The 57,671-nt window shown below is 67.9% G+C and carries 43 protein-coding genes (2 of these 43 cut by a window edge); 37 read left to right on the forward strand and 6 right to left on the reverse strand.

Features of this window, described 5'->3' with window-relative positions; all coding sequences use genetic code 11:
- The 5 genes from MRBLMU1_RS28205 to MRBLMU1_RS28225 form a co-directional block, all read left to right on the forward strand.
- Window positions 1–308, forward strand: partial view of an aldehyde dehydrogenase family protein gene (locus tag MRBLMU1_RS28205; protein WP_363508990.1) — the 3' portion only. 1,144 nt of this gene lie to the left of the window's left edge; 308 of the gene's 1,452 nt are visible here — the last part of the coding sequence; its start codon lies beyond the left edge, outside the window; it ends in the stop codon at window positions 306–308.
- A 150-nt stretch (window positions 309–458) separates the two neighbouring features.
- Entirely contained in the window at window positions 459–1,859 is a 1,401-nt protein-coding gene (locus MRBLMU1_RS28210) for a DUF1329 domain-containing protein (protein ID WP_363508993.1), read from the forward strand.
- Between the two features lie 28 nt (window positions 1,860–1,887).
- Window positions 1,888–3,540 (forward strand): DUF1302 domain-containing protein, encoded by a 1,653-nt coding sequence (locus MRBLMU1_RS28215; RefSeq protein ID WP_363508996.1) that lies wholly within the window; start codon window positions 1,888–1,890, stop codon window positions 3,538–3,540.
- 156 nt (window positions 3,541–3,696) lie between these two features.
- A complete protein-coding gene (locus MRBLMU1_RS28220; RefSeq protein WP_363508999.1) occupies window positions 3,697–5,178 on the forward strand; it encodes an APC family permease in 1,482 nt (493 codons plus the stop codon).
- Between the two features lie 58 nt (window positions 5,179–5,236).
- Window positions 5,237–6,205 carry a DUF535 family protein gene (locus MRBLMU1_RS28225; protein WP_363509002.1) on the forward strand — a complete coding sequence of 323 codons (969 nt, stop codon included), beginning with the start codon at window positions 5,237–5,239 and terminating at the stop codon, window positions 6,203–6,205.
- Between the two features lies 1 nt (window position 6,206).
- Here MRBLMU1_RS28225 and MRBLMU1_RS28230 read toward each other — a convergent pair whose 3' ends face one another.
- Window positions 6,207–6,974 carry an IclR family transcriptional regulator gene (locus MRBLMU1_RS28230; RefSeq protein ID WP_363509004.1) on the reverse strand — a complete coding sequence of 256 codons (768 nt, stop codon included), beginning with the start codon at window positions 6,972–6,974 and terminating at the stop codon, window positions 6,207–6,209.
- Window positions 6,975–7,235: 261 nt separating this feature from the next.
- Between MRBLMU1_RS28230 and MRBLMU1_RS28235 the strand changes: the two genes are divergently transcribed.
- The 12 genes from MRBLMU1_RS28235 (at window position 7,236) to alr (ending at window position 19,766) form a co-directional block, all read left to right on the forward strand.
- The gene (locus MRBLMU1_RS28235) at window positions 7,236–8,807 is read left to right on the forward strand and encodes an acetolactate synthase large subunit (RefSeq protein WP_363509007.1); all 1,572 of its coding nucleotides are present in this window, start codon (window positions 7,236–7,238) and stop codon (window positions 8,805–8,807) included.
- A 27-nt stretch (window positions 8,808–8,834) separates the two neighbouring features.
- The gene (locus MRBLMU1_RS28240; RefSeq protein ID WP_363509010.1) at window positions 8,835–9,638 is read left to right on the forward strand and encodes an SDR family NAD(P)-dependent oxidoreductase; all 804 of its coding nucleotides are present in this window, start codon (window positions 8,835–8,837) and stop codon (window positions 9,636–9,638) included.
- A 13-nt stretch (window positions 9,639–9,651) separates the two neighbouring features.
- A complete protein-coding gene (locus MRBLMU1_RS28245; protein ID WP_363509612.1) occupies window positions 9,652–10,689 on the forward strand; it encodes a WD40/YVTN/BNR-like repeat-containing protein in 1,038 nt (345 codons plus the stop codon).
- Between the two features lie 11 nt (window positions 10,690–10,700).
- Entirely contained in the window at window positions 10,701–11,183 is a 483-nt protein-coding gene (locus MRBLMU1_RS28250; protein WP_363509012.1) for a VOC family protein, read from the forward strand.
- A 33-nt stretch (window positions 11,184–11,216) separates the two neighbouring features.
- Window positions 11,217–11,831 (forward strand): amino acid synthesis family protein, encoded by a 615-nt coding sequence (locus MRBLMU1_RS28255; protein ID WP_363509015.1) that lies wholly within the window; start codon window positions 11,217–11,219, stop codon window positions 11,829–11,831.
- Between the two features lie 8 nt (window positions 11,832–11,839).
- Window positions 11,840–12,697 (forward strand): alpha/beta fold hydrolase, encoded by an 858-nt coding sequence (locus MRBLMU1_RS28260; protein WP_363509017.1) that lies wholly within the window; start codon window positions 11,840–11,842, stop codon window positions 12,695–12,697.
- Window positions 12,694–14,370 carry a bifunctional 3-(3-hydroxy-phenyl)propionate/3-hydroxycinnamic acid hydroxylase gene (locus MRBLMU1_RS28265; protein ID WP_363509020.1) on the forward strand — a complete coding sequence of 559 codons (1,677 nt, stop codon included), beginning with the start codon at window positions 12,694–12,696 and terminating at the stop codon, window positions 14,368–14,370. The genes MRBLMU1_RS28260 and MRBLMU1_RS28265 overlap by 4 nt, the downstream gene beginning before the upstream one ends.
- Window positions 14,313–14,630, forward strand: a complete 318-nt coding sequence (locus tag MRBLMU1_RS28270; protein WP_363509023.1) for an NIPSNAP family protein — start codon at window positions 14,313–14,315, stop codon at window positions 14,628–14,630. The genes MRBLMU1_RS28265 and MRBLMU1_RS28270 overlap by 58 nt, the downstream gene beginning before the upstream one ends.
- Window positions 14,627–16,075, forward strand: a complete 1,449-nt coding sequence (locus MRBLMU1_RS28275) for an NAD-dependent succinate-semialdehyde dehydrogenase (protein ID WP_363509026.1) — start codon at window positions 14,627–14,629, stop codon at window positions 16,073–16,075. Before MRBLMU1_RS28270 ends, MRBLMU1_RS28275 begins: the two co-directional genes overlap by 4 nt.
- Before the next feature lie 33 nt (window positions 16,076–16,108).
- Complete coding sequence (locus tag MRBLMU1_RS28280) at window positions 16,109–17,566, forward strand: NAD-dependent succinate-semialdehyde dehydrogenase (RefSeq protein WP_363509029.1); 1,458 nt, start codon at window positions 16,109–16,111, stop codon at window positions 17,564–17,566.
- A 107-nt stretch (window positions 17,567–17,673) separates the two neighbouring features.
- Window positions 17,674–18,669 (forward strand): helix-turn-helix domain-containing protein, encoded by a 996-nt coding sequence (locus tag MRBLMU1_RS28285; RefSeq protein WP_363509031.1) that lies wholly within the window; start codon window positions 17,674–17,676, stop codon window positions 18,667–18,669.
- The gene (alr, locus tag MRBLMU1_RS28290) at window positions 18,648–19,766 is read left to right on the forward strand and encodes an alanine racemase (RefSeq protein ID WP_363509033.1); all 1,119 of its coding nucleotides are present in this window, start codon (window positions 18,648–18,650) and stop codon (window positions 19,764–19,766) included. Before MRBLMU1_RS28285 ends, alr begins: the two co-directional genes overlap by 22 nt.
- A gap of 130 nt (window positions 19,767–19,896) precedes the next feature.
- Here alr and MRBLMU1_RS28295 read toward each other — a convergent pair whose 3' ends face one another.
- From MRBLMU1_RS28295 to MRBLMU1_RS28305, 3 genes are all read right to left on the reverse strand, one after another.
- Window positions 19,897–20,307 carry a hypothetical protein gene (locus MRBLMU1_RS28295; RefSeq protein ID WP_363509036.1) on the reverse strand — a complete coding sequence of 137 codons (411 nt, stop codon included), beginning with the start codon at window positions 20,305–20,307 and terminating at the stop codon, window positions 19,897–19,899.
- Between the two features lie 119 nt (window positions 20,308–20,426).
- Window positions 20,427–22,085, reverse strand: a complete 1,659-nt coding sequence (locus MRBLMU1_RS28300) for a methyl-accepting chemotaxis protein (protein WP_363509039.1) — start codon at window positions 22,083–22,085, stop codon at window positions 20,427–20,429.
- A gap of 303 nt (window positions 22,086–22,388) precedes the next feature.
- On the reverse strand, window positions 22,389–23,414 hold the full coding sequence (locus MRBLMU1_RS28305) for a glycoside hydrolase family 43 protein (protein ID WP_363509042.1): 1,026 nt from the start codon (window positions 23,412–23,414) through the stop codon (window positions 22,389–22,391).
- 170 nt (window positions 23,415–23,584) lie between these two features.
- Here MRBLMU1_RS28305 and MRBLMU1_RS28310 point away from each other — a divergent pair, with 170 nt between their 5' ends.
- The 10 genes from MRBLMU1_RS28310 to MRBLMU1_RS28355 all read left to right on the forward strand — a co-directional run bounded on the left by MRBLMU1_RS28310 (window position 23,585) and on the right by MRBLMU1_RS28355 (window position 40,530).
- Complete coding sequence (locus MRBLMU1_RS28310) at window positions 23,585–24,514, forward strand: alpha/beta hydrolase (RefSeq protein ID WP_363509045.1); 930 nt, start codon at window positions 23,585–23,587, stop codon at window positions 24,512–24,514.
- A gap of 325 nt (window positions 24,515–24,839) precedes the next feature.
- On the forward strand, window positions 24,840–27,830 hold the full coding sequence (locus MRBLMU1_RS28315) for a TonB-dependent receptor plug domain-containing protein (RefSeq protein WP_363509048.1): 2,991 nt from the start codon (window positions 24,840–24,842) through the stop codon (window positions 27,828–27,830).
- Window position 27,831: 1 nt separating this feature from the next.
- Complete coding sequence (locus tag MRBLMU1_RS28320) at window positions 27,832–29,244, forward strand: glycoside hydrolase family 43 protein (RefSeq protein WP_363509051.1); 1,413 nt, start codon at window positions 27,832–27,834, stop codon at window positions 29,242–29,244.
- A gap of 157 nt (window positions 29,245–29,401) precedes the next feature.
- The gene (locus tag MRBLMU1_RS28325) at window positions 29,402–31,660 is read left to right on the forward strand and encodes a TonB-dependent receptor (RefSeq protein ID WP_363509054.1); all 2,259 of its coding nucleotides are present in this window, start codon (window positions 29,402–29,404) and stop codon (window positions 31,658–31,660) included.
- Complete coding sequence (locus MRBLMU1_RS28330) at window positions 31,660–33,555, forward strand: serine hydrolase domain-containing protein (RefSeq protein WP_363509057.1); 1,896 nt, start codon at window positions 31,660–31,662, stop codon at window positions 33,553–33,555. The genes MRBLMU1_RS28325 and MRBLMU1_RS28330 overlap by 1 nt, the downstream gene beginning before the upstream one ends.
- Window positions 33,556–33,575: 20 nt before the next feature.
- Window positions 33,576–35,558 carry a serine hydrolase gene (locus MRBLMU1_RS28335; protein WP_363509060.1) on the forward strand — a complete coding sequence of 661 codons (1,983 nt, stop codon included), beginning with the start codon at window positions 33,576–33,578 and terminating at the stop codon, window positions 35,556–35,558.
- Window positions 35,559–35,586: 28 nt separating this feature from the next.
- Window positions 35,587–37,074, forward strand: coding sequence for a M81 family metallopeptidase (locus tag MRBLMU1_RS28340; protein ID WP_363509063.1), 1,488 nt, complete (start codon window positions 35,587–35,589; stop codon window positions 37,072–37,074).
- Window positions 37,075–37,151: 77 nt separating this feature from the next.
- Window positions 37,152–37,850, forward strand: coding sequence for a helix-turn-helix domain-containing protein (locus MRBLMU1_RS28345; protein ID WP_363509066.1), 699 nt, complete (start codon window positions 37,152–37,154; stop codon window positions 37,848–37,850).
- 214 nt (window positions 37,851–38,064) lie between these two features.
- Window positions 38,065–39,198 (forward strand): NAD(P)/FAD-dependent oxidoreductase, encoded by a 1,134-nt coding sequence (locus MRBLMU1_RS28350; protein WP_363509069.1) that lies wholly within the window; start codon window positions 38,065–38,067, stop codon window positions 39,196–39,198.
- A gap of 39 nt (window positions 39,199–39,237) precedes the next feature.
- Complete coding sequence (locus tag MRBLMU1_RS28355; RefSeq protein ID WP_363509072.1) at window positions 39,238–40,530, forward strand: peptide MFS transporter; 1,293 nt, start codon at window positions 39,238–39,240, stop codon at window positions 40,528–40,530.
- A 100-nt stretch (window positions 40,531–40,630) separates the two neighbouring features.
- On the opposite strand, the gene MRBLMU1_RS28360 is transcribed toward MRBLMU1_RS28355, so the two are convergent.
- Window positions 40,631–41,731: an ATP-binding protein gene (locus MRBLMU1_RS28360; RefSeq protein ID WP_414646130.1), complete on the reverse strand. Its 1,101-nt coding sequence runs from the start codon at window positions 41,729–41,731 to the stop codon at window positions 40,631–40,633.
- On the reverse strand, window positions 41,731–42,477 hold the full coding sequence (locus tag MRBLMU1_RS28365) for a response regulator (protein WP_363509078.1): 747 nt from the start codon (window positions 42,475–42,477) through the stop codon (window positions 41,731–41,733). The genes MRBLMU1_RS28360 and MRBLMU1_RS28365 overlap by 1 nt, the downstream gene beginning before the upstream one ends.
- 200 nt (window positions 42,478–42,677) lie before the next feature.
- On the opposite strand from MRBLMU1_RS28365, the gene MRBLMU1_RS28370 reads away from it, so the two are divergent.
- From MRBLMU1_RS28370 to MRBLMU1_RS28415, 10 genes are all read left to right on the forward strand, one after another.
- Entirely contained in the window at window positions 42,678–43,838 is a 1,161-nt protein-coding gene (locus MRBLMU1_RS28370; RefSeq protein ID WP_414646124.1) for an efflux RND transporter periplasmic adaptor subunit, read from the forward strand.
- Between the two features lie 14 nt (window positions 43,839–43,852).
- Window positions 43,853–47,005: a multidrug efflux RND transporter permease subunit gene (locus MRBLMU1_RS28375; RefSeq protein WP_363509081.1), complete on the forward strand. Its 3,153-nt coding sequence runs from the start codon at window positions 43,853–43,855 to the stop codon at window positions 47,003–47,005.
- A gap of 1 nt (window position 47,006) precedes the next feature.
- Window positions 47,007–48,374 carry an efflux transporter outer membrane subunit gene (locus tag MRBLMU1_RS28380; RefSeq protein WP_363509084.1) on the forward strand — a complete coding sequence of 456 codons (1,368 nt, stop codon included), beginning with the start codon at window positions 47,007–47,009 and terminating at the stop codon, window positions 48,372–48,374.
- A 339-nt stretch (window positions 48,375–48,713) separates the two neighbouring features.
- On the forward strand, window positions 48,714–50,339 hold the full coding sequence (locus MRBLMU1_RS28385; protein ID WP_363509087.1) for a methyl-accepting chemotaxis protein: 1,626 nt from the start codon (window positions 48,714–48,716) through the stop codon (window positions 50,337–50,339).
- Between the two features lie 248 nt (window positions 50,340–50,587).
- Entirely contained in the window at window positions 50,588–51,061 is a 474-nt protein-coding gene (locus tag MRBLMU1_RS28390) for a (2Fe-2S)-binding protein (protein WP_363509090.1), read from the forward strand.
- Between the two features lie 10 nt (window positions 51,062–51,071).
- Complete coding sequence (locus MRBLMU1_RS28395; protein WP_363509093.1) at window positions 51,072–53,300, forward strand: xanthine dehydrogenase family protein molybdopterin-binding subunit; 2,229 nt, start codon at window positions 51,072–51,074, stop codon at window positions 53,298–53,300.
- A gap of 182 nt (window positions 53,301–53,482) precedes the next feature.
- Entirely contained in the window at window positions 53,483–54,634 is a 1,152-nt protein-coding gene (locus MRBLMU1_RS28400) for a DegT/DnrJ/EryC1/StrS family aminotransferase (protein WP_363509096.1), read from the forward strand.
- Window positions 54,635–54,780: 146 nt separating this feature from the next.
- Window positions 54,781–56,418, forward strand: coding sequence for a glycosyltransferase family 39 protein (locus MRBLMU1_RS28405; RefSeq protein ID WP_414646131.1), 1,638 nt, complete (start codon window positions 54,781–54,783; stop codon window positions 56,416–56,418).
- A 52-nt stretch (window positions 56,419–56,470) separates the two neighbouring features.
- Window positions 56,471–57,484, forward strand: coding sequence for a glycosyltransferase (locus MRBLMU1_RS28410; RefSeq protein ID WP_363509102.1), 1,014 nt, complete (start codon window positions 56,471–56,473; stop codon window positions 57,482–57,484).
- Window positions 57,481–57,671: the 5' portion of a formyltransferase gene (locus MRBLMU1_RS28415; protein WP_363509105.1), read on the forward strand. Its footprint extends 763 nt past the window's final position; only the first 191 of its 954 coding nucleotides appear in the window; it begins with the start codon at window positions 57,481–57,483; its stop codon lies off the right edge, out of view. The genes MRBLMU1_RS28410 and MRBLMU1_RS28415 overlap by 4 nt, the downstream gene beginning before the upstream one ends.

Consider the following 57,671-nt stretch of genomic DNA (forward strand, 5'->3'; position numbering starts at 1 on the left):
TCGCCCGCGAAGAGATTTTCGGCCCGGTGGGGACCATCATCGCCTTCGACACCGACGAGGAGGCCATCGCCATCGCCAACGATTCGAGCTACGGCCTGGCGGCGACGGTGTGGACGCAAAACGTGGCGCGCGCCCACAAGGTGGCGCACGCGGTCAGGGTCGGCGCGGTCGGGGTCAACTGCTGGAGCCCGCTCGATCCCAACCTGCCGTGGGGCGGCGTCAAGAGCAGCGGCCTGGGGCGCGAGTGCGGCTTGACCGGGGTGCTGTCCTATACCGAGGAAAAAGTCATCACGGTGTTGTTGCCGTAAGCGCAGGCGGCCGGAGGCGCCGCCACCGGACGCGCATGGCGCCCGGCGCGACGGCCGTTGGCGGCGCCATCGAGTCAAACGAGAACAGGCGCGTTCCCCACGTGAGGGTCACGGGGGGAACGCGCGCCCACAACCTGAAGGGGATGCATCATGATTTGTCCAAGACTGTCACACCGTTCCACCGTAGGCCTGCTGCTGGCCGGGGCGCTGGCCGCCCTGACGGCGCCGCCGGGCGCCTTGGCCGCCGACCCGGCCTTGCTCGACAAGACGCTGACGCCGGCCGGCGGCGAGCGCGCCGCCAGCAAGGATGGCGCCATTCCGGCCTGGCAGGGCACGGAAGCGCCGCTGGCGGGCTGGGAATGGGGCAAGCCGCGCGCCGATTTCTGGAAGCACAAGGGCGAGAAGCCGCTGTTCTCGGTCGACGCCGCCAACGCCGACAAGCACGCGGACAAGCTGTCGGCCGGCCAGCTGGCCACGCTCAAGCAGGTCAAGGGCTACCGGATGGACGTCTATCCCAGCCACCGCGGCTGCGGCGCGCCCGACTTCGTCGCCGCCAACACCCGCAAGAACGTCGACCTGGCCAAGTTGGCCGCCGACGGCTGGAGCCTGAAGGAAGCCGTGGTGCCCGGCTATCCGTTCCCGATGCCCACCACCGGCATCGAGGTCATGCTGAACTCCAAGATGCGCTACCGGGGCGTCGGCATCGATTACAAAAACATCATCACGGCGGTGTCGCCGCGTCCGGGCACCGACCAGTGGATCAAGGCCGGTTCCGAGCAAAGCCTGTTCATTCCGACCGGCGCCAAGGGCGCGACGATGCTGTCGAAGCTGTCCCAGGTCGAGTTTTACGTCTACTTCGGCTATAACAACCCGGCCGCGCTGGCCGGGCAGGCGCTGGCCATCACCCAGTACCTGAACCAGGCCGAGAACGAGACCTTCTATTACTTTCCCGGCCAGCGCCGGGTGCGCCGCATGCCGTCGTACTCGCACGACTCGCCGCAGGTCGGCTTCGAGAACCAGTACACGCTCGACGAGCCGCAGGTGTTCAACGGCGCCCTGGACCGATTCGACTTCAAGCTGGTCGGCAAAAAGGAGATGCTGGTGCCGTACAACGCCTTCGGCGCGTTCGACTTCCGCGCCAAATTCGAGGACGTGGCGCTGCGCGACTTCATCGATCCGGGCCACCGGCGCTACGAGCTGCACCGCGTGTGGGTGGTCGAGGCGACCGTCAAGGCCGGCATGCGCCACACCGCGCCCAAGCGCATGTTCTACCTCGACGAGGACAGCTGGGCGCTGCTGGTGGCCGACGATTTCGACGGCCAGGGCAAGCTGGCCAAGCTGCGCGAAGGCTTCGTCATTCCCGTGTATGAAACCGGCAGCTGCGACGTGATGGCGATGGTGCAGCACAACCTGGCCGAGGGCCGCTACGTGTTCGACGGCGGCACCGCCGGCGCCGGCAAGGATATCCAGTGGGTCACGGAACCGAACGGACCGCGCTACAAGGCCGGTTTCTATACCTCCGACAACCTGCGCGCCATCAGCGAACGCTGATCCGTCCCCGCCACCACAAGGATAACCGATGAAACCACTGCATACACCGCTGGTGATCGCGGCCGGCGCGCTGCTGCTGCACGGCGCCCGCGCGGACGCCGTCAACTTCAGCACCGACTATTTCACCGCCAGCTTCAATTCGACCCTCTCCGCCGGCACCGGCATCCGCACCAGCGAGCCGTCGTGCGACCTGGTGGTCAAGGGCGCCGGCGGCGCCGGCGCGCCCGCCGGCTGCCTGGCCGCCACCTCGGCGCTGGGCGACCAGGGCAATCTGAACTACGCCAAGGGCGACCGCTACACGACCTTCCTCAAGGGCACCCATGAACTGCTGATCAAGATACCGGACCAGGATGTCAGCGTGATGACACGGGTGGGCTGGCTCAAGGATTTTTCCGCGACCCACACCACCGGCTACACCAGCGCCACCGACCCCGGCCCGCCGGCGGTGCGCCAGGGCCTGTCCGACGACGCCCGCAAGGACTTGCGCTTCAAGACCCGGCTGTACGATTTCTGGATCAGTAAAACCTTCGACGTCGCCGACCAGCGCGTGCGCGTGCGGGCCGGCAACCAGGTGATCAGCTGGGGCGAGAGCCTGTTCCTGCCCGGCGGCATCAACACCACCAACGCCTCGGACCTGTTGAAGCTGTCCCAGCCCGGCACGCCGTTGAAGGAGGCGATCCTGCCGGCGCCGATGGTCAGCGTGGCCACCGGCCTGGGCCATGGGGTCAACCTGGAAGCCTACGTCCAGACGCGCTGGAACGGCAACTACTTCCCGCCGACGGGCAGCTACTGGTCGACCGCCAACGGCCTGGGCAGGGGCGACAACGCCTACGGCCTGGTGACGGACCGGGCGCGCAACTCGGGGCAGTGGGGCGCGGCGCTGCGCTACCAGCCCGAGGGCACGCAGCTGAACCTGGGCGTCTACGCGATGAACTACCACGACAAGTCGCCCAACTTCAGCACCAACATCCGCAACACCGGTGTGGCCGGCTGGACCTACGCCGAGGACCGCAAGCTCTACGGCATCAGCGCCAACCTCCCGCTCGGCGACTGGGCGGTCGGGGCCGAGCTGTCGTACCGGCCGCGCGAGGCGGTTTCGCTCAACAGCAACGTCAGCGGCTGCGCCGCGCAAAACGGCAACTGCTGGGTCGACAACCGCAAGGTGCAGGCGGCGCTGACGGGCCTGTATTCGGCGGCGCCGAGCAACGCCGGGGCGCTGCTCGATTTCCTGCACGCCGACACCGCGACCTTGATGGCCGAGGCCGTGCTGATCAAGTATCCGGGCCTGCAATCGTACTACGGCGGCGATCCGATCTCGGCCGGCGCCTGGGGCTGGGGCCAGCAATTCGACCGCGACGGCACGCCGGTCGCCGTCGGCACCAAAACGTCGTACGGCGTCAACCTCGATTTCAGCTGGGTCTATGACGGCACGCTGATCCCGGGCTGGCAGGTGGTGCCGGAAATATATTATTTCCAGGCGCTCAAGGGCCGCACGCCGAACAGCGCGTCGACCTTCATGCAGGGCGCCAAATCGGTCAACTTCACGGTCACGCTGATCCAGAACCCGGCCAACTGGCAGGTGGCGCTGAACGTGACGCGCTTCTGGGGCGGCAGCACCGTGTTCGACCAGCTGTACCGCGACCGCAACCTGGTGGGCTTGAACGTGTCCAGGAATTTCTAGGCGCGGCCGATGCCGCCGGCCCCGTTCCCCGGCGCCGGCGGCCGTTGTATTAATGCCCAATAATATGTAGAGGTTGATGTCAAGCCGCGCATTTGCTGCTACAACATCCAGGGCGGCGGACATCTTCAACGAGAAGAACAGGAAGAGACAAAGGCAATGACTAACTTAAACGAGGCTTGTAAGGCGCGCCTGGAGGCGGCGCCGGCGGGCACATCGACCGAATTGCGGCGCGGCAGCCTGGGCGTGGGGCTGATCGTGCTGCTGGTGATCTCGGCGGCCAGCCCGCTCAGCGTGGTGGCCGGCGGCTTCCCCCTTGGAATAATGCTGGGCAACGGCGCGGGCACGCCGGCGCTGGTGGTGGTGGCGCTGTTGCTGCTGCTGGCGTTCGCGTCGGGCTACACGGCCATGGCCGGCGAGGTGACCAACGCCGGCGGTTTTTACGCATTGATCGCGCGCGGACTGGGCGGTTACGCCGGCGGCGCGGCGGCGCTGGTGGCGGTGGTCGGCTACAACTGCCTGCAATTCGCCTTGTACGGCATGTTCGGGGCGGTCACGTCGGGTTCGCTGCAGGCGGAATTCGGCATCCACGCGCCGTGGTGGGCGTGCAGCTTCGTGGCCATGGCCAGCATCGCCGTGTTCGGGTATCGCCGCATCGACCTGTCGGCCAAGGTGCTGGCCTTGTTCGTCGTCGCCGAATACGTCGCGGTGCTGGTGCTCGATATCGCCATCCTGCGCAAGGGCGGCGATAGCGGCATTTCGCTGGCGTCGTTCACGCCGTCGGTGGTTTCGGGCGGCAATCCCTTTATCGGCTTGCTGTTCTGTTTTGCCGCCTTCATCGGCTTCGAGGCCACCACGATTTACGGCGAGGAGGCGAAGGATCCGCACAAGAGCATTCCGCTGGCGACGTATGTGTCGGTGCTGGTCATCGGCAGCTTTTACGCGGTCTCGCTGTGGTGCATGGTGCTCGGCGCCGGCGCGGACAAGGTGGCCGGCTCGATCCGGGCGCTGGCCGATCCGACCATGTTCCTGTACACGTTGTCGGACCGCTATGTCGGCCCGGGCTTGACGGTGGCGTTGCGCGGCTTGTTCATTGTCAGCGTCTATGCGGGTTTGTTGGCGTTTCACAATTCCACGGCGCGCTATTTCTATGCCATGGGACGTGAGCGGCTGTTGCCGGGGCGGCTGGGGCAAACGCATCCGTCGCACCAGAGTCCGCACGTGGCGTCGGTGTTGCAGAGCGTCCTGTGCTTCGGTGTGGTGCTGTGTTTCGCGCTGGCCGGGGCCGATCCGCTGATGACCTTGTTCGGCTGGCTGTCGAACGTGGCGACGCTGTGCATTTTGCTGCTGATGGTGTTGACCAGCATGTCGGTGTGGCGGTATTACCGGCGGCACCGGCATGTGCGGTGCGGGCCGCTGCGGACCTTGGTGCTGCCGCTGCTGTCCGGCTGCGGCCTGGGCGCGGTGCTGCTGCTGGCGGTGTCGAATTTCGATGTGTTGACGGGCGCCAGCCATAAGACATCCTATACGCTGGTGGGACTGTTGCCGCTGGCCGTGGTGGCCGGATTGGTGGCGGCGCACCGGTTGCGGGTGGCGGACGCGCGCCGCTTCGCCTGTCTCGGCCAGGTCGACCGCAGCTAAAGGCGGGAAAAAACAGCGGGCCTTCATCGTTTCTCCACACGGCGCGCACCGAATATGCATGCCGGACGCCTACGCTGTCGGACATTACTTCCGACAGCGGCAGGCCAACATGGACATCCACTCTTCACACGTCAGCATCCGTTCCGGCACCCACGGGCGCACGCCGCTCGCCAGGCTGCGCGAACTGCTCAAACTGGGTTGGCGCAGCGCGCTCGATCCGCACGCCACCCATGGGTGGCTCGGCCTGCTTAACTCGGATCCGGTGTTCCGCCAGCTGGTCGCAGCGCGGCCCAGGCTGGTCGGCAAGGTTTTCCGTCCCTATCTTTCCACCACGCTCAACAGTGCGCAGCGGACTTCGCTGCTGATCGGCCATTATCACTCGATCCTGCGTCAGGGCTGGGGCCCGCTGGTGTTGCAGGCGGCTGGCGCGGGTGTCGAGCTCGGGGCCTTGCCCGGCAAGCGCGGCGGCGTGATCAGGCTGGTTCTGCGCGCCGTCGAGCCGATGGAGCGCGAGGGCGAGCTGGCGCTGCAGCTGATGCACGATGCGGTGCTGGTGTGCTCCTGCGCGTTCGTACTGATCGACAGCCCGGACGGCTTCGACGTCGGCGTCGGCTGCATCCAGGGGCCGGGCGGCGGCGCCGGCCTGTCGATCGTACGGGAGGCAACGCGCCAGTTGCACGGCCTGCGTCCCAAAAGCCTGCTGATTAAACTGCTGTGCGTGCTGGGGCGTCGCTACGGCTGCGACGGCCTGCGGCTGGTGGGCAACGGCAACCGTACGGTGCGCGGCGCCATCAGGCAAGGCAAGGTGCATGCCGACTACGACGCCTTCTGGCGCGAATGCGGCGCGACCCGGCGCGACGACGGCGACTATTACCTGCGTTGCGCAGCGCTCGCGCCGCCGGATTTGCTCGCGATGGCGTCGAGCAAGCGCTCGGGAGCGCGCCATCGCCATGAGGTGCTGCGGCAACTGGCCGGCCTGGTCTCGGCCCGGCTGGACCGGGAGGGCGGGCCGGCCGGGCCGACGTGATTCAAAGCGGCGCGGGCCGCGGTTCCTCCAGGTTGCCCGGCAACAGCGCGCCGACCCTGGTGGCCGCGTCCATCACCAATTTTCCCAGGAATTCCTCGTTGTACAGGCAGTAGCGCTCGTGGTTGAACACCAGCGTCAGGCTGCCGGCCACCGTGCCGTCGCGGTAGAGGATGGGCGCGGCCACGCCGTCGCTGCCGGCGTCCAGCTCGCCGTGCGATATCCAATATCCGTGTTCCTTGATGGCCTGCATGTGGGCCTTGAAACTCTCCCAGTCCGGCCCGATGGCGCGCACGTCGGCCTCGTGCTGGCGGGTCTTCCATAGCCGTTTGAGGCGCGGCTGCTTCAGGTGCGCCAGGATCACCTTCGAACTGGCGCTGCGGAACGTCGGCACCGCCTTGCCCCGGCTGTACGTGATCGCCCAGTCGCGGTTGTCGCCTTCCTGGTGGATGTTGATGATCTGGCTGTCGTAGATCGTCGCCAGCAGGCCGATGCCGCCGGTGCTGGCGACCAGCTCGGCCAGCACGCCGCGGCCGATGTTGAGCAGGGGATCGGTTTCGCGGATCTGGTAGTCCAGCTGGATGATGCGCGGCCCCAAACCATACAGCCCCATGTTGCTGACCAACAGGCCAGCCTGCATCAGCTCCTTGATATAGCGGTAGCACGTGGTGCGCGCCAATTGCAGCTCGTCGGCGATGGCGTCGGCCGACAGGGCGGTGTGTTCCTTTGAAAACAGTCCCAGGATGGACAGCATGCGGGTCAGGCTGGACATGGTTGATGGCGCTTCAGGCGCTGAAAGTTGGTTGTCGGACATTTTACCGCGATTCAAATCCTACATAGCGGGATTTAATTAAATCCCAAATGGCGGAACTGTTAATTGCCATAATCCCGCCGATTGGCGTCGCTTTCGCCGGAAATCTCCTGATATATCGTTGATTCATGACGTAAGCGACGTTTTTATGGCGGCGGGGGACGAATGCCTCAGGCATTTTGCGCATTGACAGTACCAAATAGTGGGATTATGATTTTCAACATGAAAACACCTAACCACCACCCGGCGCCCAACGGCGCATCCATCGTGCTTCGCGCCTGCGGCATGGCAGGCGTCGACGTATGTTTCGCTAACCCCGGCACCACCGAGATGCCGTTCGTCGCCGCGTTCGACGAGCAGGGCGTCGGCGTGCGCGCCGTGCTCGGCCTGTTCGAGGGCGTCTGCACCGGCGCCGCCGACGGCTATGGCCGCATGCTGGGCCGGCCCGCCGCCACCTTGCTGCACCTCGGCCCCGGCTTGGCCAACGGCCTGGCCAACCTGCACAACGCCCGCCGCGCCCGCACGCCGATCGTCAACATCGTCGGCGACCACGCCACCTGGCACCTCCGGTACGACGCGCCGCTGACGTCGGACATCGAATCGCTGGCGCGTCCCGTGTCCGGCTGGTTCCGCACCGTCGCCGAGGCCGCCGACCTCGAGCGCGACACGCTCGACGCCATCGACGCCGCCAACGCCGCGCCGGGCATGGTGTCGACGCTGGTGGTGCCGGTCGATTACCAGCAGCGGTCGACGCCGCAGGCCGTTCCGCCGCGCGCGCCGCGCGCGCCGCTGACCTTCGATCCGGCCTCGGTGGCGCGCTGCCACGCGCTGCTGCGCGGCGGCGCCAAGACCGTGCTGCTGCTGGGCGCGCACGCGCTCAGCGCCCGGGGCCAGACCGCCGCCGGCCGCATCGCGGCGGCCACCGACGCGCGCCTGTTCAGCGAAACCTTCCCCGCCCGTAGCGAGCGCGGCGGCGGCTTGCCCGACATCGACCGCCTGCCGTACTTCCCCGAGGCGGCCATCGCCGCGCTCGACGGCGCGGCCGTGATCCTGGCCGGCGCGATCGCCCCGGTCGCCTATTTCGGCTACGAGGGCCTGCCCAGCGAACTGGCGCCGGCCGACGCGCTGGCCACCCTGGCGCTGCCCGGCGAGGCCGCCGACGAGGCGCTCGAGGCGCTGGCCGACCTGCTGGACGCGCCTGTGCACGCCGGCGGCGTGGCGCAGTCGGCCTACGTGCTGGAGGACGGCCCGCTGACGCCGGTCGCGGTGGGGCGCCTGCTGTCGAACGCCTTGCCGGACAACGCCATCGTCTCGATCGAGGGCGGCACCTGCGGCTATCCCTTCGTCACCGCCTCGGCCGCCGCGCGGCGCCACACGATCCTCACCAACACCGGCGGCGCCATCGGCCAGGGCTTGCCGGTGGCGCTGGGCGCGGCGATCGCCTGTCCGCAGCGCCGCACCTTCGCGCTGCAGTCGGACGGCAGCGCCCAGTACACCATCCAGAGCCTGTGGACCATGGCGCGCGAGCGCCTGCCGGTGGTGATGCTGATCGCGTCGAACCGCCGCTACGGCATCCTGCAAACCGAATTGAGCCGCATCGGCCTGGCCCGCAGCGGCCCGCAGGCCGAACGCCTGACCGTGCTCGACGATCCCGGCTTCGACTGGCCGGCGCTGGCGCGCGGCTACGGCGTCGAATCGCGCCGCGTGTCCACCATCGACGAGCTGCGCGCGGCGCTGGCGTTCGCCGAAGGGCTGCACGACCGGCCCTTCCTGATCGAGATGTGCCTGCCTTGACCAATTTGTCCCCCATCGGAGAACCGCATGAATCTTGAATTAACTGGAAAGGTCGCCTTCATCACCGGCGGCAGCATGGGCATCGGCAAGGCCATCGCCCTGGAGCTGGCGCGCGAAGGCGTCGACGTGGCGATCGCCGCGCGCCGCCTGCCGCAGCTGGAGGAGGCCGCCGCCGAGATCCGCGCCGCGCTCGACGGCAAGGGCGGCCGCGTGTTGCCGGTGGTGGTCGACACCACCGACATGGCGTCGGTCGAGTCGGCCATGGCCGCCACCGCCGAGGCCTTCGGCGGCATCGACATCCTGGTCAACGGCGCCGCCCATCCAGGCGGCCTGGTGCGCTCGGAGCTGGACCAGGCCGATCCGCAGGGCCTGTTGCAGGACATCGACATCAAGGTGGTCGGCTATTTCCGCTGCTGCAAGGCGGTCGCGCCCTACATGAGGCGCAAGCAGTGGGGCCGCATCCTCAACATCGGCGGCTTGACCGGGCGCGGCAGCAAGCAATTGTCCGGCATGCGCAATTTGGCCATCGTGCACATGACCAAGACGCTGTCCGACCAGCTGGGGCCTGACGGCATCACCGTCAACGTGATCCATCCGGGCGTGGTCGAAACCCCGCACATCCACGAGCTGTACGCCATCGAGGCGAAAAAACAGGGCCTGACGGCGGCCGAGGTCGAGGCCAACTACGCCAAGGCCACGCCGATCCGCCGCGTGCTGCAGGTCGAGGAGATGGGCTGGCTGGCGGCGTTCCTGCTGTCGCCGCGCGCCGCCTGCATCACCGGCGAATCGCTCGGCTGCGACGGCGGCCTGACGCGCGGCATTTTCCTCTAATTTAAGGAGTTCCATCTTGTCTACCATCCTCGTGGCCACCGCCGGCCAGGGCATTTTACGCAGCAACGACGACGGCGCCAGCTGGCACCGCCTGGGCTTGACCGAGCCGATCGAGTTCGACGGCATCGTGCGCGCGCTCGCGGTCGACCCGGACCGCCCGCAACGCATCTACGCCGGCGCCGACGCCGGCCTGTGCATCAGCGACGACGGCGGCGCGCACTGGCGCCGCGCCGACGGCCCGGTCAACGGCATGACCGTCTGGGCCATCGCCATCGACCCCAACGACGCCAACGTGCTGTACGCCGGCACCGGCGCGCCGTCGCGCGCGGTCTTGTTCAAGTCCGACGACGCCGGCGAGAGCTGGCGCCGCCTGCCGGTCGAGCTGCCGGAATTCTGCTCCGGCGTCAACCGTCCGCGCCTGTTGACGATCTGCGTCGACCCCGACGACAGCCGCCAGGTCTGGTTCGGCGTCGAGGAGGGCGGCGTCTGGCGCAGCGCCGACGGCGGCGCCAGCTGGCTGCGCGTGGACACGCCCGACAGCGTGATCCGCAACTCCGACATCCACGCGGTGGCCATCCTGCCCGCCGCCGGCGGCCAGCCGAAGACCACGCTGGTGTTGACCGTCAACGCCATTTACCGCAGCACGGACGACGGCCTGACCTGGGACGGCAAACTGTCGAGCCAGCGGTTCGACGGCCTGTATTACACCCGCACCGCGATGCCCTTGTGCGGAGCCGATGGCGCGCTGCTGTTGGCGATGGGCGACGGCACGCCGGGCCGCGTCACCCGCCTGTATCGTTCGGACGACCGTGGCGTGAGCTGGGCCCCGGCCACGCTGGCGACCGCGCCCAACTCCACCTTCTGGGCGCTGGCCGCGCATGCCGCCGACCCGGCGCTGCTGTTCGCCGGCACCAAGTACGGCGACCTGTTCACGTCGCGCGACGGCGGCCTGAACTGGACCAAGGAATGGCGTTCGTTCAGCGAGATCGCCGCCGTCGCCTGGACCCCGTACACCGCGCCGCTGCAAGCGCATGTCCAATCGACCCACTGACAGGAGCCCCCATGAGCGCATCCCCCCAACAAGCGCTGCCGGTGCCGCGCATCAAGCGCACCCACCTGTCGCTGTTCGTGCGCGACCCCGACGCCTCGGGCCGCTGGTACGCCGACGTGCTCGGCATGAAGGAGGCCGCGCGCGGTCCGCAATGGGTGTTCATGTCCTTCGGGCAGAAGCATCATGACATCGCGCTGCTGCGCGCCGACACGGACGCCGAGCTCGGCAACATCGGCATGCAGCACTACGGCCTGGAGATCGACGGCGACATGCGGGAGCTGCGCCGGCTGTACGGCATGCTGCTGAGCCGCAAGATCCCGATCGTCAAGATCACCGACCACAAGGTGGGCGTCGGCGTCTATTTCTGCGACCCCGACGGCAACCGCCTGGAATTTTTCTGCGAAACGGCCCGCGACGACGAGGAGGGCCGCCGCCTGCTGATGCAATACAACGCGCCCAGCGAGCCGACCACGCTCGAACCGCTGTACGACTGATCCCCTTTTTTTATCACCCACTGGAGCCCCACCATGAGCAAACCCGCCAACTTCGACGCCTACCACATCCGCAAGTGGTACACCCAGATCGACGACACGCTGGCCAACGAAACGGGCCGCCTGGCCGACGGCGCGCCGCTGCGCAAGATCGTCATCGCCGCCGCCATCGCCAATCCTTACGCCGGCCGCTACAGCGAGTCGCTGGACCTGATCGTCAACAACTCGCCGGTGCTGGGTCACGAGTTCGCGCGCCGCATCGTCGCGCTGATGGGCGACGACGCGCTGCAAAGCTACGGCAAGGGCTGCCTGGTCGGCAGCGCCGGTGAATACGAGCACGGCAACGCCTTCCTGACCGCCATCTTCGCCGACCCGGTGCGCGAGGCCATCGGCGGCGGCAAGTCGTGGGTGCCGTCGACCGGCAAGCGCGGCGCGCCCGGCACGGTGCTCGACATTCCACTGGCGCACAAGGACGAGTTGTACGTGCGCTCCCATTACGACACGCTCACGGTGCTGTTCCCGGACGCGCCGAACCCCGACGAGGTAGTCATCGCCTTCGCCTTCGCCACCCGTGGCCGCCTGCATGCGCGCCTGGGCGGCATCAGGGCCGCCGACGTCGTCGCCGCCTCCACGGCGGCGGACGCGGTCTGAGCCGGGACATGGCAACGACGTCCGCGCGCGAAGGCCGGTTCATCAGCCAGGGCCTGCTGCTGCGCTACCTGGAATGGGGGCCGGCCGACGGCCCGGCGCTGATCCTGCTGCACGGCCTGCGCAGCTACGGCCACACCTGGGAACCGGTGGCGCTGCCGCTGGCGGGGCGCTGGCGGGTGATCGCGCTGGACCAGCGCGGCCGCGGCGAAAGCGCCTGGGACCCCGACCACCAGTACTACGCCGACGCCTACGTGCGCGACCTGGAAGCGCTGGTGCGCCGGCTGGGCCTGCGGCATTTCGTGCTCGGCGGCCACTCGATGGGCGGCGCCAACGCCTTCGTCTACGCCACCCGCCATCCCGAAAAACTGATCGGGATGGTGATCGAAGACATGGGGCCGGGCGCCTCGGCCGGATCGGACGGCGCCGAGCGCATCAAGCGCGAACTGCTGGCGACGCCGGAGCGCTTCGATACCTGGGCGGCGGCGGAGGCGTTCTGGCGCGGCCAGCGGCCCGGCATCTCCGAGGCGGCGCTGCGCTCGCGTCTGCGACACTCGCTGCGCGGGGAGGCCGACGGCCGCATCCGCTGGAAGCACGACGCGCGCGGCATCGCCGCCGCCCGCCTGGGCGCCACGCCGGAGCAACTGGTCGACCTGTGGCCGCATGTCGACGCCGTCAGCGTGCCGACCCTGGTGCTGCGCGGGGCCAGGTCGGATTTCCTGTCGGCCGCGACGGCGCGCGAAATGGCCGGGCGCAACCCGCTGCTGACCTGCGTCGACATCCCCGATGCCGGCCACTACGTGCACGACGATAATCTGCCGGCCTTCAACGCGGCGCTGGCACCATTTTTGGATGGTTTGATTTCATGACTACAACGAATCCCGAGCGCCGCGCCGTCGTCGTCGTCGGCGCCGGGCCCAATGGCGCCACGCTGGCCAACCTGCTCGGCGTGTACGGCATCGACACGCTGCTGATCGAACGCAGCGAGGAAATCCTGCCGTATCCGCGCGCCGTCGGCATGGACGACGAGGCCCTGCGCGTGTTTCAGGCCGCCGGGCTGGCCGACGCCATCGCCGACAACCTGATCCAGAATGTGTCGATGCGCATGTTCAACGGCGACGGCGGCTGCTTCGCCGACATCCGCCCCGCGACGCGCGAATTCGGCTGGTGGCGCCGCAACATCTTCATGCAGCAGCTGGCCGAACGCACGCTGCGCGAGGGGCTCGAGCGCTTTCCCCACGTCGAGCTGCGGCTTGGCCAGGAGGTGGTCGGCGTGGCCCAGGACGGCGACGGCGTCAACCTGTCGGTGCGGCGCGCCGACGGCGCCGTCTACGAGGTGCGGGCCGACTACTGCGTGGCCGCCGACGGCGGACGCAGCCCGGTGCGCGAACTGTTGCGCATTGCGCTGGTGGGCAAGACGCTGCCGCGCAAATGGGTGGTGGTCGACGTGCGCAACGCCCCGGTCGACGCGCCGTACACCGCGCTCAATTGCGATCCGCGCCGGCCCAACGTTTGCATCTATCTGCCATACAACTACCGGCGTTGGGAATTCATGCTGTTCGAGCACGAGGACCCGGAGGTGATGGCCAGTCCGGCAACCTTGCGGCGCCTGATCGCGCCGTACGTGCGCGACGTCGAGGCGGTCGAGATCGTCAGCGCCCGCACCTACACCCACCATTCGCGCGTGGCGCAGCGCTTCGTCGACGGCCGCATCGCGCTGATCGGCGACGCCGCCCACCTGAGCCAGCCATGGATAGGCCAGGGCCTGAACCTGGGCCTGCGCGACGCCGGCAACCTGGCCTGGAAACTCGCCGGCCTGGTGCGCGGCCAGCTGGACCCGGGCGTGCTGCAAAGCTACGACAGCGAGCGGCGCGGCCACGCCCGCGCCATGATCGACCTGGCCGACACCTTCGGCGCCTTGCTGATGCCGACCAGCCGCGCCAAGGCCTGGCTGCGCGACCGCTTCTTCCAGGCGGCGCGTTTCCTGCCGGGCGTGCGCGACTACGTGCTGCAAATGCGCTTCAAGCCCATGCCCGTGTATCAGCGGGGCGTGGTGCTGCCGGCGGCCGGCCGGCCGATGGTCGGGCGCATGTTCATCCAGCCCGACGTCGAGGACGCCGAACGGCGCCGGCGCAAGCTCGACGACGTCACCGGCCCGTGGTTCGCGGTGCTGGGCTGGCAGGTCGATCCGCAGGCCGCGCTCGGCGTCGCCGAGCGCGAGTTCTGGCACGGCCTGGGCGCGCGCTTCGTCCACATCAGCCGTTCGCGCAGCGGCCGGGGCGCCGGCGAGCGGCTGCTGTCGGGCCGCGGCACGGTGTGTGTCGAGGATGTCGACAACCAGCTGGCCGGCTGGTTCGAGGCCCATCCGGGCGCCATCGTGGTGCTGCGGCCGGACCGCTACATCGCCGCCCACACCTCGCCCGACGGCCTGCCGCAAGTGACCAGGGACTTTCGCCGCTTCGCGGCCCCAACCAAGGAATCATCATGTATCTCGAACAACGAATCTACACACTTGTCCCCGGCGGCGTCGCCGAGTATCTGAAGCACTACGCCGAGTGCGGGCGCGCCATCCAGGAGGGCCATCTGGGCGAGGCGCTGGGCTGCTTCACGCGCGAGGTGGGCGAATTGAACCAGCTGGTTTATCTGTGGCCGTTCGACAGCCTCGACGAGCGCGGCCGCCGCCGCGCGGCGTTGCTGGCCGACGCCGGCTTCGCCGTGTTCCGCGGCAAGGTGCGCCATCTGCTGGTGAGGCAGGAAAACACCATTCTGGTCCGGGCCCAGGCCGCCAAGGCGGCGCCATGAACACATCCTACGATCCGCTGATGCTGTACATCGATGGCGAATTCCTCGGAACCGAAGGGCGCCGGACGCAGCCGGTGACCGACCCGGCCACCGGCGCGGTGCTGGGCCAGCTGCCGCACGCCGGCACTGCCGACCTGGACCGGGCGCTGGAGTCGTCGCGGCGCGCCTTCGAGGGGTGGCGGCAGGAGTCGCCGCTGCGCCGCTCGGCCATCCTGCGCCGGGTGGCGGTGCTGGCGCGCGAACGCGCCGACGACATCGGCCGGCAATTGACGCTGGACCAGGGCAAGCCGCTGGCGCAGGCCGTGGCCGAGGTGGTGGGCAGCGCCGAAACGGCCGAATGGCACGCCGAGGAGGGGCGCCGCGTCTATGGCCGCGTGATCCCGGCCCGTTCCGACAATGTGCGGCAGATGGTGCTGCGCGAGCCGGTCGGCGTGTGCGCCGCGTTCACGCCTTGGAACTTCCCGTTCAGCCAGGCGATGCACAAGGTGGCGGCGGCCCTGGCCAGCGGCTGCACCATCGTCCTCAAGGGGCCGGAGGAGTCGCCCAGCGCGGTGGTGGCGCTGGCGCGCCTGTTCCACGACGCCGGCCTGCCGCCCGGCTGCCTGAATATCGTCTGGGGCGTGCCGCATGAGGTGTCGCGCCACCTGATCGAATCGCCCATCGTGCGCAAGGTCTCGTTCACCGGCTCGGTTCCGGTCGGCAAGCAGCTGGCGGCGCTGGCCGGCCTGCACATGAAGCGGGTGACGATGGAACTGGGCGGCCACGCGCCGGTGATCGTCTGCGCCGACGCCGACGTCGAGCGCGCGGCGGACATGCTGGCCGTGTTCAAGTTCCGCAACGCCGGACAGGTGTGCGTGTCGCCGACGCGCTTCTTCGTCCACGGCGCCGTGTATGCGCGGTTCGTCGAGCGCTTCCTGGAGCGCACCAACGAGATCCGGGTCGGGCCGGGCATCGACCCCGGCACCACGATGGGCCCCTTGGCCCACCAGCGCCGCGTGGCCGAGATGCAAGCCTTCGTCAGCGACGCGCGCGAGCGTGGCGCCCAAGTCGCCACCGGCGGCGACCGTCCCGGCGGCGAGGGCAGTTATTTCGCCCCGACCGTGGTGCTGGAGCCGCCCGCCGGCAGTCGCGTGATGAGCGAGGAGCCCTTCGGTCCGATCGCCGCCATCGTTCGCTTCGACGCGCTGGACGACGCGATCGCGCAAGCCAACAGCCTGCCGTTCGGCCTGGCATCGTACGCGTTCACCGATTCGGCGCGCGACGCGCACCAGCTGGCGACGCGGCTGCAGGCCGGCATGGTCAACATCAACCATTTTGGCATGGGGCCGGCGGAGGTGCCGTTCGGCGGCGTCAAGGACAGCGGCTACGGCAGCGAGGGCGGCAGCGAGTCGTTCGACGGCTACCTGGTCACCAAGCTGGTCACGCATATGCACGTCGGCGGCTGAGCCGCGCAATCATTTTCACTGGAGTAGCCGAACATGCAATTGAACGATCCTTCCTTGTTCCGCCAGCAGGCGTTGCTGGACGGGCGCTGGTGCGACGCCGACGACGGCCGCACCTGCCCGGTAACCAATCCCGCCACCGGCGAGCTGCTCGGCACGGTGCCCAACATGGGCGCGGCCGAAACCGCCCGCGCCATCGCCGCCGCCGAAGCGGCCTGGCCGGCGTGGCGCGCCCAAACCGCCCACGAGCGCTCGGCCGTCTTGCGCGCCTGGTACAACCTGATCCTGGCGAACGCTGGCGACCTGGCCATGATCATGACGCTCGAACAGGGCAAGCCGCTGGCCGAGGCGCGCGGCGAGATCGCCTACGCCGCCTCCTACATCGAGTGGTTCGCGGAGGAGGGCAAGCGGGTCGGCGGCGACGTCGTGCCGTCGCCATGGGCGGACCGCCGCATCGTCGTACTGCGCCAGCCGATCGGCGTGTGCGCGGCGATCACCCCGTGGAACTTCCCGTCGGCGATGATCACCCGCAAGGCCGGGCCGGCGCTGGCGGCCGGCTGCCCGATGGTGCTCAAGCCGGCCACGGCGACCCCGTATTCGGCCTTGGCGCTGGCGGCGCTGGCCGAGCGCGCCGGCGTGCCGGCCGGCGTCTTCAGCGTGCTGACGGGCTCGTCGCGCCTGATCGGCGGCGAGATGACCGCCAACCCGGCCGTGCGCAAGCTGACGTTCACCGGTTCCACAGAGGTCGGGCGGGAGCTGATGCGCCAGTCATCGCCGACAGTCAAGAAGCTGTCGCTGGAACTCGGAGGAAATGCGCCGTTCATCGTCTTCGACGACGCCGATCTCGACGCCGCCGTGCAGGGCGCGCTGGTGTCGAAATTCCGCAACGGCGGACAAACTTGCGTCTGTGCAAATCGTATTTACGTCCAGAACAAGGTGTATGATCAATTCGTTGAGAAGCTGCTGGCCGCCATCGGCGCGTTCAAGGTCGGCAACGGCGTCGAGCCCGGCGTTACCCAGGGGCCGTTGATCGACCAGGGGGCGCTTGCCAAGGTCGAGCAGCACATCGCCGACGCGCTCGGCAAAGGCGCGACGTTGCTCGCGGGCGGGCGCCGCCACATACTGGGACATGGTTTCTTCGAGCCGACGGTGCTCGGCGACGTCACCGCCGCGATGTTGGTGGCGCGCGAGGAGACATTCGGGCCGCTGGCGCCGGTGTTCCGCTTCGATAGCGACGAGGAGGTGTTGGCGCAGGCCAACGACACCGAATTCGGGCTGGCAGGCTACTTTTACACGCGCGACCTGTCGCGCGCCTGGCGCGTCGCCGAGGCCCTTGAATGCGGCATGGTGGGCTTGAACACCGGGCTGATCTCCAGCGCGGTGGCGCCGTTCGGCGGGGTCAAGCAGTCCGGGTTGGGGCGCGAGGGTTCGCGCCATGGCATGGATGACTATCTTGTGATGAAGTACGTATGCATGGGCGGGATCGGCGCGTGACGACCGCCGCGCTCCGGCCGCAGTGTCGCAGCGGGGCGCGCCGCCGCCCGCGGTTCGACCAGCTTTGGCGCCGGCATTCGCGTCCAACCACTTTAGCGAGCAATTTTATGCTGACCACCGTAGATCGGTTCAAGGACGTCAATCTGCACGCCGCCTCCGTCGGTGAATGGCGTCAGACCTATAACCAGATCACCCCCGGCGCGCTGCACAGCTCGTTGATCCAGGCCGCCACGCCCCATGTGCATGTGTTTCGCGAGTACCTGAACCAGCGGGTGGTGCAGCAGGGCGTGGCCCCGCGACGCAAACTGTGCTTCGCCTTGCCGTCCGAGACACGCGGCGCGGCGCGCATGCAGGGCAGGGTCGCGCCTGAGCACAGCGTGTTCGTGTTGCGCGGCGGCGAGGATTTCGTGTTCCACATGCCGATGCACACCGACTTGCTGTCCATCACCTTCGACTACGCCGAGTTCGAGGGCGTGCTGGCCGGGTCGCTGCGCCCGGGCGCGCTCGAGGCGCTGCTCAAGCAGCCGGTGATCGAGGTGTCGTCCGAACGGCTGGCGGCGATCCGCCATCGCCTGCTGTGCCTGTTCAGCCACGCGGTCGCCAACCCGCACCTGATCTCCACGCCGGCCGCCCAGAAAATGCTGGACCATTCCCTGGTTGGCGCGCTGCTGGAGTTGATCAGCGACCCGGAGTGCGAGAAGGCTCCCAGGTTGTCGAGTTCAACGCAGAGCTTTATCGTCGACAAGTGCCACCAAATCGCCATGTCCAGCGGCGACATGCCGGTGACGATACTCGACCTGAGCGCACGCCTGCGCACCAGCCAAAGGACGATACAAAAGAGCTTTCACGCCGTGACGCAAACGACACCGGTCGACTATCTGCGCTCGATCCGGCTCAACGCCGTGCGGCGCCAATTGCTGTCCACCAGCGCGCCGGCGTTGAGCGTCGGCCAGGCCGCCGCCAACTGGGGGTTTTTCCACCTGAGCCATTTCGCCACGGCCTACAAGTGCCTGTTCGGCGAGCTGCCGTCGCAAACCCGCCGTGCGGTGGCGCGTATCGTCGCCGCCCCCGGCCAGGACCAGTGGGCGACGCCGTGGAATTGAGCTGGTCCGGGGCGCACGCCGGCGCCATCCTGAGCGTGGACCTGGCGGCCATCCTGGCCAACTACCGGCTGTTGTGCGCGCGCGCCGCCCCGGCTCCCTGCGCGGCGGTGCTGAAGGCGGACGCTTACGGGCTGGGCGCTGTCGCCATCGGCGCCGCGCTGTACGGCCAGGGGTGCCGGCATTTCTTCGTTGCGCACCTGCCCGAAGGTATCGCGCTGCGTCCCCATCTGCCCGCCGACGCGGTCATTTTCGTGCTGCACGGACCACCGCCCGGCTGCGACGACGAGTTTCCGCGCCATCGGCTGATTCCCGTCTTGAACAGCCTGTCCCAGATGGCCGGCTGGCGTCGGTTGGCGCGCACCACGGGCGTCCGCGCCGCCGCCGTGGTGCAGGTCGACAGCGGGATGTCGCGCATGGGCTTGTCGCCGGCGGAGATCGATGCCTGGGCGCGGCAACCGGCGCTTTCGGACGGCATCGACGTGCGCTTTTTAATGAGTCATCTCGCTTGCGCGGACCAGCCGGAGCACCCGATGAACCAGCGCCAGCTGGAGCGCTTTGTGGCGGCGCGGCGCGTCCTGCCGGCCTGCCCGGCCAGCCTCGCCAATTCGTCGGGCATATTTTTGCCGGCGCGGTTTCATTTCGACCTGGTGCGGGCGGGCGCGGCCTTGTACGGGATCGCGCCGGTCGCCGGCGCCGTCAATCCGTTGCGTCCGGCGGTGCGCCTGCAGGCCAAAATCCTGCAAACACGGACCATCGGGCCGGGGGAACAGGTCGGCTACGGCCACGGTTACACGGCGCCGACGCGGCGGCGCATCGCCACCTTGTCGATCGGCTATGCCGATGGCTGGCCGCGTCAGCTCAGCAATCAGGGCGTGGCGGCGATCGCCGGCCAGCGGGTGAGGCAAGTCGGCAGGATCTCGATGGACTCGGTGACGCTCGATATCAGCGAGCTCGGCGAGGACCAGGCGCTGCCGGGCGAACTGGCCGATCTGATCTGGGACGATCAACCGGTCGACGCGGTCGCGGCCACGGCGGGGACGATAGGCTACGAGATCCTGACCAACCTCGGACCGAGGATCGCACGTCAATATGTTTGAGGACGCGCCGATTCTGGAGGCGGCAGCATGACCTTGTGCCTGCCGAACGGCAGCGCGACGCCGGTAAGGGTGCGAAATGGTTTTGCCTGGACCATCCGTGGCAGCGGCTTATCCGGCGAACAAGGTGGGACTAATTGCCGAACAGCTTGAGGAGGGAAGGCAGCAATTGCGAAATGAAGATCGCCCCGACCACCCACAGGATGATCGAAGTCTTCGCTTCAGCAATCTCAGCCTTGGTGGAGGCCCGTAACTCCGCAATATCGGCCTTGGTGGTGGCCCGTAATTCCGCAATATCGGCCTTGGTGGTATTCCTTAATTCTGCAATATCGGCCTTGGCGGCGTAGCTTAACTCTGCCAAATCGGCCTTGGTTGCACCGGTAGCGACAATCACCGCGACGTCAATTTTGATGGCAGTGAGGTCGGCTTCGATTTTTTCGACGCGCTTTTCCATATCCCCATCATAGGGCGGCTCGCCGCCGCCCGCAACTTCGCCAGCCTTTGGTTCGTTTTTTAGATTGTCGGGCAAGGGATGGCTACTCATTTCCGAACTCCGGCTAGATGAGTGTTCGACCCGTCTGATCGTAAAAAATTCCGCCTAGCCGCACATAGCAAGCAAACATGGCTAACCGGGCGTCGACAAAGACCCCCGGCGTTCTGTCGTTACGCCGTGGCGGTGAGGCGCAACGCGGGCTGTTGCCCCCGCGTCCGCGCCGCGCCGCTGTGGTGCGCGGGCGCGGGGCCGCGGCCGGTGCTGTCGAGCTTGAACACGCCGACCACCTGCTCCAGGTGCCTGGCCTGGTCCTGCATCGATTCCGAGGCGGCCGCCGCTTGCTCGACCAGCGCCGCGTTCTGCTGGGTCACGCCGTCCATTTCGCTGATCGCCTGGTTGACCTGCATGATGCCCGCCTCCTGCTCGCTGCTGGCCGCGCTGATCTCGCCCATGATGTCGGTGACGCGCCGGACGCTGGCGACGATTTCACCCATCGTACTGCCGGCGTCGCCCACCAGCCTGGTGCCGGCTTCGACCTTCTCGACGGAATCGTTGATCAGGGTCTTGATCTCCTTGGCGGCGCTCGCCGAGCGGTGCGCCAGATTGCGCACCTCGGTGGCCACCACCGCGAAGCCGCGCCCCTGTTCGCCGGCGCGCGCCGCCTCGACGGCCGCGTTCAGCGCCAGGATGTTGGTCTGGAAGGCGATGCCGTCGATCACGCCGATGATGTCGGAAATCTTCTTGGCCGAATCATTAATCGCCGTCATCGTCGTCACCACTTCGGACACCACGTCGCTGCCGCGCACCGCCACCTCGGCGGCATTGGCGGCCAGGCCGGTGGCCTGGCGCGCGTTGTCGGCGTTCTGTTTGACGGTCGAGGTCAGTTCCTCCATCGACGAGGCGGTCTCTTCCAGCGAGCTGGCCTGTTCCTCGGTGCGCGACGACAGATCGAGGTTGCCGGTGGCGATTTCCTCGCTGGCCGACGCGATGGTCAGCGTACCGTTGCGCACATCGGTGATGATGTCATGCAGTTTCTGGATGAAGCCGTTGAGCGAGGTCGCCACCTCGCCGAATTCCGCGCTTTGCGGCGGCAGCCTGTAGGTCAGGTCGCCGTCGCCGCCGCGCAGATCCTCCGTGGCGCGCAGGATCGCCCGCAGCGGCACCAGCACCATGCGCGCCAGCAGCACCGCCAGCATCACCGACAGGCCGACGGCCAGCGCGCCGCCGCCGATCAGCGTGAACTGGGTGGCGCCTTTCAGCGAGCCGGCCTGGTTCGCGCGTTCGACCAGCAGCGCCTGCTCCGCGCCGGCCAGTTCCTTGAGCACCGCGCGCATCTGGTCCATCCAGGCCTTGCCCTTGGCGGCCTGTTCGTATTCGATCACCGCCGCCATCTTGGCGGGGTCGCCGTTGGCGGCCTGGCGCAGCGCGATGACCGGTTCGGCGGCGCCCGCGCGCCATTGGCGCTCCAGGTCTTCCATGGTCTTCAGGCGGCTCTGTTGTTGCGCGTTGTCGGCGGTGAGGGATTTGACTTTTGCCAGGTGGTTCTGAAACGCGGCCTTGCCGGCGTTGTAGGGCTCCAGCGAACCCGCGGTGCCGGTCAACGCGTAGCCGCGCTCGCCGGTCTCCATGTTGATCAGACTCTCCAGCATGTCCTGGCTGGCCCCCAGCACTTCATAGGTGTGCACGTTCCAGCCATTGGCCTGGTTCAGTTTTGAGAAATTGTTATAGGCTACCGTCAGCAGCACCATCAATATGGCCACGATCAGCCCGAAGCCCAGATACAGGCGCGTGCCGATGCCGAAATTTTTCGTGGAGGGAGTGGTTTTCATGAATTTTCCGTTTTGTCCAAGATCCGGGCGCGAATCGCTTACTCCGGGGTGATCGCGCGCGGATACGCGCCGCAACGTCGCGCGTCATGGACTCCATGGCTGGCGCGGGCGCAGCTAAGCGTGTATGCAACTAGTGAGAGAGCGGCGGGGGGCGGGCCGGGTAGAGGGGTGTGGCGATCGAACGATACGGAGATTCGGTAACGTTTGACTGTCGGAAAATATTCCAAGTATCCGCAAATTCTACACTAAAAGTTCTTTATGGCAATAAATATTTTAGTATCGCCTAACCATGGCCCGTGCCGCTCAACGCGCCGGCGGCGCGACGCTGACCCCGGCGTCGGTCTGCACCACCGGCTTCATGGTGCCGTCTGCGTTGTACTGAAGGTGTTCGACGGTGACCGCGCGGCGTCCGATCGCGCCGTTCATGTCGCCGATCGCCAAGGTGGCGTTGTGCAGGAACAGATACCAGTTGTCCTTGAACTGGACGATGCCCGGATGGATCGTGAAGCTATACTTGCCGGAACCGGTCAGCAGGCCGCGATAGGTCCACGGGCCGGTGATCGAAGGCGCGGTCGAATACGACACATGCTCGTCGCGCTGCGTGGCGCGGTCGAGCGAGGCGTAGGTCAGGTAATACAGGTCGCCGCGCTTGTGCAGCCACGGGCCTTCCTCGAAGTGCGGCGGCGTGATCTCCTGGATCGGGCCGTCGAGCTCCACCATGTTGGGTTTCAGCTTGGCGATGTAGCACTGGCGGTTGCCCCACGCCAGCCATGTGGTGCCGTCGTCGTCGGTGAGCACGGTGGGATCGATATCCTCCCAGCTATGCGTGCCCTTGGGCGTCATCTTGTTGGTGACCAGGGCGGAGCCGCGCGCGTCCACGAACGGGCCGGTCGGTTTGTCCGATACCGCCACCGCGATCGCCTTGCCCGGATTGGTGGCGTCATGCTCGACGGCGGCGTAAAAGTAGAACTTGCCGTTCTTCTCGATGGCTTGCGAAGCCCAGGCATCGGCCTTGGCCCATTTGAAATCCTTCACGTTCATGATGGGTGCGTGGCTGGTCCAGGTACGCATGTCCTTGGTCGAGTAGACCAGCCACTCGCGCATGTTGAACATTTCGTCGCGCTGCGCCTCGTCATGCCCGACGTACAAATACAACGTATCGCCGACCACCAGGGGGGCGGGATCGGCGGTGAATTTGTCGCGGATAATGGGATTCGAGCCGGCGGCGCCGGGCGCGGCTTGCGCTGACGCCGCCAACGCCATGGACAGGGCGCACAGCGCCATCCAACCCCGATTTTTTCGCGGGCGCACTTTACCTTTGTCTTGCATCGTTGTCTCCACTATTTTGTTTTCGCACAACTGCCGCAATCATTCCCTAACATCAAATGATATGCGCTAACATTGGCGTGTATTTATGGTAACTTGTGGTGGCATAGGATGTCCAATAATATTTCCCGGATGGCGGATCGCACTGTCCGGGACCCATATGGAGACGACAAATGATCTTGGTAAAACAACTGAAAACCCGATTCGCGTTGACGACGATACTGGCCTGCTCGCTGGCCGCCAACGCGCTCGCTGGCGAGGACGGTATGACGCCCATCCCGACGCCGGCCCAGCCCGACGCGATCACGCTGGACACGGGCGGCCTTCCGGGCGCGACGGCGCCGGAAAGCTGGCACCGTCAATACGGCAGCGTGTTCGCCCGCAACGTCACGGTCGCCACGTTGACGCCGGTCCTGCCGCCGGCGGCGAAGGCGACCGGCGCCGCCGTCATCGTCGCCCCCGGCGGCGGTTTCCGTACGCTGTCGATGGAAAACGAGGGCTGGGCGGTGGCCAGGGCGCTGGCCGACAAGGGCGTGGCGGCGTTCGTGCTGAAGTACCGCCTGAACCAGACGCCGGCGGACATGGCCGGCTTCGAGCGCTCGATGGCGGAGATGTTCTCGGCCACGGCCAAGCGGCCGCCGGCCCCGCAAGATCCGGCCGCCGCCTACGCGCCGCAGATCGCCGATGCCCGCGCCGCGTTCGCGCTGGTGCGCGCGCGCGCCAAGGGATGGCATGTGGACCCGGACCGCGTCGGCATGCTCGGCTTCTCCGCCGGCGCGATGCTGACCATGGCGACCACGCTGCACGGGCAGGACGCGAAGCCGGCCTTCATCGGCAATATCTACGGGCCGCTGTCGACGGTGACGGTGCCGGCCGGCGCGCCGCCGCTGTTCGTCGCGCTGGCCGCCGACGACCCGTTCTTCGCCAACGGCGGCTTCGGCCTGATCGACAGTTGGCGCGGCGCCAAGCGTCCCGTGGAGTTCCACCTGTACGAGCAGGGCGGCCACGGATTCGGCATGTATCAGAAGACCACCACCAGCACCGGATGGTTCGACGGGTTCACGCGTTGGCTCGGCATGCACGGCTACCTGAAGCCGCGTTGAAAACTCCCCGGCGTGGCCGCCTGACCACAGTCGGCGAGGTCGCGAACCACCTGCGGCGCTATGTTAGCGCTTATCATTTTATCGATAACGTTCTATGGCAACCATAAGTGGTGATATCGATTTTGATATCGAAGTCGAATAAAAAGTTATTGGTTATTCGATAATCAGATGGCTACATTCAATTTGTTAGTAAGTTAATTCCGGTGTTTTACTAAACATCAACGTGCCACGGAGGTGACCAGCAACGACCCCAGCAGTATGAAAGCAGGGCGGCCAAGACGACCGCCCGCACCACGACACACTAAAAAAAATAGATGGAGACCAAATGAAATCACCATGTCAACGCAGTTTGATGAACCTCGCCGTCGCCGGCGCCTGCGCGATGTTTGCGATGCCCGGCCAGGCCCAGCAGACGCCGAATGAACCGCAACCTCCTGTTAGCGCTACCACCGTCCCTGGCGAGGTCAAGCCTGCCGACGCCGCCGCAGGCGCCCCCCCCGCCGCACCCGAGCCGGCGGCGGCCACGCCGGAAAACACCGTGGTCGTGTCCGGTTCACGCATCGCCGCGCGCGGTTTCAACCAGCCGACCCCGACGACCAGCCTGACCAGCGCCGACCTCGACAAGGCGGCCAAGCCGAACATCTTCGAAACGCTGACCGAATTGCCGGCGCTGCAGGGCAGCACCGGCCGCACGGTCAATACCTTCAGCACCTCGAGCGGCCTGCAGGGCTTGTCGTCGCTGTCGCTGCGCGGCCTCGGCACCAACCGCACCTTGACCCTGCTCGACGGCCAGCGCGTGGTCGGCGCCAACGTCACCGGCGTGACCGACGTCAGCCAGTTCCCGCAACTGCTGGTCAAGCGTGTCGACGTGGTCACCGGCGGCGCCTCGGCGTCCTACGGTTCGGACGCCATCGGCGGCGTGGTCAACTTCATCACCGACAAGAAATTCAGCGGCTTCAAGGCCCATGTCGGCGGCGGCATGACCACTTACGGCGACGACAAGAACGGCACCGTGCAGGCGGCCTGGGGCAAGGCCTTCGCCGGCGACCGCCTGCACGTGACCGTCAGCGGCGAGTTCACCAAGCAGGGCGGCATCGATTCGCCCGGCTTCGGCGAGGTCGGTCCGAACGGGCGCGACTGGTACAAGAATCCGGCGCTGCAGGAGTCGACCAAGGACATGCAGGCCGCCGGCCTGCCGCGCTACACCAGCATCCTGCACGCCCAGCACGTGCAATACGCCAAATACGGCCTGATCACCGGCGGCGCGTTGCGCGGCACGGCGTTCGCGGCCAACGGCACGCCTTATCCTTTCCAGTACGGCACTAACTGCGTCGGCAACTTCTGCGTCGGCGGCGACCTGTCGGGCAGTGTCGGCGCCGGCACCAACCTGGCGATGAACTTCAAGCGCAAGGTGGCCTACACCCGCGTGTCGTGGGACCTGGACGCGGACAACGAAATCTACGTCACCGGCAACTGGGCCGAGGTGACGTCGGTGTTCTCGCCGAGCCCGGGCGCGGCCAAACAGGGCAACCTGGCCATCAAGTGCGACAACGCCTTCCTGCCGGCCTCGGTGGCGGCCGGTTGCGCCTCGGGCTATCCGGGCGGCACCATGCCGGTCGGCACCGCCAACGCGCAGTTTCCGGAGTTGATCAACGTCCATCCGACGCGCACCCAGCGCCGCGTGGTGGTCGGCGCCAACGGCAAGTTCGGCCTGTTCGGCAAGGACTGGTCGTACGACGCCTACGCCGAGCATGGCGAGAACACCACCGTGCTGCGCGTCCACGACATCACGCTCAACCCGCGCTACAACTTCGCCATCGACGGCGTGCGCGACGCCGCCACCGGGCAGATCGTCTGCCGCAGCGCGGCGGCGCGCGCGGCCGGCTGCCTGCCGATCAACATCTTCGGCAACAACCCGATCGACGCCGCGACCTGGAACTACATCGCGCCGTCCAACGGGCCAAGGCAACACACCGATTCGAGTCAAAATGTAGTTAGCGCTAACATCAACGGTACGGTGGCCGAGGGCTGGGCCGGGCCGATCTCGATGGCGTTTGGCGCCGAATGGCGGCGCGAGAAATACTCGGTCTATGGCGACCCGTACGGCGCCGGCGTGGCCTACGAATCGCCGTACGACGCCAGCTATCCGCAGGACCCGACCTTGTCGGCCACCGGCGACAACTGGTTCGCGGGCAACTACCACAATGGCAAGGGCTCGTTCAACGTCAAGGAAGCGTATGTCGAGTTCAACATCCCGTTCCTGAAATCGGCCACCTGGGGCGAGGCCAACCTGAACCTGGCCGACCGCGAGGAGAAGTACAGCACGGCCGGCAAGGCGCGCGCCTGGAAGCTCGGCGCCACCTGGCAGACGCCGATCGACGGCCTGCGCCTGCGCGCGGTCAGTTCGGCCGACGTGCGCGCGCCCAACCTGAGCGAGTTGTTCGCCGCCACCACGGTCACCAACCAGGCGGTCAACAACAACCAGGGCCAGTCGATCCAGGTGCAGCAACGCAACGTCGGCAACCCGGACCTGAAACCGGAGAGCGCCCGCAACAACTCGTTCGGGGTGGTCCTCAGCCAGCCGAGCTGGGCGCGCAACTTCAACCTGTCGATCGACTACTACGACATCAAGGTCAAGAACGTGATCAGCTCGCTGGGCCCGCAACAGGAGGTCGACCTGTGCTACGCCGGCTTCCAGCAGGTGTGCTCGGCCGTGTCGATCAACGGTCCTGCCGGCACCAACTTCGTGTTGGCGCAAGCGTTCAACTTCGCCTCGCTGCACACGCGCGGCATCGACTTCGAAGCCGCCTACCGCGCCAACCTGAACGACTACGGCGTGCCCGGCACGGTCACCTTGCGCGGGCTCGCCAGCCGCATGATCCACTCGGTCTCGGACCCCGGCCTGCCTGGCACGATCCCGAGCGAGGGCGCCGGCAACATGTTCGGCAGCACGCCGAAGTGGAAGGCGCTGCTGCAGCAGTCGTGGGACTACGGCAAGATCGGCCTGACGTTGTCGCAGCGCTGGATCAGCGCCGGCGTGTACAACAACGAGTATATCGAATGCCGCAGCAACTGCCCGCTGCCGACGGCGGCGCACCCGACCATCTACGACAACCACATCCCGGGTGCGGTCTACGTCGATTTCGGCGCGACCTACAAGTACTCGCCGCAAATCACCGTTTACGGCAAGATCGACAACCTGGCCGACCGTGCGCCCGTATTGCTGCCGCAGACCAACCTGAGCTACGGCATCAACCCGGCCATCTATGACGTGGTGGGCCGCACCTACCGCGCCGGCGTGCGGATGGCGTTCTAAGATGGATCGAGCTTTCCCTACGCGCGCGATCCGGCAAGCGCGGCGGGCGGCGTTGCTCATGGCGCTGGCCATGGCGACGCCGCCCGCCACTGCCGCCAACCCCATCATCCAGACCAGGTTTACGGCCGACCCGGCGCCGCTGGTGCACGACGGCGTGGTGTACCTGTACACCAGCCACGACGAGGACGATGCCAGCGACTTCAAGATGCTCGACTGGCTGTTGTACTCGTCCACCGACATGGTCAACTGGACCGACCACGGCACGGTCGCCTCGCTGGCCACGTTCCCGTGGGCGGTGCAGAGCAACGACGCCTGGGCGCCGCAAGTGATCGCGCGCAACGGCAAGTTCTACCTGTATGCGCCGGTCAGCGTGGCCGGCTGGCCCAAGAACGTCATCGGCGTGGCGGTGGCGGACAACCCGGCCGGTCCTTTCAAGGACGCGCTGGGCAAGCCGTTGATCGATGTGGCCGAGGGCTACATCGATCCGACGGTCGCCATCGACGACGACGGCCAGGCCTATCTGTACTGGGGCAATCCGCATCTGTGGTACGTCAAGCTCAACGACGACATGGTGTCGTACTCCGGCCCCATCGTCAAAAGCGACAGCAAGCCGGCCGACTATCAGGAGGGTCCATGGTTCTACAAGCGTGGCAAGCATTACTACATGGCCTACGCGTCCACCTGCTGCCCGGAGGGCATCGGCTACGCGATGGCCACGTCGCCCACCGGGCCGTGGCAATACAAGGGGCCGGTCATGCGGGCGAACGCGGCGTCCACCGGCAACCATCCCGGCATCATCGATTACAAGGGCAATTCCTATGTCTTCGGCTTTAACTACGAGCTGAACTTCGCGCAGTCGCCGGTGCACCGCGAGCGGCGCTCGGTCACGGTCGTTAAATTCAGCTACAACGCCGACGGCACCATCCCGGCGCTGCCATGGTGGGACAAGGACGGCGTCGAGCAGCTCGGGCGACTCGACCCGTACCGCCGCGTCGAGGCGGAGACGATCGCCTGGACCTCGCGCATCAAGCAGGACGTGGACCGCCCGTTCGACTGGGCGCCGGGCGTGCGCACCGCCAAGGGGCCGGGCGGCGGCATGCACGTGGCCGACATCGTCGACCGCACCTACATCAAGGTGGCCGGCGTCGATTTCGGCGCGGCGGGGCCGGCGCGCTTCGCCGCCAGCGTGGCCAGCGGCGGCAGGGGCGGGCAGATCGAGATCCGCCTCGGCAACCTGCAAGGCCCGTTGCTGGGCACCTTGACGGTGCCGAACACGGGCGGCTGGCAGAGCTGGCGTACCGTCGAGACGCCGGTTGGCGGCGCCACCGGCGTGCATGACTTGTTCTTCGTCTTCAAGGGCAAGTACCGGGCGCCGCTGTTCAACTTCGACTACTGGAGGTTCTTCCCCGGCTAGCCGGGCAGCCCGGGGGGGCTGGGCGCCTGGAAGCGGGTCGCGTGTCAATTTTCCACAATAGAAAAAAATATTCATATTTTCCATTTGTTCAAATTATGGAAAATAATGTAATATTTGGAAAACGGATTGACCTCGGTCCCATCTCCAGGAGTGCATCATGTACCCAAGCGTATCGAAGTTGTCGAAGTCCTCCCCACACGACGTTGCGCAAAGGAATGCCCTGGCAGGCGGTCCGCCGCGCCGCCGCGCGCTCTCCATGGCCATGGCCTCGGTCTTTTCGCTAGGCTGCGCGCAAGCGTCGGCCCAGGCCGATGTGGCCGCGGAGGCGGGGCCGGCCGCCGCCGGCGCCGGGATGGAGGTCGTCACCGTGAGCGCGACGCGCCGCCGCGAGCCGGTGCGCGACGTGCCGCTGCGGGTCGAAACGCTGGGCGCCGAGACGCTGGAGCGTTCCGGCGCGGCCTCGCTGACCGATTACGTCGGCTCGCTGCCGGGCGTGTACGTCGCCAGTGACGGCGGCCCCGGGCGCGGGCAGGTCAACATCCGTGGCGTGTCGGTCGGCAGCATGGGCGCGCCGACGGTCGGCATCTATGTCGACGAGGTGGCCTTCGGTTCAAGCACCAGCTTCGTCGGCGAGGCGGTGTCGGCGCTGGATCTGTCGCTGCTGGACCTGCACCATGTCGAATTGCTGCGCGGCCCGCAGGGCACCTTGTACGGCGCCGGCGCCATGGGCGGGCTGCTCAAGTACGTCACCAACGAGCCGGACGCCACGGGCTTTTCCGGCAAGGCCGGCCTGGCGCTGCGCGAGAGCAAGGGCGGCGGACTTGGCCACACCGAAAACGCCGTGCTTAACATTCCGCTCAGCGAGGGCGTGGCGGCGTTGCGCGTGGCCGCTTTCAACCAGCGCGACGGCGGCTACGTCCGGGCGACGGGACGCGTCACGGGAGAGCATGTCAACGACGGCACCACGCGCGGCGCGCGCGCCTCGCTGCAATTCGATCCGAGCCGCGCGCTGCGGGTGCGCCTGACCGCCACCCAGCAAAACATCGAACGCAACGGCACCAACCTCGTCCAGTACGACGTCGTCACCGGCCAGCCGCTGTATGGCGACCTGACGCACCGGCTCTACCGGCCCGAACCCTACACCATCAAGACCGGCCTGCTGTCCGGCGACATCGAGTACGACCTCGGCTGGGCCAGGCTGAACGTGATCGGATCGAGCCAGCGCTTCAAGGGCGCCACCGCGCTCGACGCCACCGAGATCCTCGGCGGCGAGGGCCTGAACTTCGGCGCGCTCGACAACGCCATCGAACTGCGCAAGCGCACCGCCGAAGTGCGGCTGACGTCGGCGCGCGGACCGCTGGAATGGCTGCTCGGCTACTACCACAACAAGGAAAAAGGCAGCCGCGAGCAACGGCTGTGGGCGCAAATGGAGGACAACTCCGAGTCGACCCTGGTCACGTCCGGCCAGCCGTCCAACTTCATCGAAAACGCAGTCTACGGCGACCTGACGTGGAATCCGACGCCGGCCTGGTCGGTCACGGTCGGCGCGCGCGCCGCCCGCAACCGCCAGGTCTACGGTACCGTCACCAACGGCGTGAAGGACTTCGAGTCGCCCGGCAAGGACAGCTCCAAGACCTATCTGGCGACCGCGCGCTATTCGCTCGACAAGGTCAGCAGCGTGTACGCGCGCGCCGCCAGCGGCTACCGTCCCGGCGGCCCGAATCCGCCCGCCATCGACCAGAACGGCAACGTGGTGCCGGGCGCTCCGCTGTCGTTCGCCGCCGACACCTTGTGGAGCTACGAGCTCGGCTACAAGGCCGATCTGCTCGACAAGCGCCTGTCGGTCGAGTTGGCGCTGTTCGACATCCGCTGGAACAAGCTGCAGCAGCCGATCGCCGTCGGCGCCACCACGCTCACCGGCAACGCCGGCAAGGCCGAATCGCGCGGGCTGGAACTGGCGCTGCGCTACCAGCTGAACGAGCGGTTCAGCGTCGACGGCAGCCTGGCCTACACCGACGCCAAGCTCAAGGAGGATGCACCGGCGCTGGGCGCCTCGGGTGAGCGGTTGCCGAACTCGGCCCGGCTGTCGACGATGCTGGGCGGGCGCTACAACTTCGCGCCGGCCGGCAAGCCGGCTTACGTCGGCGTGACCTTGCGCCAGGTCGGATCGCGCAACGCCGGCTTCGACACACCCACCACGTCGATCCCGAATTTCCGCATGGCCGGCTACACCCTGGTCGACCTGCAGATGGGCATCGACCTCGGCGGATGGGAGCTTGGCGCCTATGTCCGCAACCTGGCCGACAAGCGCGCGCTGAGCGGCGCCGACACCGCGCTGACGTCGTTCGGCGGGCCGCTACGCGCCTTCCCGGTGCAGCCGCGCACCTTCGGCATGAACCTGTCGAGGGCCTTCTGATGGCGCGCCCTTTGGTGGTGAAATGGCTGGCCGCGCTGACCTTGGGCGCCTGCTGCTCGTACGTGCCGGCGCAAACGCCGCCGGCCACGGCGCCGGCGCTGACGGCGGCCGACGCCGAAACCTGGCTCGACGGCATGATGCCGACCGCCCTGCGCGTCGCCGGCGTGCCCGGCGCGGTGGTGGTGCTGGTCAAGGACGGCAAGCCGCTGCTGCAAAAAGGCTACGGCTACGCCGACCGCGACAAATCGGTCGCGGTCGACCCGGCCGCCACCCTGTTCCGGCCCGGCTCGATCTCCAAGCTGTTCACGTGGACGGCGGTGATGCAGTTGGTGGAGCAGGGCAAGCTCGACCTGGACGTCGACCTCAACCGCTACCTCGACTTCAAGGTGCCGTCACGCAACGGCAAGGCGCTGACCTTGCGCCACGTGATGACCCACACCACCGGCCTGGAGGAAGCTGGCCGCGCGCTGATCGTCTACGACGCGCCCACGCCGGACACCGGCAAGGTGCTCAAGGACTACATTCCGCCTTACCTGTACGAGCCCGGCACCACCGCCGGCTATTCGAACTGGGCCACGTCGCTGGCCGGCTACATCGTCCAGCGCGTTTCAGGCAAGCCGTTCGACGACTACATCGAACAGCACGTCTTCATGCCGCTGGCGATGCGCCATTCGACGTTCCGCCAGCCGCTGCCGGCCGCGCTGCAAGACATGATGTCGCGCGGTTATCCGAGCGCCGACGATGCGCCGAAAGGCTACGAGGTGGTCAACATGCCGCCGGCCGGCAGTCTGGCGGCCACCGGCGCCGACATGGCGCGCTTCATGCTGGCCTACCTGGGCAAGGGCGAGCTCGACGGCAAGCGCATCCTGCGGCCCGAGACGGTCGGGCTGATGCAGACCAACATCACGCGCGCCATGCCTGACCTCAACGGCATCGGCCTGGGCTTCTACCAGCAGGACATGAACGGCCACCGCGCGGTCGGCCACGGCGGCGACACCAATATGTTTCATTCGGACCTGATCCTGCTGCCGGACGACGGCGTCGGCCTGTATATCTCGGTCAACTCGCCCGGCCGCCACGATCAGGGCAAGTGGCTGCGCGAACACTTATACCGGGAGTTTGCCGACCGCTACCTGCCCGACACGCGTCCGCCGGCCGGTCCCGGCGTTGACCTGGCCACGGCCGAGGCGCACGCCGCCATGCTGGCCGGCGCCTACCGCACCACGCGGCGCGAGGACTCGACCTTCCTGTCGATGTTGCAGCTGCTCAGTCCGCTGCGGGTGGAAGCTATCGATAACGGCCGCGTCGCGATCCAGATCGGCGGCAGCCGTGGCGTGTTCCGCGAGGTGCGCCCTTTTCTGTGGCAGGAGGAGCACGGCAAGCGGCGCCTGCAGGCCATCGTCAAGGACGGCAAGGTCGTGCGCTGGGGGCTGGAACCTTACGCGTTCGCCTTCGTGTTCGAGCCAGTGCCGTTCATGGCCGGCACCGGCGCGCTGGTGCTGCTGTTGGGCGCGCTCGGCGTGGCGGTAGTGACCGTGCTGGTGTGGCCGGTCGCCGCGCTGCTGCGCCGCCGCCATGGCGTGGCGCCGCCCGCGCGTCCGGCGACCTGGGTGCGGGTGGCCAGCTGCCTGGTGCTGGTCAGCATCGCCTTGTGGACCGCCACCATCGCCATGACCGAGGAACTCGACCCCAGCGTGCTGCTGAGCTTGGCGCAGACCTGCACCTTCCTGGCCTTCGTCGGCGGCCTGCTGGCGGCGCTGTGGCACGCCCGCGCCACCTTCACCGGAGGCGGCAAGGCGGCGAAGGCGCTGGCCGTCCTGTGGGTGCTGTCGTTCGCCGTGCTGGTGGCGATCGGCTGGTATCACCACTTGTTGAGCTTTAATCCAAACTACTGATCCGCGCGAAGGACCTTTCGATGAAACTACGCAGCATTTTCCCCGCCGCCGTCATGCTTTGCCTGTCGCTCGGCGCGGCCGCGCAGAAGCCACCCGTCGATCCGCAAGTGCCGCCGGCGCCACAAGCGTCGGCGCCGGGTGTTGGCGGAACGGGCGCCGCCGCCGGCCGGACGCTCGACGCGACCGACCTGTCCGCCTGGCTCGACGGCAGGGTGCCGTACGCGCTCAAGAGCGGCGAGATCGCCGGCATGGTGATCAGCGTCGTCAAGGACGGCAAGGTGCTGCTGCAGAAGGGTTACGGCCTGGCCGACGTCGCCGCCGCCGTGCCGATGGACCCGGCCACCTCGCTGGTCCGGCCCGGCTCGACGTCCAAGCTGTTTACCTGGACGGCCGTGATGCAGCTGGTGGCGCAGGGCAAGATCGACCTCGACCGCAGCGTCAACGACTACCTGGACTTCAAGATCGACGAGCGCTTCGGCAAACCGGTGACGATGCGCCACCTGATGAGCCACCGCGCCGGCTTCGAGGAGGGCATCAAGGATCTGCTCGGTTTCGATCCGGCGCAGGCGCAGACGACCGAGCGCTATTTGAAGGAACATCCGCGCCCGATGCTGTTCGCGCCGGGCTCGGTGCCGGCGTATTCGAACTACGGCGTCGCGCTGGCCGGCTACATCGTCCAGCGCGTCTCGGGCGAGCCGTTCGAGACCTATGTCGAGCGCCACATCTTCCGTCCGCTGGGCATGCTGCATTCGACCTTCGTCCAGCCGCTGCCCAAGGGTTTCCCGGGCCGGCTGTCGAAGGGTTACCGCACCAGCGGCGAGCCGCCGTCCGAATTCGAGCTGGTGATCACGGCGCCGGCCGGCTCGCTGACCACCACCGCCGCCGACATGTCGCGCTTCATGCTGGCCCACCTGGGCCAGGGCGCGGTGGACGGCGCCCGCATCCTCGACGCGGCCACCACGGCGCGCATGCATAGCCCCAGCGAAACGGCCGCACCCGGTTTCGGCGTAATGGCGCACGGCTTTTTCCGGGGCACGCAGAACGGCCGCGACGTCATCGGCCATGGCGGCGACACCATCGTCTACCATACCGAGATGAACCTGCTGCCGGGCGAGGGCGTGGGCATCTTCTTCACCTTCAACAGCCGTGGCAAGGACGACGCCGTGTACGGCGCACGCAAGGAACTGTTCGACGGCTTCATGGACCGCTATTTCCCCGCCACGCCGGCCGCCATGCCGCCCGCGCTGGGATCGGCGGTGGCCGACGCGCAGCGCATCGCCGGCAGCTACCAGAGTTCGCGCCGGGTCGAACACGGCTTCCTGAGCCTGCTCTATCTGCTGCAACAGAGCGCCATCACGGCCCATCCCGACGGCACCATCACGGCGCCCGAGGCGACCGGCGGCATCGCCACCTACCGCGAAATCGGCCCGCAGCGCTGGCGCAAGGTCGGCGGCCAGCAGACGCTGATGCTCACGGAAGTGGATGGCGTCAAAACCGTCATCGACAGCGAGAATCCGGTGTCGGTGCTGCAGGAGGGGCCGGCGACGCGTTCGGCGGCGCTCAATCTGGGAGTGCTGGTGTTTTCCGTGGCGACGCTGTTGTGCGCGCTGCTGGCATGGCCGCTGGGCGCCATGCTGCGTCGCGCCGACCGCGCCACCAGCGGCGCCACGCCCGAGGTGCGAAGGCTGCGCGCGCTGCAACGCGGCGCCGTCGCCGTGGCCTTGCTGTACCTGGGCGCGTGGTTCCTGCTGATCATGCCCTTGCTCAGTACCGACGTCGGCGTCTACCGCACGGCGATCGACTGGGTGGTCGGCCTGCTGGAGGTGAGCGGCCTGCTCGCCGTGGCCGCGGCCGGTGTCGGCGTCTGGGTGGCCTGGCGCATGCCGCGCGCCGGCGCCACCCGGCTGACGCTCGTCTGGGCGGCGCTGGTGGCGCTGGCCTTGTTGGGCGTGGTCTGGATCGGCGTGGTTGGCCAGTTAATGACGTGGAACCTTAACTATTAAAACCCGCCGACAGGCACCGGAGCAGCGCATGAAATTCTTTATCGCCCATTTCGCCACCGAGACCAACACCTTTGCCGCCGCGCCGACCGGGCTGGGCGACTTCGAGGGGATCGGTATCTTCCACGGCGACGCCAGCCGCCGCGACCCCGAGGGGACGGGCTCGTTCCTGCGTTTCCTGCGCGGGCTGGTCGAGGTCGACGGCGGCGAGGTCGTCGAAAGCCTGTGCACGCTGGCCCAGCCGGGCGGGCGCACGGTGCGCCACGTGTACGAGGCGCTGCGCGACGAGATCCTGGCCGACCTGCGCGCGGCGCTGCCGGTCGACGCGGTGCAGTTGCTGCTGCACGGCGCGATGGTCGCCGAGGGCTACGACAACTGCGAAGGCGACCTGGTGGCGCGCATCCGCGACATCGTCGGTCCGGAGGTGGCCGTCGGCGTCGAGCTCGACCTGCATTGCCACTTCACGCGGCAGCTGCACGCGGCGGCCGACGTCGTCATCGCGTTCAAGGAATATCCGCACACCGACACCGAGGAGCGCGGGCGCGAGTTGTACCGGCTGCTGTCGGACACGGTGGCGGGGCGCGTGCGGCCGGTCACCGCCGTGTTCGACTGCAAGATGATGGGCCTGTGGCACACCACGCGCGAGCCGATGCGCGGTTTCGTCGCGCGCATGGGCGAGGCCGAACGCGAGCCCGGCGTGCTGTCGGTCTCGCTCGGCCACAGTTTTCCGTGGGGCGACGTGCCGGAGGCGGGCGCCAAGCTGTGGGTGGTCACCGACAACGATCCGGCACTGGCGCGCGCGGTGGCCGAGCGGCTCGGCCGCGAGTTCTGGTCGCTACGCGAGCGCAGCGGGCCGGAGGTGGTCGGTATCGATGACGCGCTCGACCATGCGCTGGAAGATAGGCTCGGCGGCGCGGCGGGCTCCGGTCCGGCGGTGCTGGCCGACATCTCGGACAATCCCGGGGGCGGCGCGGCCGGCGACAGTACCTTCATCCTGCGCCGGCTGGTAGAACGCGGCATCGCCAACGTCGCCCTCGGCGCGATCTGGGACCTGGGCGCGGTGCACATTTGCAGAAGCGCGGGCGTCGGCGCGCAGCTCGACTTGCGCGTCGGCGGCAAATGCGGACCGGCGTCCGGCCAGCCGGTCGACCTGCGCGTGACCGTGCGCGCCGTCGTCGCCAACCACAGCCAGGGCGCGCTGGGCGCGCGCGAGCGGCTGGGCGACTGCGTCTGGGTCGAGGCGGCCAACGGCCTGCACCTGTTGCTGTCGTCGATCCGCACCCAGACTTACGGCACCGATGCCTTCACCGGCATCGGCATCGGGCTGGCCGACAAAGCCCTCGTCGTGGTGAAATCGACGCAGCACTTTTACGCCGATTTCGCGCCGCTGGCGCGCAAGGTCTACTACGTCAGCACGCCCGCGGCGATGGATTTCGACTTCCCCGCCATCCCGTATCGGCTGTTCCCGCCCGACCACTGGCCGAGGGTGGCGAACCCGCATGGCGCGGCAGGAATTTAGCATCCTGGAAAAGTGGCGCGCCGAGTTTTCAATCCGGGCAAGGGCGTCTATAATAAGCGCTCTTACAGGGAATACGCATGGCCACTAAACGCGCGAGCACGCACGGCACGGAACGGGACGGCGATCTGGGCGAATCGCTCAGGCGCATCCGCAAGGAGCGCGGCATGACCTTGATCGAGGCGGGCGCCCGCAGCGGCATGCCGATGTCGACGATCTCCAAGATCGAAAACAACAAGATGTCGCTCAGCTATGACAAGTTGCTGCGCATTTGCAACGCGCTGGAGGTCGATATCTCGCAGCTGTTCAGCGGCGCGGCGGCGGTCGGCAAACCGGCGGCGCCGGCCGCCAGCGGGCGGCGCAGCATCAACCGGCGCGGCACCGGCTACGCCATCAACACGCCGAATTATTCGCACCTGTACCCGGCGGCGGATCTGCTCAACAAGCGCGCCGTGCCCATCATCGCCGAGATCCATACCCGCTCGCTGGCCGAGTTCGGCGAGATGATCAGCCATCCCGGCGAAGAGTTCGCCATGGTCCTCGAGGGCACGGTCGATCTGTACACCGACCTGTACGCGCCGGCGCGGCTGGAGACGGGCGACTCGATCTATTTCGACAGCGGCATGGCGCATGCCTACATCGCCGTCGGCGAAGGCTGCTGCCGCGTGCTGTCGGTCTGCACCTCGGACGAGCCGAACCAGGAAGCCATGTACACCGCGCTGATGGAAGCGCCGCCGGCCCAGGCGCCGGCGCCGGTGGTCAAAAAAGCGAAGAAGTAGCGCCTCCGGAACGGGCCGGACGCGCGCCCGTTCAACCTTTCCAATTCCAGAAAATCCACCCGCCCCGCGTTCGCCGGATGGCCGATCGCGCCTGTCCGCGTGGCCGCTGCGGACCCGGCGCGCGAAATTCCAAAAAACGCTTGCGCGCTTACCCGTACTCGCCTATCTTTCGTATATAGAATAATTTTCTTATTTTGAAAACTTAAGGAGTCGTATGAGTCAGGAAACGGCGGACTTCATCGTCATCGGCGCCGGCATCGGCGGCGCCTCGGTCGCCTACTGGTTGTCGCGCCAGGCGCGCGTGATCGTGCTCGAGGCCGAAACGCAGCCCGGTTATCACAGCACGGGACGCTCGGCGGCGCTGTTCATGGAAAGCTACGGGCCCGACCAGGTGAGGGCGTTCAGCCGCGCCGGCATCGACTTCTTCAAGAATCCCCCGGCCGGCTTCTGCGAGCATCCGCTGCTGTCGCCAAGGGGCGCTTTCGTGTTTGCCGGCCCCGGCCAGGAGGCCGAGCTCGACGCCCACGAGGCTTCGGTGCGCGCCACCTCGTCGGTGGCGCGGCGACTCGACGCGCGGGAGGCGCTGGAGTTTCTGCCGGTGCTGCGTCCAGACCACGTCATTGGCGGCGTGCTCGAGCAGGACGCCTCGGACATCGACGTCGACGCGCTGTTGCAGGGCTTCCTGCGCGGCACGCGCCAGCAGGGCGGACGCACCGTCTACGACGCCGCCGTCACGGGGCTGCGCCGCAGCGACGGCCAGTGGACCGTCACCACCGCCGGCCGCGTCTACCAGGCGCCGGTGGTCGTCAACGCCGCCGGCGCCTGGGCCGACGCGGTCGCCCGGATGGCCGGCGCCGACCCGGTCGGCCTGGTGCCCAAACGCCGTTCCGCCTTCCTGTTCGCCCCGCCCGAGGGCATCGCCTCGTCGCACTGGCCGCTGTTTCTCGATGTACAGGAATCGTTCTACATCAAGCCGGACGCTGGTATGCTGCTGGGTTCGCCCTGCAACGCCGATCCCGTCGCGCCGCACGACGTGCAGGCCGAGGAACTCGACATCGCCATCGCCATCGACAACATCGAACGCATGACCACCTTGCGCATCCGCCGCCCGGCGCACGTGTGGGCCGGCCTGCGCAGCTTCGTCGCCGACGGCGAACTGGTGGGCGGATACGACCCCAAGGTCCCCGACTTTTTCTGGGCGGCGGGCCAGGGTGGCTACGGCATCCAGTCGGCGCCCGGCGCGGGCCGCTATTATGCATCGGTGTTGTTGGGCGAGGGCGCCGGCGCCTTGCCGGCCTTGCCCGGCTTCGATCCGGCCCGTATCAGCCCGGCGCGCTTCCCATGCTGACGCGCGCCGCCATGCCCATCTCGCCCACGGAGGACGATCATGCGTGACAACGACACCTGGTTCGGCCAGCCCAAGGGTCTGACGATACTGTTCCTGACCGAGATGTGGGAGAAGTTCTCGTTCTTCGGCATGCGCGCGCTGCAGATCTACTACATGACCAAGGAACTGCACTACACGCAGGCGTTCTCCTCGGTCGTGTTCGGCGCATACGCGGCCGGCGTCTACCTGACACCGATCTTCGGCGGCCTGATCGCCGACCGCTGGCTGGGCCGCAGAACGGCCGTCGTCGCCGGCGGCGCGCTGATGGCCGTCGGCCACTTCATGATGGCGTTCGAAGCCTTGTTTTTCCCGGCCATGGTCGTCATCGCGATCGGCAACGGACTGTTTTTGCCGAATCTGCCCAGCCAGGTGCCGCTGCTGTACCCCAAGGGCGATCCGCGCGCCGGCGCCGCGTTCAATGTCTATTATGTCGGCATCAACCTTGGTGCCTTCCTCGCGCCGCTGATTTGCGGCACGCTCGGCGAAGTGTACGGCTGGCATTACGGTTTCGGCGCGGCCGGCATCGGCATGTGCCTCGGCCTGGCGGTCTACATTTTGGGCGGCAAGCATTTGCCGGCCGAGGTCTCCCGGGTGGGCGCGCGGCTCGAACCGGTGGCGGCCGGCGACGAAGGCGGCAACCTCCGCATGCTGGTGGCCGTTGCGCTCGCCGTCATGCTGTTCCGCGTCGCCTACGAGCAGACCGGCAACACTTTCGCCGTCTGGGCCGATGCGGCGGTGGCGCGTCAGGCGTTCGGACTGACGATTCCCGTCACCTGGTTCCAGTCGCTCAATCCGATGTTCGTCTTTCTGATCAGCCCGATATTGGTGAGGGTCTGGAACGGCCGCGCGGCCAGGGGACGGGCGACGCCGGCGCTTGAGCGCATGAGCAAGGGCGCCATCGGCGTCGGCGCCGCCTATGCCATGCTGGCGGCATTGATCGTCGTCAGCGGCGTCGGCGGCTACGCCATCAGCTGGCTGTGGCTGGTGGCGTTCTTCGGCATTTTCACGCTGGCGGAGTTGTACATCCTTCCCGTCGGGCTGGGGCTGTTCGCCAGTCTGGCGCCCAAGCGCTTCGCCGCCACCACCATCGCCGCGTGGTTCTTTTGTTCGTTCACCGGCAACCTGCTGTCGGGGTTCGCCGGCGCCCTGTGGGAGCGGGTCACGCCGCAGGGTTTCTTTATGCTAATGGCCGGTATCTGTACCGCAGCGGGTTTGGCGCTGTATGCGATCCACCGGGCGCATCGGTCGAGTGCCGTTGCGTCTCCAGCCGCCCCGACCGTTAAATCCGCGTGAAATTGAGATTTCATCGAGACACGTAGGGTAGATCAGGCGGAACGCCGTAATCGGCCATGGTTGAGCCGCCGACGGAGCGTGCATGGCCGATTACGCTTCGCTAATCCGCCCTACGTGTTTTAGATTCACTCGGCGTGACGTTACACGGGAAGGTGATGCTGAACATGGCGCCGCCGTTGTCGGCGCGGCGATAGGAGGCGCGGCCGCCGTGCGCTTGCGCGATGGCCCTGACCACCGCCAGACCCAGGCCGCTGCCGCCGCTGGCGCGCGCGCGGGAGTCGTCGCCGCGCTGGAAGGCTTCGAACACGTGCGCGACCAGTTCCTCTTTCAGGCCGGGGCCGTCGTCCGCGACCGTGATGTGCAACTGCCCCTCGGCGACGCGCGCCTCGACCAGCACGCGCCCCGGTGTCGCGTAGCGGCGCGCGTTGTCCAGCAACGCCAGCAGCGCCTGGCGCACGCGGGTGATGTCGCACACCACCTGGACGTCCTCTAGCCGCAATTCGATATGCATGCCGGCCTCGCGCAGGGCCGGCTCCATCAACTCGGCGAGCTCGCCGATCTCGTCGGCGATCGGCGCCGCCGCCAGACGCATGGTCAGGTGGCCGCCGTCGGCCAGGCTCAGCGTGCGCAGGTCGTCGATCAGCCGCGACAGGCCTTCCACCTGTCCCAGCAGGCTGCGGAACTGCGCCTCGTCGGGCGTGAACACGCCTTCGGCCAGCCCTTGCAGGCGCCCGCGCAGGATCGTGACGGGCGTGCGCAGTTCGTGGGCAATGGCGGCGTTCCACGTGACCAGCTCGTGCGCGGTGCGCTCCAGCCGCTCGGCCATCGAATTGAAGTCGTCGACCAGCGCGGCCGTTTCGCCCAGCGAGCGGTCGCCGGCGACGGCGCGCGCGTGCAGTTCGCCGCGCGCCACGCGGCGCACGCTGTCGGCCACCGAGTTGAGCGGCGTCAGCAAGCGCTGCGACAGCCGCTTCGCCGCCACCATCGCCACCGCCATGGCGGCCAGCACCAACAGGCCCATGAAGATCCACTCGGGCCAGGTGGGGATCAGGTTCTCCGGCGGCGCCAATCCCGATTCGGGATAGAACAGGATCCACAGCGTGTAAAAAATGTACAGGCTGGCCATCACCGCCACCGCCATGCCGACGCCCACGGCACCCATCGACCATAGGATCTGTCGGCTGAGGCCTGGTTCGCGCATCATGTCGGCTCCACCATGCGGTAGCCGACGCCGCGCAGGGAGAACGGCATGCCGGCGACGCCCGCGTCCTCCAGCTTGCGGCGCAGTTTGCTGATGTGGCTGTCGACGGTGCGCTCCAGCGCGTCGCCTTCGGGCAGGCAGCCTGCCAGCAGCTCGGCGCGGCTGACCACGCGCTGCGGGTTGCGCGCCAGGTACACGGCCAGGCGGAACTCGGTCAGGGTCAGCGGCAGCAGGGTGCTGCCGCCGTCCGTCACGGCCCGCGCCTGGTGCGTGTCGAGGTCGATCTCCAGCGGGCCGCAGCGCAGCATGCCGGCGTTGCCCGCGCCCCCGGTTCCGCCCGCGCGCGAACGCCGCAGCACGGCGCGCACCCGCGCCACCACCTCGGCCGGGTTGAAGGGCTTGACCACGTAGTCGTCGGCGCCCACGCGCAAGGCCAGCAATTTGTCGAGGTCCTGGTCGTGCGCGGTGAGCATGATGACCGGGGTGTCGCCGCGCCGGCGCAGTTCCGCCAGCACCTGCCAGCCGTCAGGCTCGGGCATCTGCACGTCGAGCAGCACCAGGTCGGGCTTGAGCGCCAGGTGCTGGCGCAAGCCCTCGCGGCCGTCGCCGGCGGACGCGGTGCGCAGGCCGTCGCGCGCGAGGTAGGCGCGGACGATATCGACGATCTCCGGTTCATCCTCGATGATCAGTACCAGGCCGTCGGGAAGGCGGGCAGGGGCGGGAGCGGGTTGGTCGGGGAGGGACATGCGCCGTAATGAAGAGTGTGGGAAAACGGGCAATCTACCGTATTCGCGCCCGGCTTGCGAGCGTTTCCGCCCGTGGAGCGACTATTTTACGCCTCCATCGAATCTCCACATTTGCTTCATGCAATCCTCATGTCCCATCGCTAGACTGGCCGGCTGCCGATTAACCAATGTTTGTTCAGGAAGTAGCCAGGATGATGACGATGAATAGGGAACGCCTTGGGCGGTCGATTGCGCCCGCCGCGCTGGTGCTGATGGCCGCTTGCGCGCTGGCGGCGTGCGGCGCGCGCAACGCGCAGGAAGCGCCGGCGCCCGCCGCGCCGCAGATCACCACGCTGAAGCTGGCGCCGGTGACGCTCACGCTCGACGAGGAATTGCCAGGCCGCGTGGCCGCGCTGCGCACCGCCGAGATCCGTCCGCAGGTCGGCGGCATCGTGCTGCGCCGGCTGTTCGAGCAGGGCGCCGAGGTCAAGGCCGGGCAGCCGCTGTTCGAGATCGACCCGGCCGCCTTCAAGGCCGACCGCAACGCCGCCGCCGCCGCGCTCAAGCGCGCCGAGGCGGTCGCCGCGCGTGCCGGCCAGCAGGCCGAGCGCCTCAAGCCGCTGGTGGCGGCCGATGCCGTCAGCCGCCAGCTCTACGACGACGCCGTCTCCGCCGCGCAACAGGCCGACGCCGACGTGGCCCTGGCCAGGTCGACGCTGGAGCGCCGCGCGCTCGACGTCGCCCACGCGAGCGTGCGCGCGCCGATCGCCGGTCGCATCGGCCAGGCGCTGGTGACCGAGGGCGCGCTGGCAGGTGTCGGCGACGCCAATCCGATGGCGCTGGTGCAGCAGATCGACCAGGTCTACGTCGATGTGCGCCAGCCGGCCTCGATGCTCGAGGCGATGCGCGCGGTGGCCGTCGGCAAGCGCCAGGCCGACGTCGCCATCGTCGGCGCCAACGGCAAGCCGCTCGCGGTCAAGGGCCGGATCCTGTTCTCGGGCATTAATGTCGATGCCGCCACCGGCGACACCGTCGTGCGCGTCGAGGTCGACAACCGGGAGCGCCTGCTGCTGCCGGGCATGTACGTGCGCGCCCGCCTGCCGCGCGGCGGCCCCGCGCCGCAACTGCTGGCGCCGCAGCAGGCCGTGTTGCGCGACAGCGCCGGCAAGCCGCAGGTGTGGGTGGTCGACGCCAGGCAGCGCGCGCGCCTGCGCCGGGTCGAGGTCGGCCAATTGGTCGAGCGCCAGTACGTGCTGCGCGCCGGCGTGGCCGGCGGCGACAGCGTCGTCATCGAAGGACAGGAGCGCCTGCAAGAGGGCGTCAAGGTCGTCGCCCGCCCATGGAGGGCCGCGTCCGACACGGTCGCCGCAGCTCCCCGCTAATCTAGGATAACGCCATGCCCCAGTTTTTCATCAACCGCCCGGTGTTCGCCTGGGTGGTCGCGCTGTTTATCATCCTGCTCGGCCTGATCGCGATTCCGCAATTGCCGATCGCGCGCTTCCCGTCGGTGGCGCCGCCCAGCGTGACCATCAGCGCCGCCTATCCGGGCGCCTCGCCGCAGACCATGAACGACACCGTGGTCGGCGTGATCGAGCGCGAGCTCTCCAGCGTCAAGAATCTGCTGTATTTCGAATCGTCGACCGATACTTCCGGCTCGGCGTCGATCACCATCACCTTCAAACCCGGCACCGACCCCGAGCTGGCCCAGGTGGATGTGCAGAACCGTATCAAGACGGTCGAGGCGCGCCTGCCGCAGACGGTGCGCCAGAACGGCCTGACGGTGGAATCGGCCTCGTCCGGCTTCCTGATGATCGTCGGCCTCAACTCCAAGGATGGCAAGTTCGACGATGTCGACCTGGGCGACTACATGGCGCGCAACATCGTCGAGGAGCTGCGCCGCATCGACGGCGTCGGCAAGATCCAGCTGTTCGGCGCCGAGCGCGCCATGCGCATCTGGGTCGATCCGGCCAAGCTGGTGTCGTATGGGCTGTCGATGGGCGACCTGAACGCCGCCGTCGCCGCGCAAAACGTGCAGATCGCGCCGGGCCGCGTGGGCGCCGAGCCCACCGCCGGCGGCCAGCGCGTGACGGTGCCGCTGACCGTCGACGGCCAACTGCTCGATCCGCAACAGTTCGCCGCCATCGTGCTGCGCGCCCGGGCCGACGGCTCCAAGGTCACGCTGGCCGACGTCGCCCGCATCGAGCTGGGCGCGCAGGGTTACGGCAACGCCACGCGCGAGAACGGCATGGTCGCCACCGGCGCGGCCGTGATCCTGTCGCCCGGCGCCAACGCCGTCCGGACCGCCGACGCGGTGCGCGCGCGCATGGCCGAGCTGGCGCCGACCCTGCCGTCGGGCATGAATTATTCGGTGCCGTTCGACACCGCGCCGTTCGTCAAGATCTCCATCGAAAAGGTGATCTACACGCTGATCGAGGCCATGGCGCTGGTGTTCCTGGTGATGTACCTGTTCCTGCAGAAGGTGCGCTACACGCTGATCCCGGCCATCGTCGCGCCGATCGCCTTGCTCGGCACCTTCGCCGTCATGCTGATGGCAGGCTACTCGGTCAATGTGCTGACCATGTTCGGCCTGGTGCTGGCGATCGGCATCATCGTCGACGACGCCATCGTGGTGGTCGAGAACGTCGAGCGCCTGATGGCGACCGAGGGCCTGGCGCCGAAAGAGGCGACCTCGAAGGCGATGAAGGAAATCACCGGCGCCGTGGTCGGCATTACCCTGGTGCTGACGGCGGTGTTCATCCCGATGGCGCTCGCCAGCGGCTCGGTCGGCATCATCTACCGCCAGTTCACGCTGTCGATGGTGGTGGCGATCCTGTTCTCGGCGCTGCTGGCGCTGACCTTGACGCCGGCCTTGTGCGCGACCCTGCTCAAGCCGATCGCGCCGGGCGAGCACGCCGCCAAGGGCCGCTTCTTCGGCTGGTTCAACCACGGTTTCGAACGCATGACGGCCGGCTACGAAGCCTGGGTGGTCAAGCTGATCCGCCGCAGCGGACGCGCCATGCTGTTGTTCGCGGCGATCGTCGGCGCCCTGGCGTTCGGGCTCCACAGACTGCCGTCGTCGTTCATGCCGGAGGAGGACCAGGGTTACTTCATCACCTCGATCCAGCTGCCGTCGGACGCCACCACCGGGCGCACCTTGGACGTGGTCAAACACTTCGAGCAACACCTGGCCAAGCGTCCCGGCATCGAAAACAACCAGTCCATCCTGGGCTTCAGCTTCTCCGGATCGGGGCCCAACTCGGCCTTGGCCTTCACCATGCTCAAGGACTGGGACCGGCGCGACGGCGCCAGCGCCGCCGAGGAGGTGGCCAAGGCGCTGGAGGCGATGAGCGGTATCAGGGAAGGCAGCGCCTACAGCGTGATGCCGCCGGCGATCGACGAGCTGGGCAATTCGTCAGGCTTCGCGCTGCGGCTGCAGGACCGCGCCAACCAGGGCCACGCGGCGCTGATCGCGGCGCAGAACCGGCTGCTGGAGCTGGCCGCGCAGAGCAAGCTGGTGACCGGCGTCTATCCCGACGGCCTGCCTTCGGGCACCAGCGTGCGGCTCGACATCGACCGCCAGAAGGCGGAGGCGTTGGGGGTGTCCTTCAGCACCATCAGCGATACGCTGACCGGCGCCATGGGCTCGACCTATGTGAACGACTTCGTCAACAACGGCCGGGTGCAGCAGGTGATCATCCAGGCCGACGCGGCGGCCCGCATGAACGTCGACGACGTGCTGAAGCTGTACGTGCGCAACGCCGGCGGCGGCATGGTCGCGCTGTCGGAAGTGGTCACGCCGGTGTGGACCACGGCGCCGCAGCAATTGCTGCGCTACCAGGGCTATCCGTCGGTGCGCATCACCGGCGCGGCAGCCCCGGGCGCCTCGTCCGGCGCCGCGATGGCGGAAATGGAACGGCTGGCGGCGCAGCTGCCGCCGGGCTTCGCGGTCGAATGGAGCGGCCAGTCGCTGCAGGAGCGCGGCTCGGCCGCGCAGGCGCCGATGCTGATGGCGTTGTCGATGCTGGTGGTGTTCCTGGTGCTGGCCGCGCTGTATGAAAGTTGGGCCGTTCCGCTGTCGGTGATGCTGGTCGTGCCGCTGGGCCTGATCGGCGCGGTGGCCGCCGTGCTGCTGCGCGACATGAACAATGACGTGTTCTTCAAGGTGGGCATGATCACCATCATCGGCCTGTCGGCCAAGAACGCGATTCTGATCGTCGAGTTCGCGAAGCAGTTGCACGCGCAGGGCAGGGGACTGGCCGAGTCGGCCATCGAGGCGGCGCGCCTGCGGCTGCGGCCGATCTTGATGACGTCGCTGGCGTTCGGCCTCGGCGTGGTGCCGCTGATGCTGGCCACCGGCGCCAGCGCCGAGACCCAGCACGCGATCGGCACCGGCGTGTTCGGCGGCATGATCAGCGCCACGGTGCTGGCGGTGTTCCTGGTGCCGGTGTTCTTCGTCGTCGTGCTGGGGGCGGCGGAGGGGCTGCGGAGCCGGTTCGCCGGCCGCCGCGCGCTGCCGGCCGTCCAGGCTGTTACCACACACAAGGATTGATATGAAATATCTGGTTTTACCCGGCCTGCTGCTGTCGCTGACCGCCTGTTCGCTGGTGCCGCCGCTGGAGCGGCCGGCCGCGCCGTTGCCGGCCCGTTACGACGACGGCGTCGTCGAGGCCGCCAATGGCGCCGATCTCGGCTGGCGTCAAATGTTCGCCGACGCGCGGCTGCGGCGCTTGATCGAGCTGTCGCTGGAGAACAACCGCGACCTGCGCATCGCCACGCTGAACGTCGAGGCGGTGCGGGCGCAGTTCAGCATCGCCGACGCGGCGCGCCTGCCGCCGGTGTCGGCCACCGGCGGCGTGACGCGCCAGCGGGTGCCGGCCGACGCCGGCGGCGTACAGGAGCAAAACACCGCCGGCGTGGGCCTGGGCGCCTTCGAAATCGACCTGTTCGGCCGGGTGCGCGCGCAGTCGGAAGCGGCGTTCGCCCGCTATCTGGCCAGCGGGGAGGGACGACGGGCCGCGCACATCGCGCTGGTCGGCGCGGTCGCCGACGCCTATTTTTCCGAGTTGCTGGCCATCGAGCAACTGCGGCTGACCGAAAGCACGCTGGCCGATTGGCGCGCGTCGCTGGAGATCGCGCGCCTGTTGAAGCAGGCGCGCCAGAACAGCGGACTCGATATCGCGCAGGCGGAGGGGCAGCTCGCCACCGCCGAAGCCGATCTGGAGGCGCGCCGCCGCGCGGTGGCGCAGGCGCGCAATGCGCTCGCGCTGTTGGTCGGCACCGCCTTGCCGGCCGACCTGGCCGACGCCGCGCCGTTGGAAGCGCAAACGCTGCCGGCCGCGCTGCCGGCGGGCCTGCCGTCGGACCTGTTGACGCGCCGCCCCGACATCCTGCAGGCCGAGCAAGCGCTACGGGCGAGCAACGCCGACATCGGCGCCGCCCGCGCGGCGTTTTTCCCGCAGATCTCGCTGACCGCCTCGCTGGGCTTCGCCAGTCCATCGATGGCGGCGCTGTTCGACGGCGCGCACCGGGCCTGGAGCTTCAGCCCGCAAATCACGCAGCCGCTGTTCCAGGGCGGCCGCTTGCGGGCCGAACTGGACCTGGCCAGGATCCGCAAGAGCGCGGCCGTGGCGGACTACGAGCGCGTCATTCAAGCGGCGTTCAGGGAGGTGGCCGACGGCCTGGCGGCACGCGCGACCTATGGACGGCAGATCGAGGCGCAACGGCGGACCGTCGCCAGCGTGGAGCGGGTGCGGGAACTGTCCGACCTGCGCTACCGCGCCGGCCAGGACGGCCGCCTGCAGTTGCTCGACGCCCAGCGCACCGCCTACGCGGCGCGACTGGCGCTGCTGGCGTTGCGGCGCGACCAGTTGCGCGCCACGACGGCCTTGTACCAGGCCTTGGGCGGGGGGTACCGGTAGCTCCGGTCGCCGGCCCGGTCGAGCGTGGCGGAGACCGCGCAAATCCATCGATGCAGCGTGTCATGCCGCTGCCGCGCTTGCTCGACCGGCGGTGAGTGGAGAATCGGTGGAGAGATGATATCTTTCCGTAACGGCCACGGCGGCGCCAACACCACTGTGTAAAAAACAACATCAAACTTAATCCATATGAATAAATTTGCTTGATGGAAATTGCCGTCGTACACTTGCTAGGGCGATCCACCGGCTTCGTTCCCGTGCAAGCGCACCACCGGCCCAACCCCCGCCGGCATCCAAAGCCGCGGCAAGATCCCGCGGCCAACCTCTCCGACGAGGCACACAATGTACGCACTCCAAAACCTCAAGATCGGCACCCGCCTGAATTGTGGCTTTACCCTGATGATCATGCTGCTGGTCATGCTGGCGGTCTTCGGCGTCAGCCGCATCCAGGCCATCGACACCGACACCGAGGTCATCGTCCATGACCGTTATGTCAAGGTTGCATTGGCACACGGCATCGAAAACGAGGTCAATCGGCAGGCCCGGGCGCTGCGCACCGCGCTGATCGCCAACGACGGCGACATCTCGTCGCGCGAACTGGCCAAGATCAGTGATTCGACCCCGATCATCGCCAAGGCGCTCGACCGGCTGCAAGCGATCATCCACACCGGGCAGGGCAAGGTGGCGCTGCAGGCGCTGCTGGCGGCGCGCGCCACGTTCCAGGAGCGCGAACACCACCTGATCGAGCTGATCAAATCGAAACGGGGCGACGCCGCCCGCGATTACATGCTCAAGGAAATCATTCCGCCGCAAACCGCGTATTTGAGCGCGATCGAGGCGTTCGCCCAGACCCAGGTCAAGGGAATGGATCAATTCGCCGAGGAAGCCGACCAGATGGCCGGCCGGGCGAGCACGTGGATGATCACGCTGTCGGTGGTGGCCACGCTGCTGGCCTTGGTCACCGCGCACCTGTTGACGCGGTCGATCGTGCGGCCTTTGCGGCGGGCGCTGGAGGTGGCCCAAACCGTCGCCAGCGGCGATTTGCGCACCCGCTTCGACACCTGCACCAAGGATGAGACGGGCCAGTTGCTGCAGGCGTTGAAGGAGATGAACGACAGCCTGAAGAACATCGTCGGCCAGGTGCGCGCCGGCACCGACACCATCGCCACCGCGTCGACCCAGATCGCCAGCGGCAACCAGGACCTGTCCTCGCGCACCGAGCAGCAAGCCGGCGCGCTGGAGGAAACCGCCTCGTCGATGGAGGAGATCACCAGCACGGTGCGCGAGAACGGCGACAACGCCCGCCACGCCAACCAGATGGCCGTCTCCGCGTCGGACGTGGCCGTCAAGGGCGGCGCCGTCGTGGCGCGGGTGATCGACACCATGGGCTCGATCACCGACTCGTCGCGCAAGATCGTCGACATCATCGGCGTCATCGACGGCATCGCCTTCCAGACCAACATCCTGGCGCTGAACGCGGCCGTCGAGGCGGCGCGCGCGGGCGAGCAGGGCCGTGGCTTCGCCGTCGTCGCCACCGAGGTGCGCAACCTGGCCCAGCGCTCGGCCTCGGCCGCCAAGGAGATCAAGACGCTGATCGGCGACTCGGTCGAGAAAGTGGAGATGGGCAGCCAGCTGGTCAACCAGGCCGGCACCACGATGGACGAGATCGTCGCCAGCGTCAAGCGCGTGACCGACATCATGGCCGGCATCGCCGTCGCCACCCAGGAGCAGAACACCGGCATCGAGCAGGTTAACCAGGCGATCACCGAGATGGACACCGTCACCCAGCAGAACGCCGCGCTGGTGGAGGAGGCGGCCGCCGCCGCCGAATCGCTGCAGAACCAGGCCCTGTCGCTGGCGGAACTGGTCAGCGTGTTCAAGTTCGACGACGAGCGCCCGGCGCCGCCACCGCGCCCGGTAACGAAGGGCGCCCGCGCCGGCTCGCCGTTGCGGCTGGCGTCGGCCTAGCCGTCCGCCCCGGGGGGCCCGCCGGTCGGGCCCCGAACGCCGACGCGGAGCCCGGTGCTACCTCCAATGGTGTGTTACTTTTACTCAAGCGTCCAGAAGTACGTGCTGCGCGAGCAGGTCACCACCGACCTCGGGCTGGGCGCAAGTTCATCGGATTAGGCAAGAGATCGGTCGGATTTGGCAACCCCTTTCAGCGTGGCCAAAGTCATACTTGCTCCAGATAACTTTTTACTGGAGATACGCCTACCATGATCACACTCAATGTCAACGGCGGCCCGCGAGCCCTCGATGTCGATGCCGACACGCCCATCCTGTGGGCGCTGCGCGACACGCTGGGCCTGACAGGCACCAAGTTCGGCTGCGGCGCGGCGCTGTGCGGCGCCTGCACCGTCCACCTCGACGGCCAGGCGATACGCTCGTGCGTCACGCCGGTCTCGGCCGCCGACGGCAAGAAGATCACGACCATCGAAGCGGCCACCGACGGCAGCGACCGCGTCGGCAAGGCGGTGCACGCGGCCTGGGTCAAACACGACGTGGCGCAATGCGGCTACTGCCAGAGCGGCCAGATCATGAGCGCCATCGCCTTCCTCAAGACGCTGCCGCGCGGCAAACAGCCGACCGTCGCCGAGATCGAGTCCGCCATGGCCGGCAATATTTGCCGTTGCGGCACCTACGCCCGCATCCGCGCCGCCGTCGCCGACGCCGCCCGCACCCTCGCTTAAAGGAACCACCATGCTGACCAACTTCAATCCCAAGGAATTGCCGCGCGCGCTGCAAAACATGATCGAGCGCGAACAGGGTACGGCCACGGCCAGCCCGCCGCGCCGCGCCTTCCTCAAGGTGATGGGCCTGTCAGGTCTGGCGCTGGGAACGTTCCCGGGCATGGCGATGGCGCAGGAGGCCACCGGCCTCAAGCCGACCGAGCAGCCTTTGGCCTTCGTCCGGATCGCGCCCGACGGCGTCGTTACAGTCACCATCAACCGGCTCGAATTCGGCCAGGGCGTGCAGACCGGTTTGCCGATGATATTGGCCGAGGAACTGGACGCCGACTGGTCGCTCGTCACCGCACGCATGGGCACCGACGATCCGGCCTATGTCGATCCGGTGTTCGGCATGCACCTGACCGGCGGCTCCGGCGCGATCAAGCACAGTTATATCCAGTACCGCGAACTGGGGGCGCGCGCCCGCGCCATGCTGCTGGCGGCCGCTGCGCAGCGCTGGAACGTCGACGTGGCCACCCTGCAAACCCGCGCCGGCAAGGTGCTGGGGCCGGGCGGACGCCAAGTAAGTTATGGCGAGCTGGCGCAGGCCGCCGCCGCGCTGCCGGTGCCGCAAAAGGTGGTGCTGAAAGACCCCAAGGACTTCCGCATCATCGGTCGCGCCACCGGCCGCATCGACGCCAAGGCCAAGAGCAGCGGCAAGCAGGCGTTCGGCATCGATACCAGTCTGGACGGCCAGCTGACGGCGGTGGTCGCGCGGCCGCCGGTGTTCGGCGCCCGCATTAAGACGGTCGACGACGGCGCCGCGCGCGCCATCAAGGGCGTGCGCGCCGTGCTGCGCGTGCCGCTCGACCGTGGCGCGGAAGGCGTGGCCGTGGTGGCCGACGGCTACTGGGACGCCAAGCGCGGGCGCGACGCCCTGAAACTGGAGTGGAACACCGACGATGTCGAAAAGGTCGACAGCGAAAAGCAGCTCGCCCAGTATCGCGAGCTGGCCGACCAGCCGGGCAACCGCAAGTTCGACGCCGACATGGCGCCGCTGGCCGGCGCGCCTTTGAGCATCAAGGCGGACTTCGTGTTCCCGTATCTCGCCCATGCGCCGATGGAGCCGCTGAACTGCACCGTCAAGCTCGACGACGGCGCCGCCGAGGTGTGGACCGGCACCCAGATGCCGGGCCTCGACAGCGCCGCCGCCGCGCGCGTGCTGGGCCTCAAGCAGGACCAGGTCAAGATGAACGTGGCGGTGGCCGGCGGCGGTTTCGGCCGCCGCGCCGTCCCCACCAACGACTTCGTGGTGGAGGCGTGCCAGATCGCCAAGGCGGCCCGCGCGGCCGGCGTGGTCGCGCCGATCCGCACCGTGTGGAGCCGCGAGGACGACATCCGTGGCGGCTACTATCGTCCGATGCATTTGCACCGCGCCCACATCGGCTTCGACGCCAGCGGCAACGTGCTGGCGTGGGACCACGCGATCGTCGGCCAGTCGATCACGGCCGGTTCGCCGTTCGAGCCGTTCCAGGTGAAGGACGGCATCGACGGCACCGCCACCGAAGGCATGCGCGATCCGTATCCGTTCCCGATGCGCCTGACCGTGCATCATCCGAAGCAGAACGTGCCGGTGTTGTGGTGGCGCAGCGTGGGCTCCAACCACACGGCGTTCGTCATGGAGACGCTGGTCGACGAGATCGCGCGCATGACGAAGCAGGACCCTGTGGCGTACCGCATGAAGCTCCTCAGCCCGAAGCAGGCGCGCCACCGCGCGGCGCTGCAGTTGGCGGTCGACAAGAGCGGCTACGGCAAGCGCCGCCTTGCGGCTGGCCGCACCTGGGGCGTGGCGGTGCACGAATCGTTCGACAGCGTGGTGGCTTACGTGGTCGAGGCGTCGGTCAAGGAGGGCGAGCCGGTGCTGCACCGCGTCACCGCCGGCGTGCACTGCAACCTGGCGGTCAACCCGCGCAGCATCGAGGCGCAGGTGCAGGGCGGGGCGCTGATGGGGTTGTCGATGTGCCTGCCCGGCGCGGCGATCACGCTCAAGGACGGCGTGGTCGAGCAAAGCAATTTCGGCGACTTCGCGGTGCCACGGATGACCAGCATGCCGGCCGTCGACGTGCATATCGTGCCGAGCGCCGAACCGCCGACCGGCATCGGCGAACCGGGCCTGCCGCCGCTGGCGCCGGCCTTCGCCAACGCGCTGGCGCGCCTGACCGGCAAGCCGGTGCGCGACATGCCGTTCAAACTAGCGTGAGGGACTGCCGGGGATAGTTAATCACTTCCCCCGGTAAGTGTTCAGTAAGTGAACTAGCCTGATTATGATCTCCCAGCCTCGGCACTCGGAGAAACAATCATGCGGTTCCCGCGTATTTTCACCTCGACCAAACAAGTAACCGTCACACCGGAACGCGCGCCCCGCGTTGGTGGCTATCGCCCATGACGCGCGAGCTGCCTTTCCTGCCGTTCTCCCGACCCACCATCGACGAGGCCACCATCGGCGCCGTCGGCGACGTGCTGCGCTCCGCCTGGATCACCAGCGGCCCCAAAGTACGCGAGTTCGAGGAGCGGCTGTCCGCATATTTTGGCGGGCGGCCCGTATTGACCTTCAACTCCGGCACCTGCACCATGGAGATTGCCCTGCGCGTGGCCGGCGTCGGCCACGGCGACGAGGTGGTCACCACGCCGATCTCGTGGCCGGCCACGGCCAACGTCATCCTCGCCGTCGGCGCGACGCCGGTGTTCGCCGACATCGATCCGGTCACCCGCAACATCGATCTCGAACGACTTGAAGCCGCCATCACGCCGCGTACGCGCGCGCTGCTGCCGGTGCACCTGTCGGGCCTGCCGGTGGACATGGAACGGCTGTACCGGATCGCCGCGCGCCACCGGCTGCGCGTGATCGAGGACGCCGCGCAGGCGTTCGGATCGCGCTGGCGGGGCCGGCCCATCGGCGCCTTCGGCGATCTGGTGTCGTTCAGCTTTCAAGCCAATAAGAACCTGACCACGGGCGAGGGCGGCTGCCTGGTGCTGAACAACTCGGCCGAGGCGGCGCTGGCCGCCAGGCACCGCCTGCAGGGCGTCACCCGAAGCGGCATCGACGGCATCGACGTCGATCTCCCCGGCGGCAAGCACAACATGAGCGACATCATGGCGGCGATCGGCCTGGGCCAGTTCGCCAACATCGAGGCCGTCACCGCGCACCGGCGCGCGCTGGCGCGCCACTATTTCGCCCGCTTCGGCGATGGCTTCGAGGCCGCCAGCGGCGCCCGGCTGCCGCTGGTCGACTTCGAACACACCAACTGGCATCTGTTCCAGATCATCCTGCCCGACCGGGGGCCGTCCACGCGCGCCGGCTTCATGGAGGCGATGGCGCGTCGGGGGATCGGCACCGGCTTCCATTACGCGGCGATTCATTTGTTCAGCCTGTACCGCGCGCGCGGCTACGCGGAAGGCATGTTCCCGGTCGCCGAGCGCGTCGGCCGGCTGACGGTGACCTTGCCGATGTTCCACGCGATGACTTTCGACGACGTCGAGCGCGTGGTGGCGGCCGTCGAAACGATCCTGATCCCTCCGCGGGGGCACCAATGAACCTCGATGCCATGCACGGCACGGCGCGTCGGCCGTTCGCCGGCGGCGCCGGCGACGCGCTGCTCGACGACGCCCTCGCCGCGCGCCCGGCGCCGCCCACCAGGCGCGCCGGCGCCACGCCGCCGCTGTCGACGGCGCTGCTGTGGATGCTGTTCGGCGGCCTTGTCCTGATCACGCTGTGCGCGCTCGGCGTGCGCACCCTGGTGCCGCCCGACGAGGGCCGCTACGCCGAGATCGGCCGGGAGATGTTCGCCAGCGGCGACTGGATCACCACGCGCCTGAACGGCATCAAATACTTCGAGAAGCCGCCGCTGCAAGCGTGGATGAACGCGCTGACCTTCACCCTGTTCGGCCTGGGCGAATGGCAGGCGCGGCTGTGGACCGGCGTCTGCGGCATCGTCGGCGTGGTCATGACCGCCTGGGCCGGGCGCGTGGTGTTCTCCCCCCGTGTCGGGCTGTATGCCGGCCTGGTGCTGGCGTCGACCCTGTTCTGGCTGGCGGCGGGCCAGATCAATTCGCTCGATATGAGCCTGTCCGGCATGATGGCCACCAGCCTGGCCGCCGTGCTGATCGCCCAGTGCGATGGCGCCACCGTCGGTCAGCGGCGCGCCTGGATGCTGGTCGCGTGGGCGGCGATGGCGCTGGCGGTGCTGGCCAAGGGCCTGGTCGGCGTGGTGCTGCCGGGCGCCGTGCTGGTGCTCTACGGCGCCGCAGCGCGCGATTGGCGCATCTGGACCCGTCTGCACATGGGCAAGGGATTGCTGCTGTTTTTCGCCGTCGCCGCGCCCTGGTTCATCCTGGTCGCCCAGCGCAACCCCGAACAGCCGCATTTCTTCTTCATCCACGAGCATTTCGACCGCTTCCTGAGCCCCGGCCACAAGCGCGAGGGGCCCTGGTACGCCTTCATCGTGTTGCTGCTGCCTGGCATGTTGCCCTGGTTGGGCTGGCTGCCGCACGCGTTGGCGGCCGGCGCCAGGCGCGTGCCGGGCCGGTTCCAACCGCGATTGCTGCTGCTGATCTGGTTCGCCTTCATCTTCGTGTTTTTCAGCATGTCGAGCTCGAAGCTGCCCGGCTACATCGTGCCGGTGTTCCCGGCGTTGGCGTTGCTCACGGCGTTGTGCCTGGACGCCGCCGGCCGCCGCCCGCACATGGTCGCCGCCGCACTGGTGGCGGCGGTCGGCGCGGTGCTCGTGGTCGCGGTGCCGGTGGCGCTGGCGACGGGCGCGGCCGGTTCTGCGCCGCACAGCCTGCGCAGCTACCAGCCGTGGCTGATGTTCGCCGGCTGCATTTTGTTGGTCGGCGGTTGCCTGGCGTGGTTCCACGCGGCGCGCGACCGGCGCGATCCGGCCGTCCTGACGATGGCGGTGGCCGGCTTTCTTGCGACACACCTGATCGTCGCCGGTTTCGAGGTGTACGGCAAGGACCGCGCGGGCACCGCGCTGCTGCCGGCGATCCGCGCCGAACTGACGGCGTCCACCAAGCTGTACGCGGTCGGCCGGTACGAGCAGTCGCTGACCTTCTACCTGGGCCGGCCGGTGATCCTGGTCGAATACGTGGACGAATTCGCCCTCGGGCTGCAACAGGAGCCGCGGCTGGCGCTGTCCGGGCTGGACGAATTCGTCGCCCAATGGCGGCGCGACACCGCCGCCGGCGTGCCCAGCATGGCCATCGCCAGTCCGGTCCTGTACGACCGGCTGCGCCAGCGCGGCGTGCCGATGCGTCTGGTGGCGCGCGACGGGCGCCGGCTTGTGATCTCCAATCAATTGACGAAAGGATTGCCATGATGGCGCCCGCTTGCTTACCTGTGTTGCCTGTGTTGGTCGGGAGGGTCTTCCGATGACGCCCGAATTGTCCATCGTCATTCCGGTCTACAACGAGGAGGCGGGGCTGCCCGGCCTGTTCGCGCGCCTGTACCCGGCGCTTGACGCGCTGCGCACCAGCTATGAGATCGTGTTCGTCAACGACGGCAGCCGCGACGCCTCGGTGTCGCTGCTGGCCGAGCAGTTCCGGCGGCGTCCCGACGTCACCCGGGTGGTGCTGTTCAACGGCAATTACGGCCAGCACATGGCGATCCTGGCCGGCTTCCGGTCCGCGCGCGGGCAGATCATGGTCACGCTCGACGCCGACCTGCAGAATCCGCCCGAGGAGATCGGCAAGCTGGTCGCCAAGATCCGCGAGGGCCACGACTACGTCGGTTCGATCCGGCGCGTGCGCCAGGATTCGGCCTGGCGCACGCTGGCGTCGAAGGCGATGAACCGGATGCGTGAACGCATCACCAACATCCGCATCACCGACCAGGGCAACATGCTGCGCGCCTACGACCGCAATGTCATCGACCTGGTCAATCAATGCGCGGAGGTCAACACCTTCGTGCCGGCGCTGGCCTACACTTTCGCGCGCAATCCGGCCGAGGTCGTGGTCGAGCACGAGGAGCGCGCGGCCGGCGCGTCGAAGTATTCGCTCTACAGCCTGATACGGCTCAACTTCGACCTGGTGACCGGCTTCTCGCTGATTCCGCTGCAAATGTTCTCCATGCTGGGCATGGCGCTGTCGGGCGCCTCCGGCCTGTTGGTGCTGGTGTTGTTAACGCGCCGGCTGCTGCTTGGCGCCGAGGCCGAGGGTGCGTTCACCTTGTTCGCGCTGCTGTTCTTCCTGATGGGCGTGATCCTGTTCGGCATTGGCTTGTTGGGGGAGTACATCGGCCGCATTTACCAGCAGGTGCGCGCGCGGCCGCGCTATGTGGTGCAAACCATTCTCGAGGAGCTGGCGCCGGCGGCGCGGCGGCAGGTGGGCGACGCCGCTAACGCGGCGGCCATCTTGCCGCTGGAACAGTGCGGGGTGGGGCGGTGACGGCGCCTGGCGCGGCGCCGCGCGCCGTGGTCTTCGCCTACCACGACGTCGGCGTGCGCTGCCTGCGGGTGCTGCTGGCCGGCGGCGTGGACGTGGCGCTGGTCGTCACCCACGACGACGATCCGGCCGAGAACATCTGGTATGGCTCGGTGCGGGCGGTTTGCCGCGAACACGGCATCGCCGCCGC

It is taken from the genome of Burkholderia sp. LMU1-1-1.1, from assembly GCF_040675865.1.
GTDB lineage: Bacteria > Pseudomonadota > Gammaproteobacteria > Burkholderiales > Burkholderiaceae_D > Rugamonas.

Excerpts from the sequence above, each read along its gene's own strand:
- MRBLMU1_RS28320 (WP_363509051.1), top strand. The coding sequence starts at position 27,832 with ATGGATCGAGCTTTCCCTACGCGCGCGATCCGGCAAGCGCGGCGGGCG.
- MRBLMU1_RS28250 (WP_363509012.1), top strand. The coding sequence starts at position 10,701 with ATGAGCGCATCCCCCCAACAAGCGCTGCCGGTGCCGCGCATCAAGCGC.
- MRBLMU1_RS28390 (WP_363509090.1), top strand. The coding sequence starts at position 50,588 with ATGATCACACTCAATGTCAACGGCGGCCCGCGAGCCCTCGATGTCGAT.
- MRBLMU1_RS28370 (WP_414646124.1), top strand. The coding sequence starts at position 42,678 with ATGAATAGGGAACGCCTTGGGCGGTCGATTGCGCCCGCCGCGCTGGTG.
- MRBLMU1_RS28285 (WP_363509031.1), top strand. The coding sequence starts at position 17,674 with ATGCTGACCACCGTAGATCGGTTCAAGGACGTCAATCTGCACGCCGCC.
- MRBLMU1_RS28225 (WP_363509002.1), top strand. The coding sequence starts at position 5,237 with ATGCCGGACGCCTACGCTGTCGGACATTACTTCCGACAGCGGCAGGCC.
- MRBLMU1_RS28280 (WP_363509029.1), top strand. The coding sequence starts at position 16,109 with ATGCAATTGAACGATCCTTCCTTGTTCCGCCAGCAGGCGTTGCTGGAC.
- MRBLMU1_RS28360 (WP_414646130.1), bottom strand. The coding sequence starts at position 41,731 with ATGCGCGAACCAGGCCTCAGCCGACAGATCCTATGGTCGATGGGTGCC.
- MRBLMU1_RS28325 (WP_363509054.1), top strand. The coding sequence starts at position 29,402 with ATGTACCCAAGCGTATCGAAGTTGTCGAAGTCCTCCCCACACGACGTT.
- MRBLMU1_RS28305 (WP_363509042.1), bottom strand. The coding sequence starts at position 23,414 with ATGCAAGACAAAGGTAAAGTGCGCCCGCGAAAAAATCGGGGTTGGATG.
- MRBLMU1_RS28210 (WP_363508993.1), top strand. The coding sequence starts at position 459 with ATGATTTGTCCAAGACTGTCACACCGTTCCACCGTAGGCCTGCTGCTG.
- MRBLMU1_RS28385 (WP_363509087.1), top strand. The coding sequence starts at position 48,714 with ATGTACGCACTCCAAAACCTCAAGATCGGCACCCGCCTGAATTGTGGC.
- MRBLMU1_RS28215 (WP_363508996.1), top strand. The coding sequence starts at position 1,888 with ATGAAACCACTGCATACACCGCTGGTGATCGCGGCCGGCGCGCTGCTG.
- MRBLMU1_RS28395 (WP_363509093.1), top strand. The coding sequence starts at position 51,072 with ATGCTGACCAACTTCAATCCCAAGGAATTGCCGCGCGCGCTGCAAAAC.
- MRBLMU1_RS28255 (WP_363509015.1), top strand. The coding sequence starts at position 11,217 with ATGAGCAAACCCGCCAACTTCGACGCCTACCACATCCGCAAGTGGTAC.
- MRBLMU1_RS28400 (WP_363509096.1), top strand. The coding sequence starts at position 53,483 with ATGACGCGCGAGCTGCCTTTCCTGCCGTTCTCCCGACCCACCATCGAC.
- MRBLMU1_RS28345 (WP_363509066.1), top strand. The coding sequence starts at position 37,152 with ATGGCCACTAAACGCGCGAGCACGCACGGCACGGAACGGGACGGCGAT.
- MRBLMU1_RS28310 (WP_363509045.1), top strand. The coding sequence starts at position 23,585 with ATGATCTTGGTAAAACAACTGAAAACCCGATTCGCGTTGACGACGATA.
- MRBLMU1_RS28260 (WP_363509017.1), top strand. The coding sequence starts at position 11,840 with ATGGCAACGACGTCCGCGCGCGAAGGCCGGTTCATCAGCCAGGGCCTG.
- MRBLMU1_RS28380 (WP_363509084.1), top strand. The coding sequence starts at position 47,007 with ATGAAATATCTGGTTTTACCCGGCCTGCTGCTGTCGCTGACCGCCTGT.
- MRBLMU1_RS28220 (WP_363508999.1), top strand. The coding sequence starts at position 3,697 with ATGACTAACTTAAACGAGGCTTGTAAGGCGCGCCTGGAGGCGGCGCCG.
- MRBLMU1_RS28365 (WP_363509078.1), bottom strand. The coding sequence starts at position 42,477 with ATGTCCCTCCCCGACCAACCCGCTCCCGCCCCTGCCCGCCTTCCCGAC.
- MRBLMU1_RS28270 (WP_363509023.1), top strand. The coding sequence starts at position 14,313 with ATGTATCTCGAACAACGAATCTACACACTTGTCCCCGGCGGCGTCGCC.
- MRBLMU1_RS28410 (WP_363509102.1), top strand. The coding sequence starts at position 56,471 with ATGACGCCCGAATTGTCCATCGTCATTCCGGTCTACAACGAGGAGGCG.
- MRBLMU1_RS28350 (WP_363509069.1), top strand. The coding sequence starts at position 38,065 with ATGAGTCAGGAAACGGCGGACTTCATCGTCATCGGCGCCGGCATCGGC.
- MRBLMU1_RS28240 (WP_363509010.1), top strand. The coding sequence starts at position 8,835 with ATGAATCTTGAATTAACTGGAAAGGTCGCCTTCATCACCGGCGGCAGC.
- MRBLMU1_RS28355 (WP_363509072.1), top strand. The coding sequence starts at position 39,238 with ATGCGTGACAACGACACCTGGTTCGGCCAGCCCAAGGGTCTGACGATA.
- MRBLMU1_RS28300 (WP_363509039.1), bottom strand. The coding sequence starts at position 22,085 with ATGAAAACCACTCCCTCCACGAAAAATTTCGGCATCGGCACGCGCCTG.
- MRBLMU1_RS28230 (WP_363509004.1), bottom strand. The coding sequence starts at position 6,974 with ATGTCCAGCCTGACCCGCATGCTGTCCATCCTGGGACTGTTTTCAAAG.
- MRBLMU1_RS28315 (WP_363509048.1), top strand. The coding sequence starts at position 24,840 with ATGAAATCACCATGTCAACGCAGTTTGATGAACCTCGCCGTCGCCGGC.
- MRBLMU1_RS28330 (WP_363509057.1), top strand. The coding sequence starts at position 31,660 with ATGGCGCGCCCTTTGGTGGTGAAATGGCTGGCCGCGCTGACCTTGGGC.
- MRBLMU1_RS28265 (WP_363509020.1), top strand. The coding sequence starts at position 12,694 with ATGACTACAACGAATCCCGAGCGCCGCGCCGTCGTCGTCGTCGGCGCC.
- MRBLMU1_RS28295 (WP_363509036.1), bottom strand. The coding sequence starts at position 20,307 with ATGAGTAGCCATCCCTTGCCCGACAATCTAAAAAACGAACCAAAGGCT.
- MRBLMU1_RS28375 (WP_363509081.1), top strand. The coding sequence starts at position 43,853 with ATGCCCCAGTTTTTCATCAACCGCCCGGTGTTCGCCTGGGTGGTCGCG.
- MRBLMU1_RS28335 (WP_363509060.1), top strand. The coding sequence starts at position 33,576 with ATGAAACTACGCAGCATTTTCCCCGCCGCCGTCATGCTTTGCCTGTCG.
- MRBLMU1_RS28340 (WP_363509063.1), top strand. The coding sequence starts at position 35,587 with ATGAAATTCTTTATCGCCCATTTCGCCACCGAGACCAACACCTTTGCC.
- MRBLMU1_RS28405 (WP_414646131.1), top strand. The coding sequence starts at position 54,781 with ATGCTGTTCGGCGGCCTTGTCCTGATCACGCTGTGCGCGCTCGGCGTG.
- MRBLMU1_RS28235 (WP_363509007.1), top strand. The coding sequence starts at position 7,236 with ATGAAAACACCTAACCACCACCCGGCGCCCAACGGCGCATCCATCGTG.
- MRBLMU1_RS28275 (WP_363509026.1), top strand. The coding sequence starts at position 14,627 with ATGAACACATCCTACGATCCGCTGATGCTGTACATCGATGGCGAATTC.